The sequence below is a fragment of the Yersinia aldovae ATCC 35236 genome (genome assembly GCF_000173735.1).
Lineage (GTDB): Bacteria > Pseudomonadota > Gammaproteobacteria > Enterobacterales > Enterobacteriaceae > Yersinia > Yersinia aldovae.
In genome coordinates, this window is the sequence record NZ_ACCB01000001.1 from 230,686 (window position 1) to 271,546 (window position 40,861).

The following is a 40,861-nucleotide window of genomic DNA, read 5'->3' on the forward strand; positions in this document are numbered from 1 at the left end:
CAAAACGTTGCCCCGTGCCCCCGTTGCCACTGTCCAAAATATAGCGTTCAACATGCTGCAAATCGCGCTGCGGTACGGAGTCGTCAACTCGCAGCGCCTTCCAAATTTGGCAAGTCGCGGGCAGTATGGCACGCAACTGATTGATATAACTCTGATCCTCTTGCCCATGGAGCTGTATTGCCGCCAGCGACAGGCGCTGTGCGGTTTGTTGCACCGTTTCAATTTTGGCATCGCGGAACACGCCAACATACTTCAACGGCGCACCGCTAATGACGCTACGTGCCTTGGCAATATCGACATAGCGCGGTGAACTGCCGACAAAAATCAATCCGCCGAATATTGCACCTGCGTTATATGCCGCTGCTGCATCCTGAGCACGCGTCAGTCCGCAGACTTTATTTTCACCGAGCAATACGCGGCGCACGGCGGCGTTTAGGTCGGGTTCAGACATCAAGGCACTGCCAATCAAAAATCCGTTGGCGAAGTGGCTCAGTTTACGCACCTGCTGGTAATGAGTGATACCGGACTCGCTGATCACCGTCACGCCTTTTGGCAGACGAGGAGCCAGCTCGCGAGTGCGGTTCAGATCGATAGAGAGATCACGCAGGTCACGGTTATTGATGCCAACCACCTTGGCCCCCAACGCAATGGCGCGATCCAGCTCTTCGCTGTTACTGGCCTCGGTTAGCACCCCCATATTCAGGCTATGCGCCACCGCAGCGAGCTGGTGGTAGGTGTCATCGTCCAGCACCGATAGCATCAGCAAAATGGCATCCGCCTGATAAAAACGGGCCAGATGAATTTGATAGGCATCAATAATAAAATCTTTGCATAATACCGGCTGCGTCACGACGGCACTAACCTGCGGCAAGAAATCGAAGCTGCCCTGGAAATATTTCTCGTCAGTTAACACGGAGATAGCCGAAGCGTAGTGCTGATATACCGCGGCTATCTCTGCCGGGTTAAAGTTCTCGCGTATTACGCCTTTAGACGGCGATGCCTTTTTGCATTCCAGAATAAAAGCGGTCTTACTGCCTTGCAGTGCGTGGTAAAAATCACGCTGACTCAGGGTGATATCGTTTTGAACACTGGCCAGAGGCTGCTGTAATTTGCGCGCGGCAACCCAGATTTCCTTATCGCGTACGATGTCGTGGAGCACGGTTTTGTTAATACGGCTTTCCTGCATGACTTATCCCCTTGCTGCCAAAGCGGTAACACGTTCGAACGGCTGGCCGCTATGTATCATTTCCAAAGCCTGCTGCGCGTTGTGGCGCAGGTTTTCTTGCCCGTGTAATTTCAGTAATAGCGCGACGTTTGCCGCCACCGCAGCGGCATGTGCTGGCTCACCTTTACCTTGTAACAAGCGGGCTAAAATGTCACGATTTTCTTCTGGCGCGCCACCTTGCAGAGTGCCTAGCGGGTGGCTGTTCAAGCCGAAATCTGCCGGTGTCAGTTGATAGCTTTCAATATCGCCATTATTCAGTTCAGCCACATAGGTCGGTGCGTGGATAGCAACCTCATCCATTCCGCCGCCGTGAACCACCGCCGCGCGTTGATAACCCAGCGTTTTCAGCGTTTGTGCAATCGGCAATACCAGTTCGGGGCTATAAACGCCAATCAGCGCCAAAGGTGGGCGTGCCGGGTTAATTAACGGTCCCAGCACATTAAACAACGTGCGGGTTTTCAGTTGTTGACGCACTTGCATTGCATGGCGAAAACCGGGGTGATACTGCGGCGCAAACAGGAAGCACACCCCTAACTCATCCAATGCTAATCGAGACTGCTCGGCACTCATATCAAGGCGGATACCGAATGCCGCCAGCAGATCTGATGAACCGGAACGGCTGGACACACTGCGGTTGCCGTGTTTAGCCACTTTTACCCCACAACTGGCTGCCACAAAGGCGCTGGCAGTGGAGATATTAATGCTGTTTGTGCCGTCACCGCCAGTACCGACAATATCGGCGAAGCGATAGTCAGGGCGTGGGAAAGGTTGCGCATCTGCCAGCAATGCCTGCGCTGCACCGGCTATCTCAGCCGGTGTTTCACCACGGACTTTCATGCTGATCAGTACCGCCGCCAGTTGGCTGGGTTCCAGCTCACCACGCACGATAGCTGCAAACAGGTGCTGGCTTTCAGCCTGGGTTAAGGATTCAGCCCGGAACAGTTTTTCTAATAACGAGTGCATCTGGTATTCCTTATTTACGACCGACCCATAGAATGTGGCGTGGCAGGGCATAGCGCCCAGGCCAGTGTTTGCTCCAGTAAACGGGCACCGTGGGCCGTTAAAATCGATTCCGGGTGGAATTGGTAACCGCAAACCCGGTGGTCATCATGGCGAACCGCCATCACCATCTCGCCAAAACGGGCGTTAACGGTTAATTCTGTTGGGATATTGCTGCCGACCAATGAGTGATAGCGGGCAACCGGTAATGGATTGGGCATGCCGGCAAACATCCCCAGCCCGTCATGTTCAATGGCCGAAGCCTTGCCATGCAGGATTTCACCTGCCTGACCGACATGGCCGCCATAAGCCTCCACAATTGCCTGATGACCGAGGCAAATACCAATGATAGGTAGCTGACCGCGCAGGCGTTGCAGCAATTCAGGCATACACCCTGCCTGCGCCGGTGTGCCGGGGCCGGGGGAGAGCATCAGTACCGGTTTTTCAAGCTGCCCCAAGCGTTCGATGAGGGTATCGGCCGCAATCTGGTTGCGGTAAATCACCACCCGATGGCCACTGGATCGCAGTTGGTCTACCAGGTTGTAAGTAAAGGAATCAACGTTATCGAGTAACAGGATATCGGCCATCAGAAGATCTCCCTGGCGTGGTGTGCGGTGGCAATCGCGCGTAGTACGGCACGGGCTTTATTGCGGGTTTCGTCGGCTTCCGCCTGTGGAATTGAATCGAGAACCACGCCGGCACCCGCTTGTACTGTGGCTATCCCGTCTTCGACATAAGCCGAGCGGATAACAATGCAGGTATCCAAGTCACCGTGAGCGGTGAAGTAACCCACCGCTCCTCCGTAGCTGCCACGACGTGTACCTTCGCTGCCCGCAATCAGTTGCATGGCGCGAACTTTGGGCGCACCGCTTAATGTGCCCATATTCATGCAAGCCTGATAAGCGTGTAGCACGTCCAGATCGAGTCTCAACGTGCCAATGACGCGGGAAACCAGATGCATGACAAAGGAGTAGCGATCAACTTTTGTTAAATCAGCCACATAGCGGCTACCTGGTTCGCAGATACGGGCCAGATCATTACGTGCTAAATCCACTAACATCAAATGTTCCGCCAGCTCTTTATGGTCGGTGCGCATCTCCAGTTCGATACGGCTGTCTAAATCGCGGTCCAACTCACCATTAGCACGGCGGCCACGTGGACGAGTACCCGCGATGGGGTAGATTTCAATCTGGCGATTGCTGGCATCATATTTCAGCGCACTTTCAGGTGACGCCCCGAACAGCGAAAATTCATTGTCCTGCATAAAGAACATATAGGGGCTAGGGTTGCTGTCTTTTAGGGTCTGGTAAGCCGCCAGTGGTGATGGGCAAGGCAGTGAGAAACGGCGGGAAGGCACCACCTGAAAGATCTCGCCTGCACGGATTGCCAACTGTAATTGACTGACAACCTGGCCGTATTCTTCATCCGATTGGTTACACTGTAACGTCATTTCAGGAACGGATGTTGCCGGTATGGGTTGTGGGGGTTGTTGCAGTTGGTGAGCAAGCTGCGCCAGTCGTGCGCTCAGGCGTTGATGCTCATGTTCATCCGGAGTAAACAGGCTGGCTTGCAAGCGGGTATCGCGATGTTGATGATCCAGCACCAGCAAGGTTTCGGCTAAATAGAAGCAGAAGTCCGGGCAACGTTGGTCTTGGCGCAGTGGCGGTAAATTCTCGAAACCGGCGACCAGATCGTAAGCGAACAAACCACCAACAAACATCGCTTCCCGCTCGGCAACTGGAGCATCAACCAGCGTCAGGAGTAAACGCAGCGCATCAAAAACCGAGAGAGCCTGTAAACGGGCATCTTCATCTTGTACCTCATTGATCACCGGGAAGATTAACTCGCGGCTATTTGGCCGCACCTGAATCTTAACATCGGCTGGCAAGGCGGTATCTAACAGTGGCAATAACGATGCGCCGTTACGGGTCAGGGCTTCGACCGTGACTTGCTGCCCCAGCGCGGTGATACGCAGGGCGCTATCAATGATAAGCAGGCTTTTCAAATTCTCTTTACTGGTCACTTCGGCAGATTCGAGTAACAGCGTTGCCGGTCGCGCCCCACATAATTGATGAAACAATGCTGTCGGATCATTGCGGTAACAAGCTGTGGCTGTCAGTAACTGCAAACTAGGGCGCGATGTTGGCATCATGTAGTCATCCTGAAAAATTGATCTGAAAAAAGGTTACGCTGAAAATCTGTCCATAAAAAAGCCCGCTATTCGCGGGCTGAAGCAATCTGCACTGTCTGATGACTGATATGCGTGATTACATCGCCCAAAAGAGGGGGATGTGCCACCAACGCAGTAAGGAAATCAGGGAAGTTTTCATTATCAGTCACTATTCTCTATGATTGCATTTGGCCTATTGGTGCAGCCGTGTGTCTTGGCATCACCGCGATGTCTTGTGTACTAGTAAACTAGTTCATGAGGTGAGTGTCAACAGTTGATTAATTGTTTTTAATATCACTTGTTTTGATACGTGGGTGTGATGAGGAAGTTTGATTAACGTCACTGGGGGATAAACGGGTATGATAGTCAGCTACGTTTTTCTGAATTTTTGTTTTGGTTAATCCATTTTGATAGATAAGCCAGTCGTGATGAGTAATACCACTGTACCTGATAAAGCAGATGTCGTTGATAGCTCGTTCCCTTCTACTGCTTTTACGATTTATGATTTGCATAGCCACACTACGGCATCCGATGGTTCCTTAGCGCCCTCCGCGCTGGTGCTGCGGGCAGCCTCGATGCGTGTTGGGGTGCTAGCGATTACCGATCATGACACCACTGCGGGCCTGGCCGAGGCTGCCGCCACGATTGAGCAGCACCAATTACCGTTGCAACTTATCTCGGGTGTGGAAATTTCCACATTATGGGAAAACCACGAAATCCATATTGTGGGGCTGGGTATTGATGTTCACCATGCCAGCATCGTCAAATTGCTGCGTGAACAGTCAAACCACCGCTATATAAGAGCGCAAGAGATAGGCGCTCGTTTGGCAAAAGCACGAATTCCTGATGCCTGGGAGGGCGCGAATCGCTTGGCTGAAGGCGGTCAGGTTACTCGCGGCCATTTTGCTCGTTATTTGGTGGAATTAGGGTTAGCCGGCAATGTTGGGCAGGTTTTTAAAAAGTATTTAGCTAAAGGCAAGACCGGTTATGTCCCCGCGCAGTGGTGTACAATAGAACAAGCCATTGATGCCATTCAGCAATCTGGTGGTCAAGCGGTGCTGGCACACCCTGCGCGCTATGATTTAACCGCCAAATGGCTAAAACGGTTATTAGCGCATTTTGCTGAACAAGGCGGCGACGCAATGGAAGTCGCACAATGCCAGCAAGCGCCCCATGAACGGGCGCAACTTGCGCAGTACGCACGCGATTATAAGTTACTTGCATCCCAGGGATCTGATTTCCATCAACCGTGTTCCTGGATTGAATTGGGCCGCAAATTGTGGCTGCCCGCAGGGGTGGAACCGGTATGGCGAGATTGGCCTACAGTGCCTGCCAATACCGATCACACGTTGAATGATGAGGTAGAATAATGAGTCAATTCTTTTATATTCACCCGGAAAATCCACAACCGCGCTTAATTAACCAGAGCGTTGATGTTTTGCGTAAAGGGGGGGTGGTTGTTTATCCGACAGATTCTGGTTATGCCCTTGGCTGCCGTCTGGAAGATAAATCTGCAATGGAACGTATCTGTCGTATTCGTCAGTTCGATGGCAATCACAATTTCACTTTGGTATGCCGTGATTTGTCTGAGCTATCGACGTATGCCTATGTTGATAACTCCGCTTTTCGTCTGATCAAAAATAACACGCCGGGCAATTACACCTTTATTTTAAAGGCAACCAAAGAAGTGCCTCGGCGCTTGATGAATGACAAACGTAAAACCATTGGTTTGCGCGTGCCTTCAAATCCTATCGCGCTGGCATTGCTGGATGTATTAGGTGAGCCACTGATGTCTACCACATTGATACTGCCGGGTAATGATTTCGCCGAATCTGATCCGGAAGAGATCAAAGATCATCTGGGTAAATTGGTCGATTTGATCATTCACGGCGGCTCGCTGGGCCAGCAGCCGACCACCGTTATTGACCTGACTGACTCCTCTCCAGAGGTTATCCGTGAAGGTGCTGGGGATGCAACACCCTTTCGCTAACCGTTACTGACCAGAACCCGCAATTGTTGTAATGAATTGAACGCGAAGGTATTGAGTCACGCAGGAGAGGGCATGTTCTTTATACACACTGGTTTTCAATGACGTCTATTGAGTCATCGGCCGGGATAGTTTTTGAAACCCTGATCGTGAAATTAGTGTAATATGTGCGGTCACGAACCAGCGTGTGGTTTTTTTGCGCCGTTATCTGCGCGCCATGCTGCGTTCCAAAATGTATTACAATCAGTGAGTTTTGCTTGATTGTGAGCTTAACTTATTGATTACAATATATAACACGACGCCTGTGAAGGCGACATTAGAGGTTGCTCAATGAGCGAGAAGTCAGAAAGCCAACAGTTACCGAACGCAAAGCCACAAAGCCCTAAATCACAGGGCGACCGGGCTGTGGGTGATAAAACAAAAGTTGTGGGTGAAAAATTACAAAAAGTCTTGGCGCGAGCGGGTCACGGTTCACGTCGGGAAATCGAAACTATTATCCAGCAGGGCCGCGTCAGTGTAGATGGCAAAATATCTACACTGGGCGATCGTGTTGAGGTGACTCAGGCCACTAAAATCCGCCTGGATGGTCACCTTCTTTCTATTAAAGAGTCTGAAGAGACGGTTTGTCGCGTTTTGGCGTATTACAAACCGGAAGGCGAACTTTGTACCCGTAATGATCCTGAGGGGCGTCCAACAGTATTTGATCGTTTACCTAAACTGCGTGGTTCACGTTGGGTCGCGGTAGGTCGTTTGGATGTGAACACCTCGGGTTTATTACTGTTCACGACTGACGGTGAACTGGCTAACCGCCTGATGCACCCGAGCCGTGAAGTTGAGCGTGAATATGCCGTGCGCGTATTTGGCCTGATTGATGACGAAAAAATCAAACAGCTCAGCCGTGGTGTGCAATTGGAAGATGGCCCTGCGGCTTTTCGTACCATCAGTTTCCAGGGTGGCGAAGGGATTAACCAGTGGTATAACGTCACATTGACCGAAGGGCGTAACCGTGAAGTTCGTCGTTTGTGGGAAGCGGTCGGCGTGCAGGTTAGCCGTTTGATTCGTGTGCGTTATGGCGATATCAATCTGCCAAAAGGTCTGCCTCGTGGCGGCTGGACTGAGCTGGATCTGAAAGCGACCAACTACTTGCGTCAATTAGTCGAAATGGATTCCGAAACCGTCAGTAAATTGCCGGTTGAGAAAGATCGCCGTCGGGTTAAAGCTAATCAAATCCGCCGTGCAGTCAAACGCCATACTGAAGTCGCGGGGCGTCAGGTTGCTGGCCGCCAGGGTTCAGCACGTAAAGGCTCAACTCGCCAAAACACAGGTAATGCAGCGCCGGCAGCCACTGCGGGTCGTCGCGGCACTAATAAGCGCGGATAAGCCATCGGGCTAACGCGTGATGAGTGCGCAGAGTCACCGCTCTCGACTTTATTGCCGCAGTTTTGTGACTGCGGCAATATAACTTATCTAATGCCTCTATCTCACCACACATCTTTTACCAATCAATACCTTGTTGGGCCTTAATCCCCGCATCAAAGGCATGTTTGACCGGGCGTAATTCGCTGACGGTATCGGCCATCTCCAGCAGGTCACGATGGCAACCACGGCCAGTAATAATGACGGTTTGATGAGCCGGGCGCTGCTTGAGCGCAGTGAGTACATCCTCCAGCGGCAGGTAGTCGTAAGCGACCATGTAGGTCAACTCATCCAATACCACTAAATCCAGTGTCGGGTCGGCCAGCATTCGCAAAGCGTGCAGCCAAACGCCCTGACAAGCCGCAGTATCGGTTTCTCTATTTTGGGTATTCCATGTGAAACCGGTTGCCATCACTTGAAATTCAACGCCATGCTGCTCAAGCAGATTCTTTTCGCCGTTCGGCCATTCACCTTTTATAAATTGTATCACGCCAGCGTTAAGGCCATGACCTACCGCGCGCGTAACCGTACCAAACGCCGCAGTCGTTTTACCTTTGCCGTTACCGGTAAACACAATCAAAATACCGCGGATCTCTTGAGCGGCGGCAACCCGCGATTCAACCTTTTCTTTTATCTTTTGTTGGCGCTGCTGGTGTCGGTCTTCAGACATAATCATATCCCTTTTATTCGGCGGGGCCGGCTTTGCGGCCAGGTTGTGCATCGAAGCTAATACCGGTTTTTCTGCGGCTATCATCGCCCATCAGGTAAAGATACAACGGCATAATATCTGCCGGTGTTTTCAATTTATCGGAGGCTTCATTTGGAAAAGCACTGGCGCGCATCTGGGTGCGCGTGCCGCCCGGATTGATACAATTAACCCGCAAATTACTCTGTTTATACTCTTCAGCCAATACCTGCATCATGCCTTCAGTGGCAAATTTAGATACCGCATACGCGCCCCAACCAGAGCGCCCCTGCCGACCCACACTGGAACTGGTGAAAACCAGCGAGGCATCATGGGATTTCAGTAATAGTGGCAATAGCGCTTGAGTAAGCATGAAAGTTGCATTGACATTCACCTGCATCACCTGTTGCCACACGGCGATATTCTGCTCTGCCATTGGCACGATATAACCCAATAAACCGGCATTATGTAATACGCCATCCAGACACGGAACCTGCGCGTTCAGTGTGTCAGCCAGTTGCTGGCAACTCAGTGATGTTGCATGTGACAAATCCAGTGGTAATACGATGGCGGCAGGCCCACCGGCATCCGATATCTGCTGTTGCACCGCAATCAACTTACTTTCAGTGCGACCAACTAAAATTAAACGGGCACCAAAACGGGCGTATGTCACTGCCGCTTCGCGCCCAATGCCATCACCTGCGCCAGTGACTAAAATAATGCGCTGATCAAGCAAGTCATGTTTAGGTTGGTAATGCATAATTATTCCTCTTACAGGCGGCGGGGATGTTACCCCGGCATACCGCGAAATCTCTTACATTCTTATATTTAAGCGAAACCAATGCAATTTTTCATTTGCGCAAGACGCCAGCCTGCGGGTTCGCTAGAATGCGGGTATCTCTCTAAAAACATATTAAAGAAAGGCGGTATTTGTGGAGTTAATTTCTCTGTATGGGCTGTTTCTGGCCAAAGTCGTGACTATTGTGGTAGCGATTGGTGCGGTGGTGCTACTGATCGTCAGTCAAGGAATGAGAAAGCAGGGGCAGCGGGGAGAGTTGAATCTGGTTGATTTGGGCGAGCAATATAAGGAAATGCAGCGCGAAATGCGTCTGGCTCGGATGGGGTCTGCCGAGCAAAAAGCCTGGAGTAAAGAGTTTAAAAAACAGCAGAAATCCGATCAAAAACTGAAAAAACAGCGCGCTAAGGCCGGTGCCATCGCAGCGGTTAAACCTTGCCTCTACGTGATTGATTTTAAAGGAAGTATTGATGCGCATGAAGTGACTTCGCTACGCGAAGAGATTTCTGCGGTGCTGGCGGTGGCCACTGCGCAAGATGAAGTGTTGCTGAGACTGGAAAGTCCGGGCGGCGTGGTACACGGTTATGGCTTGGCGGCCTCGCAATTGGAACGTTTACGTCACAAAGGTATCCGTCTGACGGTTGCAGTAGATAAAGTGGCTGCCAGTGGCGGTTACATGATGGCTTGTGTGGCGGATCGCATAATCAGTGCGCCTTTTGCCATTATCGGTTCGATTGGTGTTGTGGCGCAGATCCCCAACTTTCACCGTTTACTGAAAAAGAACGATATTGATGTTGAATTGCATACCGCCGGTGAATTTAAACGCACCCTGACTCTGTTTGGCGAAAATACCGAACAGGGGCGTGAAAAATTCCGCGAAGACCTGAATGAAACCCATCTGTTATTCAAACAGTTCGTGCAGCAGCAGCGGCCTTCATTAGATATTGATGCGGTGGCGACAGGTGAGCATTGGTTTGGTACACAAGCAAAAGAAAAAGGGCTGGTTGATGCCATTGGCACCAGCGATGATCTATTAATTGCAGAAATGGATAATCACGAGGTTATTGGTGTCCGTTATTCGCGTCGCAAACGCCTGATGGATCGTTTTACCGGTAGCGCAGCAGAAAGCGCCGATCGCCTGCTATTGCGCTGGTGGCAACGTGGTGAGAAACCCTTATTATAAGTTTATGAAACGATTTGGCTGAGTAACCACAGGGGGCTTGCGGCCCCCTGATTCGCTTTATTAAATCAAACGTGACTCAACCGCAAAATAAGATGCGGCAAAATGAAAATAACCGGCAATTAATCGACTAAATGATATTTTGCTGACAATACGTGAGCCAAATGTTTGAACATGTTAAATACCGCGGTTGTTTTTGTTGTTGGCAAGCCATCCCCATCCAGGAAGAACTCTCCGCGAAATACCAACACCGGGCCTTTTTGCTCAACCTCTGTCGCCAGCATACCGTGCAGATAATCTTCATGCTGACGAATAATGTTATTGGCTTCCGCCAAGAGTTTATTACGTTCGATCGGCGTTGTGTTTGCGTTCATTATATCTCCTCACCACAGTGAAATTTCTCAGACTATTGTACTGCGGGTTAGCATTTGTGCGCAAACCGGCTAAGGTTTATTCGTGCATTGGGTGGTTCCGTCGCCGTTATTGGATAAATTCGGATTCCGTGCTAATTAGGTTGCGTGTCGCTTTTTATCAGGTACAGTGTGGGATTTTAGACTATTAGGTGGAAGGTTTTGTTGGCGCTATTGAGCAGAGTTTACTGCTAAAGCTTTGGGCGCGAGCAAGCATTTTACAGGGTCGCCAGATTAGCGTCGGATTGCATTATTATGGCTCCGATCAAAAAAACAGGTTGATCTCCTGTGAAACTACCGCAATATAAATAAAGAGATACAGAATGCCGCGGTATGGCAAGATAAAAACCTTCTTTTAGAAGAAATAATTTAGGTAAAAGGTAATTATGGGTAAAGCTCTCGTAATAGTTGAGTCCCCGGCAAAAGCCAAAACTATTAATAAATACTTAGGGAATGACTTTGTGGTTAAGTCCAGTGTCGGTCACATTCGTGATTTGCCGACCAGTGGCTCAGCCAGTAAAAAGAGCGCTGACTCAACTGAAGATAAAGCCAAGAAAGCCGAGAAGCCCAAAGTAAAAGTGAAGAAAGACGAAAAGGTTGCTTTAGTGAACCGTATGGGCGTCGATCCTTATCATGGCTGGAAAGCGCAGTATGAAATTTTGCCTGGCAAAGAGAAAGTGGTTGCCGAGCTGAAGGCATTAGCCGAAAACGCTGACCACATCTATCTCGCAACCGACCTTGACCGCGAAGGAGAGGCAATTGCCTGGCATTTGCGGGAGGTGATTGGTGGTGACGATAAGCGTTTTAGCCGAGTGGTGTTTAACGAAATCACGAAAAATGCTATCCAACAGGCATTTAATCAACCGGGTGAATTGAATATCAACCGGGTGAATGCCCAGCAAGCCCGCCGCTTTATGGACCGGGTTGTGGGGTATATGGTTTCTCCGCTGCTGTGGAAAAAGATTGCCCGAGGCTTGTCTGCTGGACGCGTTCAGTCAGTGGCTGTGCGTTTGGTCGTCGATCGTGAACGAGACATTAAAGCGTTTGTCCCAGAAGAATACTGGGAGTTACATGCTGACCTGCTGGCAAAAGGTGACGTTCCTATACAAATGGAAGTTACCCATGCGCACAATAAGCCGTTTAAACCGGTTAACCGTGAGCAAACTCATGCCGCGCTGAAATTGCTGGAAAATGCCCGCTATAACGTGCTGGATCGCGAAGATAAACCGACCAGCAGTAAGCCGGGTGCGCCGTTTATCACCTCTACCTTGCAGCAGGCGGCCAGTACTCGCCTGAGCTTTGGGGTGAAGAAAACCATGATGATGGCGCAGCGTTTGTATGAAGCGGGTCATATCACCTATATGCGTACCGATTCCACCAATTTAAGTCAGGATGCACTGACGATGGTGCGCGGTTATATCGGTGATAACTTTGGTGACAAATACCTGCCATCCGCGCCGAATCAATACAGTAGCAAAGAGAATTCTCAGGAAGCCCATGAAGCTATCCGTCCGTCGGATGTGAGTGTGCTGGCGGAGCAGTTAAAAGATATGGAAGCCGATGCCCAGAAGCTGTATCAGCTTATTTGGCGTCAGTTCGTCGCGTGTCAGATGACACCGGCCAAGTACGACTCCACCACGTTGACAGTGCAAGCCGGTGATTTCCAACTGCGTGCCAAAGGCCGTACTTTGCGCTTTGATGGTTGGACCAAAGTGATGCCAGCACTGCGCAAAGGCGATGAAGATCGCACCTTGCCAGTGATTGACGTTGGCACTGATCTGGATTTGCAAAAAACTGATCCCCAGCCAGCACTTTACCAAGCCGCCTGCACGTTACAGTGAAGCATCGCTGGTAAAAGAGCTGGAGAAACGCGGTATTGGCCGCCCGTCTACTTATGCATCGATCATTTCGACGATACAAGATCGTGGCTATGTCCGGGTTGAGAACCGCCGTTTCTATGCTGAAAAAATGGGTGAAATTGTAACCGACCGTCTGGAAGAGAACTTCCGCGAGTTGATGAACTACGATTTCACCGCACGTATGGAAAGTGGCCTGGATCAGGTTGCCAATAATCAGGCTGAATGGAAAACGGTACTGGATGGCTTCTTCGCTGAGTTCAGTGAGCAGCTTGAAAAAGCAGAGAAAGATCCTGAAGAGGGCGGGATGCGCCCGAATCAGATGGTCATGACCAGTATCGATTGCCCAACTTGTGGCCGTCAGATGGGGATACGCACGGCCAGTACCGGGGTGTTCCTGGGATGTTCCGGTTATGCGCTGCCCCCGAAAGAGCGCTGCAAAACCACCATCAATCTGGTGCCAGAAGCTGAGATTTTAAATATTCTGGAAGGCGATGATGCGGAAACCAACGCCTTGCGCGCCCGCCGTCGTTGCGAGAAGTGCGGTACTGCGATGGACAGTTATCTGATTGATAATCAGCGTAAATTGCATGTCTGTGGTAATAATCCGGCCTGTGATGGTTATGAAATCGAGCAGGGCGAGTTCCGAATTAAAGGGTATGAAGGCCCGATTGTTGAGTGCGAGAAATGTGGTTCTGAAATGCACCTGAAAATGGGGCGCTTTGGTAAGTACATGGGCTGTACCAACGACGAATGTAAGAATACCCGTAAAATCTTGCGCAGCGGCGAAGTTGCACCGCCGAAAGAAGACCCGGTTCCGTTGCCAGAATTGCCTTGTGATAAATCAGATGCCTATTTCGTGTTACGTGATGGGGCTGCGGGCGTGTTCCTGGCTGCTAACACCTTCCCTAAATCGCGTGAAACCCGCGCGCCAATGGTTGAGGAATTGGTTAGATTCAAAGATCGTTTGCCTGAGAAGTTACGCTACCTGGCTGATGCGCCAGTGGTAGACAATGAAGGCAATAAAACGATGGTTCGCTTTAGCCGCAAGACTAAACAGCAGTATGTTTCATCAGAGAAAGAGGGTAAGGCCACAGGATGGTCTGCATTCTATATCGATGGAAAATGGGTTGAAGCAAAAAAAGAAACGAAGAAATAAGTTTCTCTCTTCGTCGGGCGCTAACATGGCCGTTGTCGGGGATACTGCTTAACAGCACAAGTGAAAACCAGTCTTAATGGCTGGTTTTTTTATTGGGTTAATTTATTCAACTGCTTTATAGTCTTGAGTAATCTGTTGAAGTTAACAATTCTTGACCGATAGCTGCATTTATCAAAAAATGTGATCATTTTTATGTCCGTGTTCTATACAGCCGCGATTGAAATGATATAGTGATATTGGTTATATAAATAATTTTTTATCGCTTAAAGTTATTATAAGGTCAATACTGACCACCGCACATCAGGGTGTTTACGGGTTTTAGTGAGTAACTTCTCGGCATACCGGGTGATACCGATATACCAAACTGTGGTATTCCCGCAGTGTTCAACCTAGGATGGTATCGATATGAAATTGCAGCAGCTTCGCTATATTGTTGAGGTGGTAAATCATAACCTTAACGTATCATCCACCGCCGAAGGCTTATACACCTCACAGCCGGGGATCAGTAAGCAGGTTCGAATGCTGGAAGATGAGCTGGGTATCCAGATTTTTGCCCGCAGTGGTAAACATCTCACACAGGTGACCCCCGCAGGGTTGGAAATCATCCGAATTGCCCGTGAAGTCTTATCAAAAGTGGATGCTATCAAAGCTGTTGCGGGTGAACATACTTATCCGGATAAAGGCTCATTATATGTTGCGACCACACACACTCAGGCCCGTTATGCATTGCCCAATGTGATTAAAGGTTTTATTGAGCGTTACCCGCGTGTTTCGTTGCATATGCATCAAGGATCACCGACGCAAATTGCGGAGGCGGTGTCGAAAGGCAGTGCTGACTTTGCCATTGCCACTGAAGCCCTTCATCTTTATGACGATTTGATTATGTTGCCATGCTACCACTGGAACCGTGCTGTCGTTGTTAAGCCGGATCACCCATTGGCTGGCAAAAGCCATGTCAGTATTGAAGAGTTGGCGGCGTATCCGATTGTCACTTACACCTTTGGCTTTACCGGCCGTTCTGAGTTGGACACCGCCTTCAACCGGGCCGGTTTAACGCCTCGTATCGTCTTTACCGCCACCGATGCTGACGTGATTAAGACTTATGTACGTTTGGGCTTAGGGGTCGGGGTTATCGCCAGCATGGCGGTTGATCCCATCCAAGACCCTGATCTGGTGACGGTAGATGCGCGTGATATCTTTACCTACAGCACCACAAAGATTGGTTTTCGCCGCAGCACTTTCCTGCGCAGTTATATGTATGACTTTATTCTGCGTTTCGCCCCCCATCTAACCCGTGATGTGGTGGATAAAGCCGTAGCGCTGCGCTCTAATGATGATATCGAGGCGATGTTTAAAGACATTAAATTGCCGACTAAGTGATTTTGTCATCTCGTCTGGGATGTTGCCGCTGACAAGACATGAAAGCACTGGAGATACTACTCTCTAGTGCTTTTTTTTATGCTTGAAGGTTATTCAGTGTTTGTTCTGCACGCTTATCACTACCGCTCGCTTCTTCTTCAATTACAAACTCGTTTTTTTAAAGAAATTAATATATTTTTTTGTATTATTTAATTTAATTTATTTTTAATAAAAGGTTTTTGATGAGAATTTATAAGGCTCCTGTTATTACGAGGATCGCACCTCAGCAGACTCAACCTCCTGCTGTAGTAAACCGTGGTCAGTTTATTAATCATTGTGTAAAAATATCAAATAGCAAAGGAAATACACCATTTAATATTCGGGAGAAGTCGCCACAGCTAACGCAGAAATCAGAAAGCAGCGGCTTGAGGCTTCTGGATAAAAAACAGTTAGCACCTCCAGTTAAAGCCTATATATATGCACCATTCTTTAGTAAAGATACCGTGTTACATGCAATCGAGCTAAATGTTTCACGGGTACTGCAAGGTAAGGAACCCTATCCAATACTATCTGCTAATCCTGAAAAATTAATAAAAACAGGACTGAAAAATTATACTGATGAAAATAAGAAGACATTAGCCAACGGAGCCGAGTATCAACGCCGATTTAGCGAAGTGTTGAACAAAGTATCAATAGAAGACGCGTTTAAATCATCGCCACTTAAACTAAAAAGACTGGGGGAGTACTTGGCATTGAAAAATACTCCTATTATTTCTTTGGATAAAGCTAATCCTACATTACTAGAAAAAATTTACATTGTTGGACATGGGCGTGCGGGGAGTAATTTAATATATTCAGGGGAACATGGGCCTGATAGTTTTAAAAGTACAGATATGTTGGCAAATGAAATTAAAGGCTTAATTAGCCAGGTTCCTGGGCATAAAATCGATGTTCGAATGATGCAGTGTCATAGTGCTGACCGTGAAACTGTTTCAAAAATGGATAGTGCCGTGCTAAATCAAGCTGCTATGAGTCTTAATGGTATAAAGCCTTTGGCACAATATATGAGTGATAGCCTGCATAAGAACGGAATAGATACTACAACTTATGGTTATCCAGGAATGGGAGTAAGCAGGTCACATAGACACTTGCATCATGTTAGAGCGCTAAAAAGTGAATTTGTCACTCATAAAGATAAATCGCTGTTATACCGCGCCAGTGAATTCCGCCGGGCCTTTACCTCAGAAACGAAGCAAACCTCGCCTATCAAGCTGGAAAACCCCAAAACATCGGTTGCAGGTAGTTACACTGCTGCAAAGATATCGCCTGTGGATGTGGAATCTACGGATTTATAATACTCAACGCTCACGAACATAACGCTTCAACCATTTCCCCCGCTATTGATTTGCCAGTCGCGCAAATAGCCGTTTGTTGCATAAATGTTAACTTTGTTTGTGTTATATTTAATACAGACCTCATAATCTCAAGGGGATAGACCTGCTGAGATACCCACTAATTTAGAGCACCTATAACAACAATGGAGGCGCTATGTCGTTGGATCTACGCAAAATGAGTATGGCCAGATTGGTCACTCTTGATCGCGAATATCACTATTACAGCTTGCCGCAGTTGGCGAGTGAGTTGGGTAATATTGATCGATTGCCAAAATCATTGAAAGTGTTGCTGGAAAATCTACTGCGCCACCTTGATGGTGAACAGGTTCAGCTTGCTGATCTAAAAGCCATTATTGACTGGCAGCACACCGGACATGCCAATCGGGAAATCGCTTATCGGCCCGCGCGGGTATTGATGCAGGACTTCACCGGTGTACCGGCGGTGGTTGATCTGGCGGCCATGCGTGAAGCGGTACAACGCTTAGGGGGCGATGTCGCACAGGTTAATCCGCTCTCGCCGGTCGATCTGGTTATTGACCACTCTGTCACGGTTGATGAGTTCGGTGATAAAGCGGCTTTTGGTGAAAACGTCCGGCTTGAAATGGAACGTAACCACGAACGCTATACCTTCCTGCGCTGGGGGCAAAAAGCCTTCAGCCGCTTCCGGGTGGTGCCGCCGGGTACTGGGATTTGCCATCAGGTTAACCTGGAGTATTTGGGCCAGACGGTGTGGCACGAACAGCAAGAGGGTAAGGAGGTGGCGTACCCGGATACTCTGGTGGGTACCGATTCTCACACCACCATGATCAATGGCTTGGGGATACTCGGCTGGGGCGTTGGCGGGATAGAGGCTGAAGCTGCGATGCTGGGCCAGCCCATCTCAATGCTTATCCCCGATGTGGTTGGTTTCAAAATGACCGGCAAGATGCGCGAGGGGATCACCGCAACCGACTTGGTATTGACGGTGACACAAATGCTGAGAAAACACGGTGTGGTGGGTAAGTTTGTCGAGTTTTACGGTGATGGGCTGGCCGATTTACCGCTGGCTGACCGTGCCACTATTGCTAATATGTCGCCGGAGTTTGGTGCGACCTGTGGTTTCTTCCCGGTAGATGACGTGACTCTGAGCTATATGCGGTTAAGTGGCCGCAGTGATCAGCAGATTGCCTTAGTCGAAACCTATAGCAAAGCACAAGGCTTATGGCGCAATCCGGGTGATGAACCCCGGTTTACCAGCCAGTTATCCCTGGACTTGAGCACCGTAGAGGCGAGTATGGCAGGGCCGAAACGGCCACAGGACAGGGTTGCTTTGCCTAAAGTACCGCAGGCGTTCAAGGCATTTGAAGAGCTGGAAATCAACAGTAAGAAAGATAAAGTTGATCACGTCACTTTTACTGTGGATGGCAAAACGCATGAGTTACAACACGGTGCGGTGGTGATTGCGGCTATTACCTCATGTACCAATACCTCCAACCCCAGTGTGCTGATGGCCGCGGGTCTGTTAGCCAAAAAAGCGGCTGAAAAGGGGCTAAAAACCAAGCCTTGGGTGAAAACCTCGCTAGCGCCCGGCTCTAAAGTGGTGACCGAGTATCTTAATGCTGCAGGATTGACGCCTTATCTGGATAATCTGGGTTTCAACCTGGTGGGCTACGGCTGCACCACGTGCATTGGTAACTCCGGGCCATTACCCGACTCAATAGAAAAAGCCATCAAAGAAGGGGATTTAACCGTTGGCGCGGTACTTTCGGGTAACCGTAACTTTGAAGGACGCATTCATCCGCTGGTTAAAACTAACTGGCTGGCATCACCGCCGCTGGTGGTGGCTTACGCGTTGGCGGGAAATATGAATGTTGATTTGACGCGAGATGCGCTGGGCGATGATCCACAGGGTAACCCGGTCTATTTGAAAGATATCTGGCCATCGGGACTTGAGATTGCCAATGCGGTTCAAGAAGTTAAAACAGAAATGTTCCACCAAGAGTATGCCGCAGTGTTTGATGGTGATGAAGAGTGGCAGGGCATTGAGGTCGAAAGCACACCAACCTATGATTGGCAGCAAGATTCGACCTATATCCGTTTGCCGCCTTTTTTTAGTGATATGCAGGCATTACCTGAGCCGGTTGAGGATATTCATCACGCGCGCATCCTGGCTATTTTGGCCGACTCCGTGACCACCGACCATATTTCGCCGGCGGGTAATATCAAAATGGACAGTCCGGCAGGCCGTTATCTGCGTGATCGCGGAGTGGAGATTAAAGAGTTTAACTCCTATGGCTCGCGTCGCGGTAACCATGAAGTGATGATGCGTGGTACTTTCGCCAATATCCGTATCCGTAATGAAATGGTTCCCGGCATTGAGGGGGGGATGACTCGTCATATTCCTTCTCAGAATGAGATGCCTATCTATGATGCTGCAATGCGTTACCAACAGGAAGATGTGCCGTTAGCCGTTATTGCCGGCAAAGAGTATGGTTCCGGTTCCAGCCGTGACTGGGCGGCCAAAGGGCCTCGATTGTTGGGTGTCAGAGTGGTTATTGCTGAATCCTTCGAACGTATTCATCGCTCGAATCTAATCGGCATGGGTATTTTACCGCTTGAGTTCCCTCACGGCGTGGATCGTAAGACCTTGGGGCTGACCGGAGACGAATCTATTAGTGTCAGTGGCTTACAACAGTTAACACCGGGGCAGATTGTTCCGGTAACCGTAACTTACGCCGATGGTCGCCAGCAAACGGTCAATACTCATTGCCGTATTGATACCGGTAATGAATTGGTCTACTTCGAAAATGGCGGCATTTTGCACTATGTGATCCGCAAGATGCTGTAGCAACCGAAACTCTCGTTTTCGTGACGGTGTCACTTCTGTAGTAAACCAATAAAGGGGGGTAAGAAGCCACCTTTTATTGGTTTCTGCTGCCACCTATTGATTATTCTGAGAGCAAATGGCCCATTTTTGCCGCTTTGGTTGCCATATACTGCGCATTCTTGGGGTTTTGCCCGACAATCAATGGCACGCGCTCTACAATATTGATCCCAGCGTCAGAGAGGATCTCCACTTTGTTGGGGTTATTGGTTAGCAGACGCACGGCTTTAACACCTAACAATTTATAGATATCAGAGCACAGTGTGAAATCACGCTCATCGGCAGCAAAACCGAGCTGATTATTCGCTTCAACGGTGTCAGCCCCCAGATCTTGCAACGCGTAGGCGCGGATTTTATTCAACAACCCAATGTTTCTGCCTTCCTGACGATGATAGATCAATACGCCACGGCCTTCTTCCGCAATGTGTGCGAGTGCGGCTTCTAACTGAAAACCACAGTCACAACGCAGGCTAAACAATGCATCCCCGGTTAGGCATTCAGAATGAACCCGGGAAAGCACCGGTTTATCACCGCTAATATCACCAAATATCAAGGCCAAATGGTCATGCCCGGTAGCCAGTTCTTCAAAACCGACCATCAGGAAATCCCCCCACGGGGTAGGTAATTTGGCCTCTGCTACACGTTTTAGCTGCATCTTACTGTTCATATTATGACTTCAGACTCTTAAAGTATGTTGTCGAGCATCCTACTGTCGGATTCCCGCTTTAACCAGATGTATGGCCTCTTACTTGATACCGCTGGGGGCTTGCTAACGGCCCACAGTGCCAAATCCTTTGGCTCAATAAGGTTAAATAAAAAATTATCTACACTCATTATTAGCTATATTGCCATAACTTTTAACGCACTGCTGTTCAACAAAGCATCAATAGCGAAAGAGAAAACCGCCAGTAGCTTAATATTGGCGATACAAGAAAAATTTATCTGTGTTATCAAACGGCTAGTATGGCTTATATTATTTAGTTATTGCTTTGAATTAAAAGAAAGAAAAGGATGCCAAATGTGGAACATAGCGCAGCGAATTGCAGTCGGAACACTTATCTTGCTATTACCGACGTTGGTGATTTGGCTTTCAGGCTGGCAATGGCAGCCTGGAGGCGCAAATTTCTGGCTCAAAGGATTGTTTTGGGCCACAGAAACGGTGACTGCGCCTTGGGGGATTCTCACCAGCATAGTGCTCAGTAGTTGGTTTCTGTGGTGTCTGCGCTTTCGTATCAAAGCGGCTATTGGGCTGTTCATCATATTGGGTGTGGTGATTGGTGTCGGCCAGGGTGTGAAATCACTGATTAAAGAACAGGTACAGGAACCGCGACCTTTTGTGGTGTGGCTTGAAGCCGAACATCATATTGATAATCGCTTTTTCTATTCATTATCGCGCGCAGAACGTAGTGCGTTAGTCAAACAGCAGTTGCAGGGCGAAACTCTGGTCCCTGCCTGGTTGAGCCGCCACTGGCAGTTTGAAACCGGTTTTGCATTCCCTTCGGGTCATACCGTGTTTGCGGCCAGTTGGGCATTATTGGCGGTTGGATTACTGTGGCCGCGTCGCCATTATAAAACCATCGTGTTACTGATGTTATGGGCGCAAAGTGTCATGATAAGCCGGTTGGTCTTAGGCATGCACTGGCCACGTGATCTGATTGCTGCCACATTGATTAGCGGTTTACTGGTCACGGTGGTGTGCTGGTTAGTGCAGCATTGGTTTGGCCCGCTCAATATTCCACCTCAGGAGCGGCAAGAGATTAAAAAACGCGAGTCTGAATAAATGGCACAATGAAGCCTGATGCTCAGAACCGCCGCTTAAAATAATATCAATTAGGCGGGGTTAGGTGCTTTATTGGCGGGCAGGGTTTCTTTGCAGGGCAAGGAAGTGCTAATTTATTAAGTATGGACGCCATATTTTTGGCATAATTCATCAGGTTGATTCGGCCTTTGGGAAAAAACGTGAAATATTTGCTGATTTTTTTGTTTAGTGCTGGTGATTTTCGTGATTTCAGTCACTTTAGGGGCGAATAACGATCAGGTCGTGACCTTTAATTATTTATTGGCTCAGGGTGAATATCGGGTATCAACGTTATTGGCAACGCTTTTTGCGGCTGGTTTGGTTCTGGGGTGGGTCATTTGTGGGCTTTTTTATCTGCGGGTGCGAATTTCTCTCGGCCGGGCAGAGCGGAAAATTAAACGTCTTGAATCTCAGCTTGAACAGCCTGTTGAACCCAACACTACGGTGTCCGCACCGGCTGTCGGCAAGGAATAATTTTCTATGTTAGAAATGCTGTTTCTGCTGTTGCCCGTTGCCGCCGCTTACGGTTGGTACATGGGGCGTAGAAGCGCCCAGCAGGATAAACAGCAGGATGCTAACCGTCTGTCTCGTGAATACGTGGCTGGGGTTAATTTCCTCTTATCTAATCAGCAGGATAAAGCGGTTGATCTGTTTCTTGAAATGTTGAAAGAGGACAGTTCGACGGTTGAAGCCCATCTGACGTTAGGCAATCTGTTCCGCTCTCGTGGTGAAGTTGACCGCGCTATCCGCATCCATCAAGCCCTAATGGAAAGTGCCTCCTTAACTTTTGAACAACGTCTGCTGGCGATTCAGCAACTCGGCCGCGATTATATGGCTGCCGGTTTGTACGACCGGGCGGAAGATATGTTCAATCAATTGGTTGAGGAGCAGGATTTCCGCCTCGGGGCATTGCAACAACTGTTGGTCATCCATCAGGCCACCAGCGACTGGAATAACGCCATTGAGGTGGCAGAAAAACTGGTCAAAATGGGCAAAGAGAATCAGCGTTTAGAGATCGCCCATTTCTATTGCGAACTGGCGTTGCAGGCGATGGGCAGTGATGATCTTGATAAGGCCACGGGGCTGTTGAAAAAAGCCGCCTCTGCCGACAAACAATGCGCTCGGGTGTCCATTATGCAAGGTCGCGTCCATATTGCCAGGGGCGAGTATGCGAAAGGTGTCGCGGCGTTGGAGCGGGTGCTGGAACAAGACAAAGAAGTGGTCAGTGAAGCGTTACCGATGCTCAGTGATTGTTATCAACACTTACAGCAACCCGAAGCCTGGGCCAGTTTCCTCAAACGCTGCGTCGAAGATAATACCGGTGCGACCGCAGAGCTGATGTTGGCGGAAATTCTGGAGCAGCAGGAGGGGCGTGATGTGGCCCAAACCTATATCAACCGCCAGTTGCAACGTCATCCAACTATGCGTGTTTTTTATCGTTTGATGGATTATCACTTAGCCGATGCCGAAGAAGGGCGTGCGAAAGAGAGCTTGCTGTTACTGCGTGATATGGTGGGCGAGCAAATCCGTACCAAGCCGCGTTACCGCTGCCATAAATGTGGTTTTACGGCTCATTCGCTTTACTGGCACTGTCCTTCCTGCCGGGCCTGGGCATCAGTCAAACCTATTCGTGGGTTGGACGGGCAATAAAAAACGGGTGACGCGTGCCACCCGATTATCAGAGCTGATGATGCGAGGGATTCAAACCTTACTTTTTCTTCTGTGACGTTCTCACGCCAACTTTCAATAACTGCCGCAATTTCTTCAATTCTTTTTGACTTAACGGCTGCTCTGAAATCTCTTCAACGCCTTGGTTATCAATGTCGTTATGATGCAATTTGGTCTCTTTACGGCTACTTTTGCTACTTTTAACCTCATCTTCAAGGCTTTTTTCTAATCTTTCGCACACTTCTGCACTAAGAGAAAGCTGCTTCTCCAACGCAATTGCTTTAATTTTCTCTTTTAATTCCAGAGGGATTTTAATGGTTAAGGTAGAAATTTCGCTCATCATATAACCTTTAACGTAGGGGAAGATACCAAGCTAAGCGAGTCAGTGGAAACTGTCCAGGGGATAACACAATTGTCACGAAAAATTCACATTGAAACGTAAAAAAGAGCGCAGAGGCGCTCTTGAGGGGGGACACAGACTTAACCCGAGGGAGGGTAAGACTTAACGGTAAATTGTTGCTGTGCCGTGCAGTTTATTATTGCCACTAGCGGAGGTTATCTGGAATGATTTTGCCTGGGCTGCATCTGCTTTTTGGGCTAACAGACTTTCAAGTTCGGTTAGTGTTCCAGCATTACTGGCTGAAATGGTGCCAATTTTATTCAACTCTACTGATGATTGCTGCTGCACTTGAGTCGCAGCGAAGCTACCAAATGAGGCTAAGGAAAGTACCAGTGCAGGGGCGATAGATTTAATGATTTTCATGGTGAACTCCATCCGTATTTATTATTTGACCTACTGTGTAGACAATCAATGTCTGCGATGGAGTGTATAATACCGTATCATTGTTTAATGAAAATCACAAAAGCCTGATGATATTAGTCAAATAATTTGATTGATAATTTACCCTTCTTGAAACTACTTTACTTTACGCAGTCTATGGCATGTTTTGTTCCGTTGACGCAAGTTGACGGCAACAGCTAAAGCCTGACAAAGGGATAACACACTCAGACTTGCCGATGCTGTAATTTCGCGGTTACTCCCTGTAGAATAATGCGAGCGTTATTCTTCTTGATTTAAACACCACGTATTAACTGAAAACACGTATTGACGGGAAAAGGCTTAAAAATGACGTCTGAAAGTAAAACGAATAACAGTGGCTTATGCTCTTCTCCGATTGTTGTCGCACTGGATTATGCCAATAAAGACGCCGCGTTAGCCTTTGCTGATCGTGTTAATCCGCGGGATTGTCGCTTAAAAGTCGGCAAAGAGATGTTTACTTTATACGGCCCACAGCTTGTTCGTGACCTGCATCAACGTGGTTTCGACGTGTTTCTTGACCTGAAATTCCATGATATTCCTAATACGACCGCGCGTGCTGTTGCCGCCGCGGCAGAGCTGGGTGTGTGGATGGTTAACGTCCATGCTGCGGGTGGTGCGCGCATGATGACAGCGGCGAAAGAGGTTTTATTGCCTTATGGTCAACACGCGCCATTACTGATTGCCGTCACGGTGCTGACCAGCATGGATGGCGAGGATTTACGTGATATCGGCATTAATATCAGCCCGGCAGAACAGGCAGAACGGCTGGCAAAATTGACCTGGGATTGCGGGTTGGATGGCGTGGTCTGTTCTGCTCATGAAGCGGTGCGCCTAAAGCAGGTTTGCGGCAGCGATTTTAAGCTGGTGACACCGGGTATCCGCCCAGAAGGCAGTGATGCGGGCGATCAGCGCCGTATTATGACGCCAGAACAAGCTGTAGCGGCGGGGGTGGATTATATGGTGATTGGGCGTCCGATCACCCAATCTGCTGATCCGGAAAAAACACTGGCGGAGATTCTGGCCTCTCTGGGGAACGTGCATAATGAGTAACGATAATAGCCGTTTGGTTTATTCAACGGATACTGGTCGCATCAGCGAGCCAGACATAAAGCCCGCGCGACCTAAAGGTGATGGCATCGTGCGTATTCAGCGTCAGACCAGTGGCCGCAAAGGAAAGGGCGTGTGCTTAATTACAGGGATTGATGGCAGTGATGAAATGCTAGAAAAACTCGCAGCAGAATTAAAGAAGAAGTGCGGTTGCGGTGGTTCAATCAAAGACGGCATCATTGAGATTCAAGGGGATAAACGCGACCTTCTTAAGCAATTGCTCGAAGCCAAAGGGATGAAAGTCAAACTGGCGGGGGGGTGAAAGAAATTATAACACTTTGCTTTATTGAGTGGAGTTTGACGGGGTGACTGCCCCGATGGGCGCTCCGGCAGCTTACGCTGCTACGACCCATTCGTCACATTTCCCCGTCAGTCAACTTTGTTATCGCTAATGTTTCAAGAATAAAAACAAAATATCCAAAGTCATTGAGACTGTAGCTAGGCGGCAAACGAATAAATCCCGATGAGCTGACTGATGTCAGTGATTCGGGTGCATGAGAGCCGCCAACAACGCTACAGTTTCAAGAACGAAGGATAAGTTTATTTACTGACCTGATGGCCAATAACCCCACCAATAGCCGCGCCGCCTAATGTTCCTAGCGTACTCCCCGTCAATACTGCGCCGCCAACCGCACCGGCACCCGCACCTATTGCGGTGTTACGGTCACGTTTGGACATATTGGAGCAAGCCGTCAGTGACAAGGCCAGCGTGAGCGCCAATGCAGCAGTAGCAAATCGTTTATTGATTATCATCATAATTAATTCTCCTGACGTTAGCTCGGCACGGATAGATCAGGCCACACAAGTTTTAGGCCCATTTACCCTGATATATCCGTGCCAAATTAAAACTACCCTATAAGTATAGGTGCTGCTTTAATTCTAGCTGCCGTCTGTTTTTGTTAATGTTTGGCATAAAAAATGCCGTTTTGCGTTAAATCCAGAGTTAATGCCGGAAAAGTATTTTGTATCTTATGCAACGCAGTATAAGTATCCGCAGATCATTTAATAGGTAAATAGTCCTAATTTGGCGAGTTCACGCTAGTTATTAGGAATAATCGCAGGTTAGCGGCATCAGCACGCTCTGGCTGCTGCCGCAAAAGATATGATTTCCTGCTGCTCGCCTTACTCAATCTGCACTTTCCAGCAGGACTGTACGCAGTTTATAGCCAATTGCCCCATACCTGTTCTTGCCTGTGCCGCTGAAAATGGACGTCATTCAGCTATTCAGGATACAACCATGCTCAACGAACTGAAGCAGCAAGTCCTTGCCGCCAATCTTGCCTTACCACGCCATAATTTGGTGACATTCACTTGGGGAAATGTCAGTGCAGTTGACCGACAACATGGCCTGTTAGTTATCAAACCGTCAGGTGTGGAATACGATGTTATGACGGTGGATGACATGGTCGTGGTGGAGTTAGCCAGCGGCAAGGTGGTGGAAGGGCGCAAGAAACCCTCGTCAGATACCGATACGCATCGTGTGTTGTACCTCAATTTTCCTCAAATTGGCGGTATCGTTCACACACATTCTCGTCATGCCACTATCTGGGCGCAGGCTGGGTTGGACTTGCCCGCATGGGGCACCACGCATGCGGATTACTTCTATGGCGCGATCCCCTGCACCCGCCTGATGACACACGAGGAGATTGCCGGGCGTTATGAATGGGAAACCGGTAATGTGATCGTCGAAACCTTCCATCAGCGGGGCATAACACCGCAAGCTGTGCCAGCGGTGTTGGTTAACTCGCATGGGCCATTTGCCTGGGGAAGCAGTGCGGATAATGCCGTTCATAACGCGGTGGTACTGGAGGAGTTGGCATACATGGGCATCTTCTCACGGCAGTTGAACCCGCAATTGAGTGATATGCAGCCGTGCTTGCTGGACAAACATTATTTACGTAAACACGGTAAGGATGCGTACTACGGCCAGTAGTTAACCCGTGCCAGCCCGTGTTCAATCTTGCACGGGTTTCTCCAGCCACAACACAGAATCAGTGATATCGAGCATTTTGGCCTCAACTTGTGCAATCGCATCATTGATACCTTGATTATAATAATGTGCGCCCAACTCACGGCTGATAAATTGCAGTAGAAATTCTGCGTCAAAATCTTCCAGCTCAATATTGTGCTCTTGCTCCAGATACTCCTGAATTTTACGTGCCATGCGTTGTGTCTGTTCACGCGAGAAGGTGATGTCTGCCACTGTTGTTACTCCGTTATGCGTCTTATTCGCTCAGGATATCGAGCCGTATGCCTTGCGCGATAAGTTGCTGTTGATAATCTTGCGCTAATCGGTGGTCAGTAATCACCCGGCTGATGGCGGAGAGCGGGGTGAGTGAGTTCTGGTGTACCTGACCAAATTTAGAGGCATCAGCCAGAATAATATTTTCAGCGCCTTTAGCCAACACGCTATTAATGACATCTGCGCGCAACATATCACGGCCGGTAAAGCCGGTATCAGCCTGATAGCCATCAATGCCGATGAACGCTTTGCTGAAATGGACGTGGCGCAAGCAGAGCTGCGTCAGCGGGCCAACTATACTGTCGCTTTTCTTCTGATAAATCCCCCCCAGCAAAATGACTTCGCAGGCCGAATCTTTCAACTGGCGGGCGATGTAGCCACTCACCGTAACCAGCGTGATACCGGGCCGCTGTGCCAGGTGATGGGCCAGCAGAGCGTTACTGCTGCCACTTTCAATAAACACGGTTTCACCGTCGTTGACCAACGAGGCGGCATAATTGGCCAGTTTTTGCTTCGTGGCAAAATGCGTCATCATGCGAATATCAACATCATCGCTTTCAAGGGCGAGCGCAGAGCCGTGTATTCGCGTAAGCAGGCCCTGTTTCTCAAGTAAATTGAGATCCTGGCGGATGGTGACCTCTGAAACGCCAGTCGTCTGCGCCAGTTCGCTGACGCTGACACGTTGCCGGTCATTGACGAGCTGTAAAATGGTTTGTTGTCTTAGATTCATGTCATTCCCTGTATGGGTAAGCGCAGTACGATTAATAATACGCTAAGTTTGACAGATAACATCTTGTATTATCGCAATAAAAGCAGTGAAAGCTATAGGTTTTTCATTCCTTTTCTATCCACAGTATAAAGATTAATATCTTTGTTCGAAATTAAATTAACTTTCGAATGAAAGTTAATTGATCGATGTCACGTTATTACCTGCTGGTTAGTCTATGATTGCGGCTAATGATTCTTCATTAATATATTCGCTTAACGATGCCAAACCGGAGGTTCTTATGGAGCTTTATCTCGATACCGCAGATGTTGCCGCAGTTAAACGCCTGGCGCGCGTGTTGCCTTTACAAGGGGTTACCACCAATCCAAGCATTCTGGCTAAAGCGGGCAAACCTATTTGGGAGGTGTTACCGGCGCTGCGCGATGCACTCGGCGGCACAGGGAAGTTATTTGCACAGGTATTGGCCAGTGACAGCGAACAGATGGTATCTGAAGCCATGTTACTGTCGCAGCGCGTGCCGGGCCTGGTCATCAAAATACCAGCAACTGCTGAGGGACTGGCGGCAATTAAGAAATTGAAAACCATGTCGATTCCGACACTGGGTACGGCGGTGTATGGTGCCGGACAAGGCTTGTTGTCAGCACTGGCCGGCGCGGAATATGTCGCGCCCTATGTGAATCGACTGGACGCACAGGGCGGTGATGGTATTGCGATGGTTCGTGAGTTACAGCAATTGCTCACCCTACATGCGCCGGGTGCTAAAGTGCTGGCAGCCAGTTTCCGCACTCCGCGTCAGGTGCTCGATTGCCTGCTGGCGGGTTGCCAGTCGGTCACCATCCCGGTGGATGTGGCAGAACAGTTTATCACCACACCGGCGGTAAAAGCGGCGGTAGAACAGTTTGAACAGGATTGGCAGGGCGCATTTGGCACTACCATCCTGAGTCAGCTTTAGGAGAAAACGCCCGGTAAATAGATTACAGGGCGTTACGTTGTCACTTTATTGTATTAACGTGCGACATCAGCAAGGGCATTTACCCAATTTTCCCGCTTTACTCGGAAAACGTGCATCCAAACAATAGCGGTGAAACTCCCGCTCCGTCATTGGCGGCGTGTCTGGATGCTGGCAGCGCATATGATTGACATAATTACCGTAATCCTGCACGCCAACCATTAGGCGGAAACTTTGCGCTATCCGACGCGCAATCAGGCGAATCCTTGCCCCGCGTGTGGCGGGTGGAGCCTCAGCCAGTATCAGCGGAGTGCAACGTATAATCTGGCGTGAACCTGGCGCTGAAACAGTGGCAGGCCGCAGGCGGTACGGTATTGCACGATTAGCCACGGGCAGTCTCCTCACGGAACACGATTTCAGTCTCATGGGTGGTCGGTTTGCTGGCTTTCAACGCACGACGCCCCACCAACAGGGCTGAAATCAACATCGTCACCGCGACCAGCATAAAGAACGCACACAGCGCCGCGTTGATCTGGTTGTTGAACACGATGGTTTCCATGTCCTTAATGCTCTTGGCTGGCGCGATTAATACCCCTTGCTCAACACCGGCGGAGAATTTCTTCGCTTGTGCCAGGAAGCCAATGCTCGGTTTCTCATGGAATATCTTCTGCCAACCTGCGGTCATTGAGGTAATAAATAGCCAGATGGTGGGCACAATGGTCACCCAGGCATAGCGCTGTTTCTTCATTTTAAACAGCACCACGGTACCTAGAATCAGTGCCATTGATGCCAGCATCTGGTTGCCGATACCGAACAGCGGCCACAGGGTATTAATGCCCCCCAACGGATCGACCACCCCTTGATAAACAAAGAAGCCCCAGCAAGCGACCGCCACGGTGGTGCCAGATAAGTTACCAAACCACGAGCGGTTATTGGCCAGACTTGGCACCACCACGCCGACCAAATCTTGCACCATAAAGCGGCAAGCACGGGTGCCTGCATCGACAGCGGTCAGGATAAACATCGCTTCAAACAGAATGGCAAAGTGATACCAGAATGCCATCATATTGCGGCTATTGAATACTTCGCTGATGATATGGGCCATGCCGACGGCAAAGGTCGGCGCACCGCCCGCTCGCGATAGGATAGAGTTTTCGCCCACATCTTTGGCGATCATCGCCAGAGTTTCAGGGGTAACGACAAATCCCCAACTGTTGATCGCCAATGCCGCACTTTCTACCGTGGTGCCAATCAGTGCTGCCGGTGAGTTCATGGCGAAATAGACGCCCGGATCGATAACTGAGGCACAAATTAACGCCATGATAGCGACGAAAGATTCCATCAGCATCGCACCGTAACCGATAAACCGAGTGTGACTTTCGCGCTCAATCAGTTTGGGGGTGGTGCCACTGGCTACCAGAGCGTGGAAGCCAGAGATGGCGCCACAAGCAATGGTGATAAACAGGAACGGGAACAGGCTACCGGAGAACACTGGGCCGCTACCATCAATAAAGCGAGTGACGGCAGGCATCTTCATTTCAGGCATAGCAAATACAATACCAATCGCCAAACCAATAATGACGCCAATTTTCAGGAAAGTGGATAAATAGTCGCGTGGAGCCAGTAACAACCAAACCGGCAATACGGAGGCAATAAAGCCATAGATAACCAGCACCCAGGTTAGGGTGGTGCCATGCAAGGTAAAGAATGGCCCCCAGTAAGGGTGAGCTGCGATATTACCGCCATAAATGATTGCGGCCATCATCAGCACAAAACCGATTAATGACACCTCGGCAATCTTACCTGGCCGGATAAAGCGCATATAAACGCCCATAAACAGCGCGATCGGGATGGTTGTGGCGATAGTAAATAAGCCCCAAGGGCTGTCAGCGAGGGCTTTAACTACCACCAGTGCCAGCGCAGATAAGATGATAATCATCACCCCCAATGCGCCCAACATAGTAATAACCCCAGCAAATGCGCCCAACTCTTGCTTTGCCATTTCCCCAAGCGATCGGCCATCACGGCGGGTAGAGATAAACAGGATCAGGAAGTCTTGCACTGCTCCGGCCATCATCACCCCGACCAGAATCCAGATAGTGCCCGGTAAGAACCCCATCTGCGCCGCCAAAATTGGCCCGACTAGCGGCCCGGCTCCGGCGATCGCCGCAAAGTGGTGACCGAACAGCACCCACTTATTGGTTGGCACATAGTCCAAACCGTCATTGCGCCGTTCAGCCGGCGTCAGGCGACGGTCATCAAGCTCAAACACATTTTTGGCAATAAACAGACTGTAAAAGCGATAAGCGATGCTGTAACACGCCACCGAGGCAATCACCAGCCAGATGGCATTGACATGCTCACCACGGCTCAGTGCCAGCATGGCAAAAGCGAATGCACCAATTAACGCCACTGTCAGCCATATGACGGTGCTCTTTATGTTCTTCATGGGTAACAACTCCTTCGTTATGTTCGGGGTAAACCCGTCATCAGCACCCGTTTTGGGAAAAAAGATGCAAACCGTTAGTTAACATAGGAGCTTTGATGTGAAAAAAAAGATGCGGAAGTAAAAACTGTGATCAGTAAATGACTTTAGCGTAACATTCAGTATTGTTTGCTTACATTTTATGACGGCGATCGGCGCAAGTTGGCGAGGGGCATAACGTGGAATTAAACGGGATAATTAAAAAAAACCGTGGGATGTTGTTACATCTCCACGGGTTGTTACACTGTAACGTTGTTATGTTGGGCCGCCTGCGGCTTAGACCACCGGGCGGGCCACTACATTACGGGTTTCCATCCGCACTTCGGCAATGCGAACCTCTATTTTATCGCTCTGGCTGTAAACTGTTTCACCCTTGATCTGCACCGTGCCGGTTTCCTGGCTGCATACCATTTCATCACGCACCGCATGAATGAACGGTGCCGGGATAAAGGCCACTGCGCCGTTATCCAGTAAGCGCACACGCAGGCCGCCACGGGTAACATCAATAATTTCCGCCGCGAAACGGGTATCGGTGCCCGCTTGTGGTTGCAGATAGCGGGCATATAGCCAGTCGCCGACATCACGTTCAGCCATACGATTCAGGCGGCGACGTTCTGCCAACTGAAGGGTTATCTCATCCTGTGGCTTCTCTGCCTGCTGGCCGCTAATGATGGCTTTGAGCAGACGGTGATTAACCATGTCGCCGTATTTACGAATTGGCGAGGTCCAGGTTGCATAAGCCTCAAGCCCCAGACCGAAATGTGGCCCCGGGGTGGTACTGATTTCAGCGAAGGTCTGGAAGCGACGAATGCGGCTATCAAGGAACTGGGTTGGCAGCGCATCAAGATGACGGCGTAACTCGCAGAAGCCCGGCAGCGTGAGCAGCGCTTGTGGATCGGCCTCAACCCCATTGGCTTGTAGCACTGTCGCGGCTTGTTCAACCAGCGCTGGATCAAATCCGGTATGGACGTTATAAATCCCAAAGCCAAGATTATCACGCAGGGCAATTGCTGCGCAGACGTTAGCGGCAATCATGCATTCTTCAACAATACGGTTGGCGATGCGGCGATGTTCAACAATGATATCCAGCACCTCGCCTTTGTCACCGAGCACAAAGCGATAGTCAGGGCGGTCTTTAAACACCAGAGCGTGCTGTTGACGCCAGCGACTGCGCGCATCACACACCCGTTTTAGCAGCATGACTTGCTCGGCAATATCCGCGTCAGGCGGCTGCCAGCCTGGATTGCCATCCAGCCAGTCGGACACGTCGTCATAAACCAGCTTGGCTTTTGACTCAACCCACGCCGCCGAGAAGCGAATATCTTCACCCAAGGCACCATCGGCGGCAATGGTTACGCGACAAACCAGCACCGCCCTGCGTTGGTTAGGGCGCAAAGAGCAGAGGTTATCGGACAAGTCGCGTGGCAGCATCGGGATGTTAAAGCCCGGCAGATAGTTGGTGAACGCGCGTTTGCGGGCAATTAAATCCAGCTCACTGTTCTCATCGACATAAGCTGTCGGATCGGCGATAGCAATGGTCAGTAGCAAAGAACCGTCACCTTGGTCTTTCACGTACAGCGCATCATCCATATCTTCGGTGCTATTGCTGTCGATAGTGACAAAGTTCAGCGCAGTCAGGTCTTCACGCTCAAGCTCAGTGCCGTGTAAGGCAGATTCGACCATCATGGGAGCTTCACGCTCCAGATTATGGCGCGCCAGTGTGACCCACCACGGGACGAAATGGTCTTCGCCATCGGTGATGAAGGCAGTCAGATCAGCATTAAAAGCCCGATCACCTTTTAACGGGTGGCGGCGCATTTCGGCCACGGCCCAATCACCGTTCTGGAAGTCGTGCGTCAGTTCACGCACCGGACGACATTGAATGGAGTCACGTAGCAAAGGGTGGTCAGGCACGATCGATAAACGATCGTCTTTTCTCTGCACCCGGCCAACAAAGCGCGATAAAAATGGCTCAACCAGTGTTTCCGGCTCAGCAATCTCACGATCTTTATCGGTATGCAAAGTGGCAATAATCCGATCGCCATGCATGACTTTCTTCATCTGTGGTGGCGGAATAAAGTAACTTTTCTGCCCATCTACCTCAAGAAAGCCAAAGCCTTTCTCAGTCCCTTTAACCACGCCTTCAACGCGCGGGGTCTGAGTGTGAAGTTGCTGTTTTAGCTGCGCCAGCAGCGGGTTATCTTGAAACATATCGTCCAGTGAATGGTGTAGTGAGTGGGGTTAATCCGGCTGACAGTTTTACGCGAATCAGTCTCTTCGGGCAAGTGGCATATCACGTAGAGAGACAATTCCGTGTCATGGATAACCATTATCATTGATAAGGTGATATCCATTGATAGTATAAATATATTGCCCTGCCAGATAACGGCGCAGTTTGGCACAACCTGTTAAGCGATGCGCAATGTCTGTGGCGATTGCCAGCGGCGCACGGTAACCGGCACTGATTTCGACGTCGGTGTATGGGTTTGGTCACCCACGCTGGAGAGCGGCACCAGCGGATTGGTTTCCGGGTAATAGGCCGCCAGATTGCCGCGCGGAATATCGTAACTAACCAGTTTAAATCCGCTGACTTTACGGGTAATGCCGTCATTCCACAGTGTTTCAATTTCCACCAAATCGCCATCTTCTAATGCCAGTTCGGCCAAATCTTGCGGATTGATAAACAGCACTTCCCGCTGACCATAAACCCCACGATAACGGTCATCCAAACCATAAATAGTGGTGTTGTATTGATCGTGCGAACGTAACGTTTGTAAGACAAACGGAGCGGCAACGCCAGCCATGTGCGGGAATAGGCTATCTGGCAGCGATGAGGCACAGAACTCAGCTTTGCCACTCGGCGTTGCAAAGCGCATTTCAGCCGCCGCGCTCCCCAGATAGAAGCCCCGGGTTGCGCGCAACGGGCGTTAAAATCATCAAAACCGGGAATGGTTGCGGCGATATGGTCACGGATTAGATTGTAGTCATCGGCTAACGCCAGCCAGTCCAATTTTGCGCCATCAAGCGGCTTTTTAGCGAAAACAGCCTGGGCAATCCCACACACAATGGCGGTTTCAGCGTGTTGCGTTTCTGCCAGCGGTTTACCCACACCTTCAGAGGCATGAACCATACTGAATGAGTCTTCTACAGTAATGTATTGTGAGCCGGTGGCTTGCATATCACGTTCAGTACGCCCCAACGTGGGCAATATTAAGGCATTTGCACCGGTTATTAAGTGGCTACGATTCAGTTTGGTACTGATATGAACGGTGAGCTGACATGTGCGCAAAGCTTGTGCGGTACGCTCGGTATCGGGTGCCGCTGCCGCCAGATTGCCACCTAACGCAATCAGGACTTTTACGTCGCCCCGCAGCATGGCTTCAAGCGCCTCTACCGTGTTGTAACCCGCGCGTTGTGGTGGCGTGAAGCCGAAATGGTTACCCAACCGTTCAAGCATCGCCGCTGAGGGCTTTTCGTCAATTCCCATCGTGCGGTTACCCTGTACATTGCTATGGCCGCGTACCGGACACAACCCCGCGCCGGGTTTACCTAACTGACCGAATAACAACTGAAGATTGGTTAACTCGCGCACGGTGATAACGGAGTGTTTGTGCTGGGTCACGCCCATCGCCCACGTCAGGATAATGCGCTCCGCGTGCTGATAAATATCGGCTGCATGGCGTATTTGTGACTCACTGAGGCCCGATTGCTGAATAATCTGCGCCCACGAGGTGTTATCGACGGCGGTCAGATAGTCATCAATACCCTGAGTGTGTGTGGCAATAAATTCGCCATCGAATAAGCCTGACTCACCCTGTGCCAGCCGTGTGCGATGCGTTTCCAGCAGCGCTTTGACCATACCGCGCACGGCGGCCATATCCCCACCCAGATTAGGTTGAAAATAAGCAGAACTGATGGGGGAGGATTTAGGCGTTAACATCTCAATGGGATTTTGTGGATCGGCGAAACGCTCCAGGCCACGCTCACGTAACGTATTGAAACTTACAATGCGTGCGCCACGTTCTTTGGCATGGCGCAGGCTGTGCAACATGCGTGGATGGTTGGTCCCTGGATTCTGGCCGAAGACAAAAATGGCATCTGCCAGTGCAAAATCCTGCATCCGAATGGTGCCTTTACCCACCCCGATACTCTGTTTAAGCCCGATACCACTGGCTTCATGGCACATGTTGGAGCAGTCAGGGAAGTTATTAGTACCTAACATGCGGCCAAATAACTGATACAAATAAGAGGCTTCATTGCTGGCACGGCCAGAGGTATATAACGCCAACTGATCCGGGTTATCCAGATCAGTAATATGTTGTGCTATCAGCTCAAACGCCGCTTGCCAACTGATCGGTTGATAATGGTCGGTGTGCGGGTTGTAGCGCATTGGATGCGTTATCCGGCCCTGATATTCGAGAAAATAGTCACTTTGCTGGCGCAATGTGGTCAGGCTGTGTTCGGCAAAAAACGGCGGCTCTACCGCTTTGCGGGTAGCTTCCCAACTGACTGCTTTAGCCCCGTTCTCGCAAAAGCTGAAGGTGCTGTGATTATCATCACCCCAGGCACAGCCTGGGCAGTCGAACCCCTTGACCTGATTGACGCGCAGTAGATTGCGAATGTTGTTTAATGCCTGTTTGCTGTCCAGAACAAAACGCGTGGTCGCTTCAAGCGATCCCCATCCCCCAGCCGCGCCGGTATAGGGTTTTATTGCCGATTTAAATTTCATAATAAGCCGCAGGTGCTTTTTTTGTTTCAAACAAGTAACAAAATAATTAATTGTTTGAGTGGATTTTGTCACAAGTCTAGTGGGGCGCGGCGGGGGAGTCTAATCGAATAGTGCGATCACCACATCAAGCGGGCTTATCGTGAGAAATAGAGCGACAAAGAACTCAACATTGATGCTAAGGCCGAACCAAGGGCAAACGTGCTGTTCGGGGCATCACCGCGTAAACTGCCGGCGCGCCCGCCTTGGGTGCGCCGACTTGATGATTAAGTTGTCACCGTGCGCATATTAATGCTCTGGATAGACCTTCTCTTTAAACTCGCATAAATCCTCAATAATGCATGAACCGCAGCGTGGCTTACGGGCAATACAGGTATAGCGGCCATGCAGGATAAGCCAATGATGGCAATCGAGTTTAAATTCTGCTGGCACCACTTTGAGAAGTTTGGCTTCAACCTGATCAACATTGCTGCCTGGAGCAAAGCCGGTACGATTACAAACACGGAATATATGGGTATCCACTGCAATGGTTGGCCAGCCAAAGGCGGTATTCAGTACCACATTGGCGGTTTTGCGCCCCACACCGGGCAGGGCTTCGAGTGCTGCCCGGTCTTCCGGCACCTCACCCTGATGCTTTTCCAGCAGAATACGGCAGGTTTTAATCACATTCTCAGCTTTGGTATTAAACAAACCAATAGTTTTGATATATGACTTAACACCATCCACACCTAAATCCAGTATCGCTTGAGGCGTATTGGCCACCGGATAAAGTTTGGCGGTGGCCTTGTTGACACTCACGTCGGTGGCTTGGGCTGACAGCAGTACAGATATCAGCAGCTCAAAAGGTGAGGTGTAGACCAGTTCGGTGGTGGGGTGCGGGTCGTTATCCCGCAGGCGGGTCAGAATTGCGACACGTTTCTCTTGGTTCATAAGGCTTTCTCAGCATCTCCATCCTGAAGTTGCGGCGTAGCCGCCAATGATCGGGCTTTACGCGCTTTGATTTTTTCGTCGATGACATATTTACCCGCCAGCAGTAACCCGAGGCCAATAAAAGCCCCCGGTGGCAGCATCGCCAGCAGGAATGGGCTGTCCAGATGCAGAACGTCAATACGTAGCACTTTTGCCCAGTCGCCCAGCAGCATATCGGCACCGTCGAATAAAGTACCGTTCCCCAGAATTTCACGTAACGATCCTAGCACGAACAATGCACCGGTTGCGCCAAGCCCCATTGCCAGCCCATCCAGCGCCGATAAACCAACCGGGTTCTTAGCTGCGTAAGCCTCAGCGCGGCCAATAACGATACAGTTAGTGACAATCAGCGGGATGAATATCCCCAGTGATTGATATAAACCAAAGGCATAGGCATTGATCAGCATTTGTACCGTGCTGACCACTGAGGCAATAATCATCACGTAAATAGGAATACGGATTTCATTTGGTACCCAACGGCGCAGGGCTGACACGGCGGTATTGGTACACACCAACACCAGTGTGGTGGCTAAACCTAGCCCCAGAGCATTGGTCGCGGTAGACGAGACGGCTAACAGCGGGCAAAGCCCCAGCAATTGCACCAGTGCGGAGTTATTTTTCCATAACCCCTGCGCCAACAGATCTTTTGCTTCACTCATGGATTGCCTCCGCAAGGGGGTAAGTTTGCGAGTTTCATGGGCAGCGTCTCCAGATACAGCGTGGTATTCTTCACGGCTTTCACCACCGCGCGAGGGGTGATGGTGGCACCGGTAAACTGATCATAACGGCCACCGTCTTTCTTCACCGCCCAGCGTTTATCTTGCTCACCGGCCACATGTTGCCCGCTGAAATGAGAGATCCAATCTGAAATGCGGATATCGATTTTATCACCAAGGCCCGGCGTTTCATGGTGCTCAACGACGCGACTGCCCAGCACGTTACCGTGGAAATCTGCGCCAACCAATAATTGGATAGCACCAGAGTAGCCATCAGGGGCTGTAGTCTCGATGGCGGCAGCCACCGGCGTATCGCCTCGGCGCGCCAGATAGAGCCGGTGGGGGGCCATATTGCCGAGTGCAATATCAGTGACAACGTAACATTCCCCTTGCATGTCATTATCATAAAATTCTGCTGGAACCACCTGATCCAGCAACGCTTTTTGTTGCAGGGCGGCTTGATGAGCAATGGTATTTTCGGTCAATGCGTTAACCACGGCGGTTAATCCGGTCGCACCTGCGGCAAACAATGCCAGCGTGATGCCGTGACGCTTCATGGTTTTGAGCATAACGGCTCCTTATTTATGTCCATAGACGCGTGGTTGGGTGTAGTGATCAATCAGCGGAACCGTAATGTTAGCCAGTAACACAGCAAAAGCAACGCCATCGGGATAGCCGCCATAAACCCGGATTAACCACACTAAAATACCGATTAATGCGCCGAAGATCAGGCGTCCCCGTGGCGTGGTGGAGGCGCTGACCGGATCAGTGGCAATAAAAAATGCCCCCAACATGGTGGCACCAGAAAACAGATGCAGCATTGGTGAGGCAAAACTTTGTGGCGCAATCATCCAACTGATGGCCGCACAGCCGGCCAACGCCAGCAGGAAACTGACGGGGATGTGCCAATGGATAGCTTTACGCCACAGCAACAATAGCCCGCCCGCCAGGAAGCCAATATTAACCCATTGCCAGCCTACGCCGCCCAGCGCGCCTGCAAAAATCGGCTGTTGCATCACCTGTTGCGCCGGTTGTGAACGCAGCGCTGTTTTAAAGGTATCGAGCGGTGTGGCCTGGCTGACACCGTCATAACCTATCTGCAATTGATGAATGCCGGCCCCGGTGTGGGTGTAACCGGTGAAAATGGTTGAAAAGGCATCATAAAACCCCACCGGTGTACCTTGTAGCGGCAGTGGCGGCAACCAACTGGTCATTTGCACTGGGAATGAAATAAGTAGAACCACATAGCCGACCATTGCTGGGTTAAACGGATTTTGCCCCAGCCCGCCGTAGAGCTGTTTGGCAATGACAATAGCAAACAGGGTACCTAACACAATCATCCACCACGGGGCCAGGGGCGGCAAACTTATCCCCAGCAGCAAACCGGTGAGCAGGGCGGAGTTATCTTGTAACCGAACCAGCACCGGCTGTCGGCGTAATTGCAAAACCGCCCCTTCTGCCAGCAGAGCGGTAACCACTGCCAGCGCAACTTGAATCAGGCTGCCATAACCAAAAAACCAGGTTTGAGCGATGATGCCGGGGATGCAGGCCAGCATGACCAGCAGCATGATACTGCGAGTACTGCGCTGATTGTGGGTAAAAGGAGAACTGGCAATCTGCAACCCTTTGTTTTGGGACGCTGTTACGGGCCTGAATTTCATGAAATTGCAACCATATGTCGAATATTTATTAGAGTGGTCAAACGCAGCAAGCTACTCTTACCGACGCCAATACACCCAACCGTCAGGGGGATAATATTTTTGCCGCATTCTACCCTATTCGGGCAAGGTGTAATACGTCTTAATCAGTAGGGTTATTATCGCTAATGCGCAGGGGATTAAACCCGCCGTGGTGACGAATAGATATTATTAACCTTTAGATTTAACTTGCAATTCATATCGAGATAGTAACAAACAAATAGTTGAACCGACTGTTCAGATAGCGAAAAATAATTAGGATTATCGCCTGCCTGGCATGTTTAAAATTAGTGGTTTGATAGTAATATTAGTTTCTGTTGATTACTCAATTAACTGTATATTAACAAGTTATTAGCTTTATCAATTGGTGTTGAGAAAAGCATTGGCATAATGATAGATTAATGTAGAGTATGCAGAGTAATTATATATTTAAAGAATAATGAGATGATAAACGACGACATATTATTTATAGAAGAGTTAATTGAATGGATAGAAATTAATTTAGAGAAAAGGCCCACACTGGACGATGTGGCGAAGATTTCTGGATATTCAAAATGGCATCTGCAACGGAAATTTAAAAGTATTGTCGGATTACAGTTGGCTTCCTATATCCGTGGCCGGGTGCTAACCCGAGCGGCAGTGGCATTGCGCATCTCGCGGCGGCCAATCGTCGGTATTTCTGATGAGCTAGGTTTTGACTCGCAACAGACCTTCACTCGCACCTTTAAAAAGCGCTTTGGCGTGACGCCGAACAGTTTTCGCCAGATGGAACACTGGGATGTGCAGGGAATGATCCCCCGGTTTGGTTTCTGCGAAAATTATACGCCAGAAATTAATCGAGTATCGCTAACGGAGCAACAACTGGTTGGTTTTACCCGCCGTTTGAACTTTGATGAACGTAACCATTGCAGCGGCCAACACTCATCCTGCATGGCAATGAAAGATGAAATCTTGCTCGATTTCTTTAAAGAAGTGAACTTCTCCTGCCAGCGCGTTTACTCCATATTCTCTGCCAAGGATTGCCAACAGGGGCAGAATGGCGTGTTTTACTCCACGGCCATCGACAAAGAGAAAAGACATGAAATTCAGGGCAACCGTGAGGTTGATCATATCGTTATCCCGGCGGGCGAGTTTTTATCAATTTCTCATCAGGGCAGTGCCAAAGAGTGCGTAAAGTTCTCGACTTACCTGTTTAATGACGTGCTGCCTAAGTTGCGTAATGACGTTGATAGTGGCATTGAGATGGAAGTTATCGAAATAGACAACTGCCATGCTGAATCTAAGCTGCGGGATATTGCGGTGGTTTACCGTTATCTGATGGCGGTAAATTAACGCCCAGCCCCCAAAGGAGGCGCTGAGCGCGGAGGTTAATCCAGGTTAATCGCCTGTGCTGCTTTTTTGGCTTTAACGCGGGCAATGGCGGCCGCGACGGCTGCTTTACGTGGGTCTTCTTCAAGC

Annotated in this window: 33 protein-coding genes, 5 pseudogenes and 1 other annotated feature (1 of these 39 cut by a window edge); of the genes and pseudogenes, 17 read left to right on the plus strand and 21 right to left on the minus strand. The window is 49.7% G+C overall.

Features of this window, described 5'->3' with window-relative positions; translation table 11 throughout:
• From trpCF to trpL, 4 genes and pseudogenes are all read right to left on the minus strand, one after another.
• Window positions 1-1,186, minus strand: the 5' portion of a protein-coding gene (gene trpCF / locus YALDO0001_RS01015) for a bifunctional indole-3-glycerol-phosphate synthase TrpC/phosphoribosylanthranilate isomerase TrpF (protein ID WP_004699200.1). It extends 191 nt beyond the left edge of the window; 1,186 of the gene's 1,377 nt are visible here — the first part of the coding sequence; its start codon is at window positions 1,184-1,186; its stop codon lies beyond the left edge, outside the window.
• Between the two features lie 3 nt (window positions 1,187-1,189).
• Window positions 1,190-2,811 (minus strand): annotated as a pseudogene (gene trpD / locus YALDO0001_RS21670) (bifunctional anthranilate synthase glutamate amidotransferase component TrpG/anthranilate phosphoribosyltransferase TrpD).
• The gene (locus tag YALDO0001_RS01030; RefSeq protein ID WP_042839222.1) at window positions 2,811-4,373 is read right to left on the minus strand and encodes an anthranilate synthase component 1; all 1,563 of its coding nucleotides are present in this window, start codon (window positions 4,371-4,373) and stop codon (window positions 2,811-2,813) included. Before YALDO0001_RS01030 ends, trpD begins: the two are co-directional and overlap by 1 nt.
• A 55-nt stretch (window positions 4,374-4,428) precedes the next feature.
• Window positions 4,429-4,530 (minus strand) — a sequence feature (Trp leader region).
• Window positions 4,492-4,554 carry a trp operon leader peptide gene (gene trpL / locus YALDO0001_RS22285; RefSeq protein WP_145483831.1) on the minus strand — a complete coding sequence of 21 codons (63 nt, stop codon included), beginning with the start codon at window positions 4,552-4,554 and terminating at the stop codon, window positions 4,492-4,494. It overlaps the preceding feature by 39 nt.
• Before the next feature lie 268 nt (window positions 4,555-4,822).
• Between trpL and rnm the strand changes: the two genes are divergently transcribed.
• The 3 genes from rnm (at window position 4,823) to rluB (ending at window position 7,761) form a co-directional block, all read left to right on the plus strand.
• Entirely contained in the window at window positions 4,823-5,764 is a 942-nt protein-coding gene (rnm, locus tag YALDO0001_RS01035; protein ID WP_049596014.1) for an RNase RNM, read from the plus strand.
• Window positions 5,764-6,384 carry an L-threonylcarbamoyladenylate synthase gene (locus tag YALDO0001_RS01040; protein WP_042839197.1) on the plus strand — a complete coding sequence of 207 codons (621 nt, stop codon included), beginning with the start codon at window positions 5,764-5,766 and terminating at the stop codon, window positions 6,382-6,384. Before rnm ends, YALDO0001_RS01040 begins: the two co-directional genes overlap by 1 nt.
• Before the next feature lie 327 nt (window positions 6,385-6,711).
• Window positions 6,712-7,761, plus strand: a complete 1,050-nt coding sequence (gene rluB, locus YALDO0001_RS01045; protein ID WP_004699208.1) for a 23S rRNA pseudouridine(2605) synthase RluB — start codon at window positions 6,712-6,714, stop codon at window positions 7,759-7,761.
• 115 nt (window positions 7,762-7,876) lie between these two features.
• Here rluB and cobO read toward each other — a convergent pair whose 3' ends face one another.
• Together cobO and YALDO0001_RS01055 are read right to left on the minus strand one after the other, a co-directional pair.
• Window positions 7,877-8,467: a cob(I)yrinic acid a,c-diamide adenosyltransferase gene (gene cobO / locus YALDO0001_RS01050; protein WP_042839198.1), complete on the minus strand. Its 591-nt coding sequence runs from the start codon at window positions 8,465-8,467 to the stop codon at window positions 7,877-7,879.
• A 13-nt stretch (window positions 8,468-8,480) separates the two neighbouring features.
• Complete coding sequence (locus YALDO0001_RS01055) at window positions 8,481-9,242, minus strand: YciK family oxidoreductase (protein WP_004699211.1); 762 nt, start codon at window positions 9,240-9,242, stop codon at window positions 8,481-8,483.
• A 172-nt stretch (window positions 9,243-9,414) separates the two neighbouring features.
• Between YALDO0001_RS01055 and sohB the strand changes: the two genes are divergently transcribed.
• Window positions 9,415-10,461 carry a protease SohB gene (gene sohB / locus YALDO0001_RS01060; RefSeq protein ID WP_004699213.1) on the plus strand — a complete coding sequence of 349 codons (1,047 nt, stop codon included), beginning with the start codon at window positions 9,415-9,417 and terminating at the stop codon, window positions 10,459-10,461.
• 119 nt (window positions 10,462-10,580) lie between these two features.
• Here the strand turns inward: sohB and YALDO0001_RS01065 are convergent, their stop codons facing one another.
• On the minus strand, window positions 10,581-10,832 hold the full coding sequence (locus YALDO0001_RS01065) for a YciN family protein (RefSeq protein WP_042839199.1): 252 nt from the start codon (window positions 10,830-10,832) through the stop codon (window positions 10,581-10,583).
• On the opposite strand from YALDO0001_RS01065, the pseudogene YALDO0001_RS22495 reads away from it, so the two are divergent.
• The 5 genes and pseudogenes from YALDO0001_RS22495 to acnA form a co-directional block, all read left to right on the plus strand.
• Window positions 10,817-11,017: pseudogene (locus YALDO0001_RS22495) on the plus strand (hypothetical protein); the annotation flags it as partial. The gene YALDO0001_RS01065 and the pseudogene YALDO0001_RS22495 sit on opposite strands and share 16 nt — an antisense overlap.
• 237 nt (window positions 11,018-11,254) lie before the next feature.
• Window positions 11,255-13,883 (plus strand): annotated as a pseudogene (gene topA / locus YALDO0001_RS01070) (type I DNA topoisomerase).
• Window positions 13,884-14,288: 405 nt separating this feature from the next.
• Window positions 14,289-15,263: an HTH-type transcriptional regulator CysB gene (gene cysB, locus YALDO0001_RS01075; RefSeq protein ID WP_004699221.1), complete on the plus strand. Its 975-nt coding sequence runs from the start codon at window positions 14,289-14,291 to the stop codon at window positions 15,261-15,263.
• 221 nt (window positions 15,264-15,484) lie between these two features.
• Window positions 15,485-16,597: a hypothetical protein gene (locus YALDO0001_RS01080; protein ID WP_004699224.1), complete on the plus strand. Its 1,113-nt coding sequence runs from the start codon at window positions 15,485-15,487 to the stop codon at window positions 16,595-16,597.
• 193 nt (window positions 16,598-16,790) lie between these two features.
• Window positions 16,791-19,463: an aconitate hydratase AcnA gene (gene acnA, locus YALDO0001_RS01085; protein WP_004699226.1), complete on the plus strand. Its 2,673-nt coding sequence runs from the start codon at window positions 16,791-16,793 to the stop codon at window positions 19,461-19,463.
• Between the two features lie 100 nt (window positions 19,464-19,563).
• Here acnA and ribA read toward each other — a convergent pair whose 3' ends face one another.
• Window positions 19,564-20,154, minus strand: coding sequence for a GTP cyclohydrolase II (ribA, locus tag YALDO0001_RS01090; protein ID WP_042548459.1), 591 nt, complete (start codon window positions 20,152-20,154; stop codon window positions 19,564-19,566).
• Window positions 20,155-20,517: 363 nt separating this feature from the next.
• Between ribA and pgpB the strand changes: the two genes are divergently transcribed.
• From pgpB to lapB, 3 genes and pseudogenes are all read left to right on the plus strand, one after another.
• Entirely contained in the window at window positions 20,518-21,279 is a 762-nt protein-coding gene (gene pgpB, locus YALDO0001_RS01095; protein WP_042839223.1) for a phosphatidylglycerophosphatase B, read from the plus strand.
• A gap of 179 nt (window positions 21,280-21,458) precedes the next feature.
• Window positions 21,459-21,771: pseudogene (locus YALDO0001_RS01100) on the plus strand (LapA family protein).
• A 6-nt stretch (window positions 21,772-21,777) separates the two neighbouring features.
• Complete coding sequence (gene lapB, locus YALDO0001_RS01105; RefSeq protein WP_004699231.1) at window positions 21,778-22,947, plus strand: lipopolysaccharide assembly protein LapB; 1,170 nt, start codon at window positions 21,778-21,780, stop codon at window positions 22,945-22,947.
• A gap of 58 nt (window positions 22,948-23,005) precedes the next feature.
• On the opposite strand, the gene YALDO0001_RS01110 is transcribed toward lapB, so the two are convergent.
• Both YALDO0001_RS01110 and bhsA read right to left on the minus strand, forming a co-directional pair.
• A complete protein-coding gene (locus YALDO0001_RS01110; protein ID WP_042839200.1) occupies window positions 23,006-23,305 on the minus strand; it encodes a hypothetical protein in 300 nt (99 codons plus the stop codon).
• Between the two features lie 162 nt (window positions 23,306-23,467).
• Complete coding sequence (bhsA, locus tag YALDO0001_RS01115) at window positions 23,468-23,728, minus strand: multiple stress resistance protein BhsA (protein WP_042839201.1); 261 nt, start codon at window positions 23,726-23,728, stop codon at window positions 23,468-23,470.
• A gap of 363 nt (window positions 23,729-24,091) precedes the next feature.
• Between bhsA and pyrF the strand changes: the two genes are divergently transcribed.
• Both pyrF and yciH read left to right on the plus strand, forming a co-directional pair.
• Window positions 24,092-24,835, plus strand: a complete 744-nt coding sequence (gene pyrF / locus YALDO0001_RS01120; RefSeq protein WP_004699239.1) for an orotidine-5'-phosphate decarboxylase — start codon at window positions 24,092-24,094, stop codon at window positions 24,833-24,835.
• On the plus strand, window positions 24,828-25,154 hold the full coding sequence (gene yciH / locus YALDO0001_RS01125) for a stress response translation initiation inhibitor YciH (RefSeq protein ID WP_042545930.1): 327 nt from the start codon (window positions 24,828-24,830) through the stop codon (window positions 25,152-25,154). Before pyrF ends, yciH begins: the two co-directional genes overlap by 8 nt.
• Before the next feature lie 278 nt (window positions 25,155-25,432).
• Here yciH and osmB read toward each other — a convergent pair whose 3' ends face one another.
• Window positions 25,433-25,648 (minus strand): osmotically-inducible lipoprotein OsmB, encoded by a 216-nt coding sequence (osmB, locus tag YALDO0001_RS01130; protein ID WP_004699242.1) that lies wholly within the window; start codon window positions 25,646-25,648, stop codon window positions 25,433-25,435.
• A gap of 481 nt (window positions 25,649-26,129) precedes the next feature.
• Here osmB and araD point away from each other — a divergent pair, with 481 nt between their 5' ends.
• Complete coding sequence (gene araD, locus YALDO0001_RS01135; RefSeq protein ID WP_004699243.1) at window positions 26,130-26,825, plus strand: L-ribulose-5-phosphate 4-epimerase; 696 nt, start codon at window positions 26,130-26,132, stop codon at window positions 26,823-26,825.
• Window positions 26,826-26,846: 21 nt separating this feature from the next.
• On the opposite strand, the gene YALDO0001_RS01140 is transcribed toward araD, so the two are convergent.
• Together YALDO0001_RS01140 and YALDO0001_RS01145 are read right to left on the minus strand one after the other, a co-directional pair.
• Window positions 26,847-27,095 carry a DUF2164 domain-containing protein gene (locus YALDO0001_RS01140; RefSeq protein ID WP_004699244.1) on the minus strand — a complete coding sequence of 83 codons (249 nt, stop codon included), beginning with the start codon at window positions 27,093-27,095 and terminating at the stop codon, window positions 26,847-26,849.
• A gap of 22 nt (window positions 27,096-27,117) precedes the next feature.
• Window positions 27,118-27,864 (minus strand): DeoR/GlpR family DNA-binding transcription regulator, encoded by a 747-nt coding sequence (locus tag YALDO0001_RS01145; RefSeq protein WP_004699245.1) that lies wholly within the window; start codon window positions 27,862-27,864, stop codon window positions 27,118-27,120.
• Window positions 27,865-28,141: 277 nt separating this feature from the next.
• Between YALDO0001_RS01145 and fsa the strand changes: the two genes are divergently transcribed.
• The gene (gene fsa / locus YALDO0001_RS01150) at window positions 28,142-28,813 is read left to right on the plus strand and encodes a fructose-6-phosphate aldolase (RefSeq protein ID WP_042839224.1); all 672 of its coding nucleotides are present in this window, start codon (window positions 28,142-28,144) and stop codon (window positions 28,811-28,813) included.
• A 66-nt stretch (window positions 28,814-28,879) separates the two neighbouring features.
• Here the strand turns inward: fsa and YALDO0001_RS01155 are convergent, their stop codons facing one another.
• The 8 genes and pseudogenes from YALDO0001_RS01155 to rsxD all read right to left on the minus strand — a co-directional run bounded on the left by YALDO0001_RS01155 (window position 28,880) and on the right by rsxD (window position 39,367).
• Window positions 28,880-29,200, minus strand: a complete 321-nt coding sequence (locus YALDO0001_RS01155; protein ID WP_042839202.1) for a YbdD/YjiX family protein — start codon at window positions 29,198-29,200, stop codon at window positions 28,880-28,882.
• Complete coding sequence (locus YALDO0001_RS01160; RefSeq protein WP_042839203.1) at window positions 29,193-31,259, minus strand: carbon starvation CstA family protein; 2,067 nt, start codon at window positions 31,257-31,259, stop codon at window positions 29,193-29,195. Before YALDO0001_RS01160 ends, YALDO0001_RS01155 begins: the two co-directional genes overlap by 8 nt.
• Before the next feature lie 312 nt (window positions 31,260-31,571).
• Window positions 31,572-33,506: an exoribonuclease II gene (locus YALDO0001_RS01165; RefSeq protein ID WP_004699251.1), complete on the minus strand. Its 1,935-nt coding sequence runs from the start codon at window positions 33,504-33,506 to the stop codon at window positions 31,572-31,574.
• 197 nt (window positions 33,507-33,703) lie between these two features.
• Window positions 33,704-36,024: pseudogene (locus YALDO0001_RS01170) on the minus strand (FdhF/YdeP family oxidoreductase).
• 285 nt (window positions 36,025-36,309) lie between these two features.
• Complete coding sequence (gene nth, locus YALDO0001_RS01175; protein ID WP_042545922.1) at window positions 36,310-36,951, minus strand: endonuclease III; 642 nt, start codon at window positions 36,949-36,951, stop codon at window positions 36,310-36,312.
• Window positions 36,948-37,649 (minus strand): electron transport complex subunit E, encoded by a 702-nt coding sequence (locus YALDO0001_RS01180; protein ID WP_042545921.1) that lies wholly within the window; start codon window positions 37,647-37,649, stop codon window positions 36,948-36,950. The genes nth and YALDO0001_RS01180 overlap by 4 nt, the downstream gene beginning before the upstream one ends.
• Window positions 37,646-38,275: an electron transport complex subunit RsxG gene (gene rsxG, locus YALDO0001_RS01185; RefSeq protein WP_004699261.1), complete on the minus strand. Its 630-nt coding sequence runs from the start codon at window positions 38,273-38,275 to the stop codon at window positions 37,646-37,648. Before rsxG ends, YALDO0001_RS01180 begins: the two co-directional genes overlap by 4 nt.
• Window positions 38,276-38,284: 9 nt before the next feature.
• On the minus strand, window positions 38,285-39,367 hold the full coding sequence (rsxD, locus tag YALDO0001_RS01190; protein ID WP_042839204.1) for an electron transport complex subunit RsxD: 1,083 nt from the start codon (window positions 39,365-39,367) through the stop codon (window positions 38,285-38,287).
• A 480-nt stretch (window positions 39,368-39,847) separates the two neighbouring features.
• Here rsxD and YALDO0001_RS01195 point away from each other — a divergent pair, with 480 nt between their 5' ends.
• Window positions 39,848-40,735, plus strand: a complete 888-nt coding sequence (locus tag YALDO0001_RS01195) for a helix-turn-helix domain-containing protein (RefSeq protein WP_004699265.1) — start codon at window positions 39,848-39,850, stop codon at window positions 40,733-40,735.
• The last annotated feature ends 126 nt before the right edge of the window (window positions 40,736-40,861 follow it).

Coding starts and splice junctions, on each gene's coding strand:
- YALDO0001_RS01030 (WP_042839222.1), bottom strand. CDS start 4,373: ATGCCAACATCGCGCCCTAGTTTGCAGTTACTGACAGCCACAGCTTGT.
- rnm (WP_049596014.1), top strand. CDS start 4,823: ATGAGTAATACCACTGTACCTGATAAAGCAGATGTCGTTGATAGCTCG.
- YALDO0001_RS01040 (WP_042839197.1), top strand. CDS start 5,764: ATGAGTCAATTCTTTTATATTCACCCGGAAAATCCACAACCGCGCTTA.
- rluB (WP_004699208.1), top strand. CDS start 6,712: ATGAGCGAGAAGTCAGAAAGCCAACAGTTACCGAACGCAAAGCCACAA.
- cobO (WP_042839198.1), bottom strand. CDS start 8,467: ATGTCTGAAGACCGACACCAGCAGCGCCAACAAAAGATAAAAGAAAAG.
- YALDO0001_RS01055 (WP_004699211.1), bottom strand. CDS start 9,242: ATGCATTACCAACCTAAACATGACTTGCTTGATCAGCGCATTATTTTA.
- YALDO0001_RS01065 (WP_042839199.1), bottom strand. CDS start 10,832: ATGAACGCAAACACAACGCCGATCGAACGTAATAAACTCTTGGCGGAA.
- cysB (WP_004699221.1), top strand. CDS start 14,289: ATGAAATTGCAGCAGCTTCGCTATATTGTTGAGGTGGTAAATCATAAC.
- YALDO0001_RS01080 (WP_004699224.1), top strand. CDS start 15,485: ATGAGAATTTATAAGGCTCCTGTTATTACGAGGATCGCACCTCAGCAG.
- acnA (WP_004699226.1), top strand. CDS start 16,791: ATGTCGTTGGATCTACGCAAAATGAGTATGGCCAGATTGGTCACTCTT.
- ribA (WP_042548459.1), bottom strand. CDS start 20,154: ATGCAGCTAAAACGTGTAGCAGAGGCCAAATTACCTACCCCGTGGGGG.
- pgpB (WP_042839223.1), top strand. CDS start 20,518: ATGTGGAACATAGCGCAGCGAATTGCAGTCGGAACACTTATCTTGCTA.
- lapB (WP_004699231.1), top strand. CDS start 21,778: ATGTTAGAAATGCTGTTTCTGCTGTTGCCCGTTGCCGCCGCTTACGGT.
- YALDO0001_RS01110 (WP_042839200.1), bottom strand. CDS start 23,305: ATGAGCGAAATTTCTACCTTAACCATTAAAATCCCTCTGGAATTAAAA.
- bhsA (WP_042839201.1), bottom strand. CDS start 23,728: ATGAAAATCATTAAATCTATCGCCCCTGCACTGGTACTTTCCTTAGCC.
- pyrF (WP_004699239.1), top strand. CDS start 24,092: ATGACGTCTGAAAGTAAAACGAATAACAGTGGCTTATGCTCTTCTCCG.
- yciH (WP_042545930.1), top strand. CDS start 24,828: ATGAGTAACGATAATAGCCGTTTGGTTTATTCAACGGATACTGGTCGC.
- osmB (WP_004699242.1), bottom strand. CDS start 25,648: ATGATGATAATCAATAAACGATTTGCTACTGCTGCATTGGCGCTCACG.
- araD (WP_004699243.1), top strand. CDS start 26,130: ATGCTCAACGAACTGAAGCAGCAAGTCCTTGCCGCCAATCTTGCCTTA.
- YALDO0001_RS01145 (WP_004699245.1), bottom strand. CDS start 27,864: ATGAATCTAAGACAACAAACCATTTTACAGCTCGTCAATGACCGGCAA.
- fsa (WP_042839224.1), top strand. CDS start 28,142: ATGGAGCTTTATCTCGATACCGCAGATGTTGCCGCAGTTAAACGCCTG.
- YALDO0001_RS01160 (WP_042839203.1), bottom strand. CDS start 31,259: ATGAAGAACATAAAGAGCACCGTCATATGGCTGACAGTGGCGTTAATT.
- YALDO0001_RS01165 (WP_004699251.1), bottom strand. CDS start 33,506: ATGTTTCAAGATAACCCGCTGCTGGCGCAGCTAAAACAGCAACTTCAC.
- nth (WP_042545922.1), bottom strand. CDS start 36,951: ATGAACCAAGAGAAACGTGTCGCAATTCTGACCCGCCTGCGGGATAAC.
- YALDO0001_RS01180 (WP_042545921.1), bottom strand. CDS start 37,649: ATGAGTGAAGCAAAAGATCTGTTGGCGCAGGGGTTATGGAAAAATAAC.
- rsxG (WP_004699261.1), bottom strand. CDS start 38,275: ATGCTCAAAACCATGAAGCGTCACGGCATCACGCTGGCATTGTTTGCC.
- rsxD (WP_042839204.1), bottom strand. CDS start 39,367: ATGAAATTCAGGCCCGTAACAGCGTCCCAAAACAAAGGGTTGCAGATT.
- YALDO0001_RS01195 (WP_004699265.1), top strand. CDS start 39,848: ATGATAAACGACGACATATTATTTATAGAAGAGTTAATTGAATGGATA.